At 48.0% G+C, this 57671-nt stretch carries 52 protein-coding genes (1 of these 52 running past the window's edge); 24 read left to right on the forward strand and 28 right to left on the reverse strand.

Features of this window, described 5'->3' with window-relative positions; all coding sequences use genetic code 11:
• Positions 1-418: 418 nt before the first annotated feature.
• A complete protein-coding gene (locus B147_RS0100005) occupies positions 419-1060 on the reverse strand; it encodes a class I SAM-dependent methyltransferase (RefSeq protein ID WP_020585203.1) in 642 nt (213 codons plus the stop codon).
• On the reverse strand, positions 1060-2337 hold the full coding sequence (locus B147_RS0100010; RefSeq protein ID WP_020585204.1) for a cation diffusion facilitator family transporter: 1278 nt from the start codon (positions 2335-2337) through the stop codon (positions 1060-1062). The genes B147_RS0100005 and B147_RS0100010 overlap by 1 nt, the downstream gene beginning before the upstream one ends.
• 272 nt (positions 2338-2609) lie before the next feature.
• On the opposite strand from B147_RS0100010, the gene B147_RS0100015 reads away from it, so the two are divergent.
• On the forward strand, positions 2610-3941 hold the full coding sequence (locus B147_RS0100015) for a CDP-alcohol phosphatidyltransferase family protein (protein WP_020585205.1): 1332 nt from the start codon (positions 2610-2612) through the stop codon (positions 3939-3941).
• A gap of 28 nt (positions 3942-3969) precedes the next feature.
• Here the strand turns inward: B147_RS0100015 and B147_RS0100020 are convergent, their stop codons facing one another.
• From B147_RS0100020 to B147_RS0100035, 4 genes are all read right to left on the reverse strand, one after another.
• On the reverse strand, positions 3970-5784 hold the full coding sequence (locus B147_RS0100020) for a YgiQ family radical SAM protein (protein WP_033396622.1): 1815 nt from the start codon (positions 5782-5784) through the stop codon (positions 3970-3972).
• On the reverse strand, positions 5784-7202 hold the full coding sequence (locus B147_RS0100025; RefSeq protein WP_020585207.1) for an MFS transporter: 1419 nt from the start codon (positions 7200-7202) through the stop codon (positions 5784-5786). Before B147_RS0100025 ends, B147_RS0100020 begins: the two co-directional genes overlap by 1 nt.
• Before the next feature lie 97 nt (positions 7203-7299).
• Positions 7300-8055 carry an OmpA/MotB family protein gene (locus tag B147_RS0100030; protein ID WP_020585208.1) on the reverse strand — a complete coding sequence of 252 codons (756 nt, stop codon included), beginning with the start codon at positions 8053-8055 and terminating at the stop codon, positions 7300-7302.
• 5 nt (positions 8056-8060) lie between these two features.
• Positions 8061-8900: a motility protein A gene (locus B147_RS0100035; RefSeq protein WP_020585209.1), complete on the reverse strand. Its 840-nt coding sequence runs from the start codon at positions 8898-8900 to the stop codon at positions 8061-8063.
• A gap of 269 nt (positions 8901-9169) precedes the next feature.
• On the opposite strand from B147_RS0100035, the gene B147_RS0100040 reads away from it, so the two are divergent.
• Together B147_RS0100040 and B147_RS0100045 are read left to right on the forward strand one after the other, a co-directional pair.
• Positions 9170-9613 carry an iron-sulfur cluster assembly scaffold protein gene (locus B147_RS0100040; RefSeq protein ID WP_026259448.1) on the forward strand — a complete coding sequence of 148 codons (444 nt, stop codon included), beginning with the start codon at positions 9170-9172 and terminating at the stop codon, positions 9611-9613.
• A gap of 5 nt (positions 9614-9618) precedes the next feature.
• Positions 9619-9939 (forward strand): hypothetical protein, encoded by a 321-nt coding sequence (locus tag B147_RS0100045; RefSeq protein ID WP_020585211.1) that lies wholly within the window; start codon positions 9619-9621, stop codon positions 9937-9939.
• Between the two features lie 109 nt (positions 9940-10048).
• On the opposite strand, the gene B147_RS0100050 is transcribed toward B147_RS0100045, so the two are convergent.
• Complete coding sequence (locus tag B147_RS0100050) at positions 10049-10435, reverse strand: cache domain-containing protein (protein WP_020585212.1); 387 nt, start codon at positions 10433-10435, stop codon at positions 10049-10051.
• Between the two features lie 572 nt (positions 10436-11007).
• Here B147_RS0100050 and B147_RS0100055 point away from each other — a divergent pair.
• The 4 genes from B147_RS0100055 to ppsA are packed head-to-tail and all read left to right on the forward strand — an operon-like array spanning position 11008 to position 15913.
• Positions 11008-11994 (forward strand): thiamine pyrophosphate-dependent dehydrogenase E1 component subunit alpha, encoded by a 987-nt coding sequence (locus B147_RS0100055; protein ID WP_020585213.1) that lies wholly within the window; start codon positions 11008-11010, stop codon positions 11992-11994.
• Positions 11995-12007: 13 nt separating this feature from the next.
• Positions 12008-12991 (forward strand): alpha-ketoacid dehydrogenase subunit beta, encoded by a 984-nt coding sequence (locus B147_RS0100060; protein ID WP_020585214.1) that lies wholly within the window; start codon positions 12008-12010, stop codon positions 12989-12991.
• Positions 12992-13014: 23 nt separating this feature from the next.
• Positions 13015-13467: a CBS domain-containing protein gene (locus B147_RS0100065; protein ID WP_020585215.1), complete on the forward strand. Its 453-nt coding sequence runs from the start codon at positions 13015-13017 to the stop codon at positions 13465-13467.
• Positions 13468-13489: 22 nt separating this feature from the next.
• Positions 13490-15913, forward strand: a complete 2424-nt coding sequence (ppsA, locus tag B147_RS0100070) for a phosphoenolpyruvate synthase (RefSeq protein WP_020585216.1) — start codon at positions 13490-13492, stop codon at positions 15911-15913.
• 109 nt (positions 15914-16022) lie between these two features.
• Here the strand turns inward: ppsA and B147_RS29855 are convergent, their stop codons facing one another.
• Positions 16023-18035, reverse strand: coding sequence for a methyl-accepting chemotaxis protein (locus B147_RS29855; RefSeq protein WP_020585217.1), 2013 nt, complete (start codon positions 18033-18035; stop codon positions 16023-16025).
• A 605-nt stretch (positions 18036-18640) separates the two neighbouring features.
• Here B147_RS29855 and nifJ point away from each other — a divergent pair.
• Positions 18641-22159, forward strand: a complete 3519-nt coding sequence (gene nifJ / locus B147_RS0100080; RefSeq protein WP_020585218.1) for a pyruvate:ferredoxin (flavodoxin) oxidoreductase — start codon at positions 18641-18643, stop codon at positions 22157-22159.
• A gap of 205 nt (positions 22160-22364) precedes the next feature.
• Positions 22365-24074 (forward strand): hypothetical protein, encoded by a 1710-nt coding sequence (locus tag B147_RS0100090; RefSeq protein ID WP_020585220.1) that lies wholly within the window; start codon positions 22365-22367, stop codon positions 24072-24074.
• 49 nt (positions 24075-24123) lie between these two features.
• Here B147_RS0100090 and B147_RS0100095 read toward each other — a convergent pair whose 3' ends face one another.
• On the reverse strand, positions 24124-24594 hold the full coding sequence (locus B147_RS0100095) for a ferritin family protein (RefSeq protein WP_020585221.1): 471 nt from the start codon (positions 24592-24594) through the stop codon (positions 24124-24126).
• A gap of 173 nt (positions 24595-24767) precedes the next feature.
• Between B147_RS0100095 and B147_RS0100100 the strand changes: the two genes are divergently transcribed.
• Positions 24768-25115, forward strand: a complete 348-nt coding sequence (locus tag B147_RS0100100; RefSeq protein ID WP_026259449.1) for a hypothetical protein — start codon at positions 24768-24770, stop codon at positions 25113-25115.
• A 13-nt stretch (positions 25116-25128) separates the two neighbouring features.
• Here B147_RS0100100 and B147_RS0100105 read toward each other — a convergent pair whose 3' ends face one another.
• The 4 genes from B147_RS0100105 to radA all read right to left on the reverse strand — a co-directional run bounded on the left by B147_RS0100105 (position 25129) and on the right by radA (position 28978).
• Positions 25129-26046 (reverse strand): hypothetical protein, encoded by a 918-nt coding sequence (locus B147_RS0100105; RefSeq protein ID WP_020585223.1) that lies wholly within the window; start codon positions 26044-26046, stop codon positions 25129-25131.
• Positions 26047-26210: 164 nt separating this feature from the next.
• Positions 26211-26954, reverse strand: coding sequence for a YebC/PmpR family DNA-binding transcriptional regulator (locus tag B147_RS0100110; protein WP_020585224.1), 744 nt, complete (start codon positions 26952-26954; stop codon positions 26211-26213).
• Between the two features lie 13 nt (positions 26955-26967).
• A complete protein-coding gene (locus tag B147_RS0100115; protein ID WP_020585225.1) occupies positions 26968-27612 on the reverse strand; it encodes an SAM-dependent methyltransferase in 645 nt (214 codons plus the stop codon).
• A complete protein-coding gene (gene radA, locus B147_RS0100120; protein ID WP_020585226.1) occupies positions 27602-28978 on the reverse strand; it encodes a DNA repair protein RadA in 1377 nt (458 codons plus the stop codon). The genes B147_RS0100115 and radA overlap by 11 nt, the downstream gene beginning before the upstream one ends.
• Positions 28979-29094: 116 nt before the next feature.
• Here radA and B147_RS30810 point away from each other — a divergent pair, with 116 nt between their 5' ends.
• The gene (locus tag B147_RS30810; protein WP_083927769.1) at positions 29095-29310 is read left to right on the forward strand and encodes a group II intron maturase-specific domain-containing protein; all 216 of its coding nucleotides are present in this window, start codon (positions 29095-29097) and stop codon (positions 29308-29310) included.
• On the opposite strand, the gene B147_RS26985 is transcribed toward B147_RS30810, so the two are convergent.
• The 9 genes from B147_RS26985 to B147_RS29860 all read right to left on the reverse strand — a co-directional run bounded on the left by B147_RS26985 (position 29291) and on the right by B147_RS29860 (position 37352).
• Positions 29291-29581 (reverse strand): type II toxin-antitoxin system Phd/YefM family antitoxin, encoded by a 291-nt coding sequence (locus B147_RS26985; protein WP_245568873.1) that lies wholly within the window; start codon positions 29579-29581, stop codon positions 29291-29293. The two genes, B147_RS30810 and B147_RS26985, sit on opposite strands and share 20 nt — an antisense overlap.
• A gap of 66 nt (positions 29582-29647) precedes the next feature.
• Positions 29648-30010 carry a 4Fe-4S binding protein gene (locus B147_RS0100130; RefSeq protein ID WP_020585228.1) on the reverse strand — a complete coding sequence of 121 codons (363 nt, stop codon included), beginning with the start codon at positions 30008-30010 and terminating at the stop codon, positions 29648-29650.
• Positions 30011-30021: 11 nt separating this feature from the next.
• Complete coding sequence (locus B147_RS0100135) at positions 30022-31101, reverse strand: hydrogenase large subunit (RefSeq protein ID WP_020585229.1); 1080 nt, start codon at positions 31099-31101, stop codon at positions 30022-30024.
• Between the two features lie 2 nt (positions 31102-31103).
• Complete coding sequence (locus B147_RS0100140; protein WP_020585230.1) at positions 31104-31484, reverse strand: NADH-quinone oxidoreductase subunit C; 381 nt, start codon at positions 31482-31484, stop codon at positions 31104-31106.
• A gap of 10 nt (positions 31485-31494) precedes the next feature.
• On the reverse strand, positions 31495-31962 hold the full coding sequence (locus B147_RS0100145; protein WP_020585231.1) for an NADH-quinone oxidoreductase subunit B family protein: 468 nt from the start codon (positions 31960-31962) through the stop codon (positions 31495-31497).
• 3 nt (positions 31963-31965) lie between these two features.
• Entirely contained in the window at positions 31966-32814 is an 849-nt protein-coding gene (locus tag B147_RS0100150) for a respiratory chain complex I subunit 1 family protein (RefSeq protein WP_020585232.1), read from the reverse strand.
• Positions 32814-34700 carry an NADH-quinone oxidoreductase subunit 5 family protein gene (locus B147_RS0100155; protein ID WP_020585233.1) on the reverse strand — a complete coding sequence of 629 codons (1887 nt, stop codon included), beginning with the start codon at positions 34698-34700 and terminating at the stop codon, positions 32814-32816. Before B147_RS0100155 ends, B147_RS0100150 begins: the two co-directional genes overlap by 1 nt.
• A gap of 290 nt (positions 34701-34990) precedes the next feature.
• Positions 34991-35380 (reverse strand): P-loop NTPase family protein, encoded by a 390-nt coding sequence (locus tag B147_RS0100160; protein WP_026259450.1) that lies wholly within the window; start codon positions 35378-35380, stop codon positions 34991-34993.
• Between the two features lie 295 nt (positions 35381-35675).
• Positions 35676-37352: a methyl-accepting chemotaxis protein gene (locus B147_RS29860; protein ID WP_020585234.1), complete on the reverse strand. Its 1677-nt coding sequence runs from the start codon at positions 37350-37352 to the stop codon at positions 35676-35678.
• 595 nt (positions 37353-37947) lie between these two features.
• On the opposite strand from B147_RS29860, the gene B147_RS0100175 reads away from it, so the two are divergent.
• Genes B147_RS0100175 through B147_RS0100190 form a run of 4 tightly spaced genes read left to right on the forward strand, consistent with a single transcriptional unit; the run spans position 37948 to position 41733 of the window.
• The gene (locus B147_RS0100175) at positions 37948-39162 is read left to right on the forward strand and encodes a sugar kinase (RefSeq protein ID WP_020585236.1); all 1215 of its coding nucleotides are present in this window, start codon (positions 37948-37950) and stop codon (positions 39160-39162) included.
• A gap of 5 nt (positions 39163-39167) precedes the next feature.
• Positions 39168-39863 (forward strand): phosphoribosylanthranilate isomerase, encoded by a 696-nt coding sequence (locus B147_RS0100180; RefSeq protein WP_020585237.1) that lies wholly within the window; start codon positions 39168-39170, stop codon positions 39861-39863.
• A gap of 12 nt (positions 39864-39875) precedes the next feature.
• Entirely contained in the window at positions 39876-40907 is a 1032-nt protein-coding gene (locus tag B147_RS0100185; protein WP_020585238.1) for a zinc-dependent dehydrogenase, read from the forward strand.
• 25 nt (positions 40908-40932) lie between these two features.
• Entirely contained in the window at positions 40933-41733 is an 801-nt protein-coding gene (locus tag B147_RS0100190; RefSeq protein WP_020585239.1) for a class I fructose-bisphosphate aldolase, read from the forward strand.
• A 171-nt stretch (positions 41734-41904) separates the two neighbouring features.
• On the opposite strand, the gene B147_RS0100195 is transcribed toward B147_RS0100190, so the two are convergent.
• From B147_RS0100195 to B147_RS29865, 4 genes are all read right to left on the reverse strand, one after another.
• The gene (locus B147_RS0100195) at positions 41905-42366 is read right to left on the reverse strand and encodes a hypothetical protein (RefSeq protein WP_020585240.1); all 462 of its coding nucleotides are present in this window, start codon (positions 42364-42366) and stop codon (positions 41905-41907) included.
• A 151-nt stretch (positions 42367-42517) separates the two neighbouring features.
• Positions 42518-42646, reverse strand: a complete 129-nt coding sequence (locus B147_RS33065) for a hypothetical protein (RefSeq protein ID WP_281167867.1) — start codon at positions 42644-42646, stop codon at positions 42518-42520.
• 17 nt (positions 42647-42663) lie between these two features.
• Positions 42664-42894 (reverse strand): hypothetical protein, encoded by a 231-nt coding sequence (locus tag B147_RS0100210; RefSeq protein ID WP_020585243.1) that lies wholly within the window; start codon positions 42892-42894, stop codon positions 42664-42666.
• 345 nt (positions 42895-43239) lie between these two features.
• Positions 43240-44988, reverse strand: coding sequence for a caspase family protein (locus tag B147_RS29865; RefSeq protein ID WP_169400689.1), 1749 nt, complete (start codon positions 44986-44988; stop codon positions 43240-43242).
• 600 nt (positions 44989-45588) lie between these two features.
• On the opposite strand from B147_RS29865, the gene B147_RS0100230 reads away from it, so the two are divergent.
• Together B147_RS0100230 and B147_RS0100235 are read left to right on the forward strand one after the other, a co-directional pair.
• Positions 45589-46350 carry a hypothetical protein gene (locus B147_RS0100230; protein ID WP_020585246.1) on the forward strand — a complete coding sequence of 254 codons (762 nt, stop codon included), beginning with the start codon at positions 45589-45591 and terminating at the stop codon, positions 46348-46350.
• Positions 46351-46426: 76 nt separating this feature from the next.
• On the forward strand, positions 46427-47035 hold the full coding sequence (locus B147_RS0100235) for an anti-sigma factor family protein (protein WP_020585247.1): 609 nt from the start codon (positions 46427-46429) through the stop codon (positions 47033-47035).
• 3 nt (positions 47036-47038) lie between these two features.
• On the opposite strand, the gene B147_RS0100240 is transcribed toward B147_RS0100235, so the two are convergent.
• Positions 47039-48352 carry a C1 family peptidase gene (locus B147_RS0100240; RefSeq protein WP_020585248.1) on the reverse strand — a complete coding sequence of 438 codons (1314 nt, stop codon included), beginning with the start codon at positions 48350-48352 and terminating at the stop codon, positions 47039-47041.
• 30 nt (positions 48353-48382) lie between these two features.
• Positions 48383-49111, reverse strand: a complete 729-nt coding sequence (locus tag B147_RS0100245) for a protease inhibitor I42 family protein (RefSeq protein WP_020585249.1) — start codon at positions 49109-49111, stop codon at positions 48383-48385.
• Between the two features lie 433 nt (positions 49112-49544).
• Between B147_RS0100245 and B147_RS0100250 the strand changes: the two genes are divergently transcribed.
• The 7 genes from B147_RS0100250 to B147_RS27010 all read left to right on the forward strand — a co-directional run.
• Positions 49545-50486: a DUF4384 domain-containing protein gene (locus B147_RS0100250; protein ID WP_020585250.1), complete on the forward strand. Its 942-nt coding sequence runs from the start codon at positions 49545-49547 to the stop codon at positions 50484-50486.
• Positions 50487-50492: 6 nt separating this feature from the next.
• Positions 50493-51008 carry a DUF4384 domain-containing protein gene (locus B147_RS0100255; protein WP_020585251.1) on the forward strand — a complete coding sequence of 172 codons (516 nt, stop codon included), beginning with the start codon at positions 50493-50495 and terminating at the stop codon, positions 51006-51008.
• Between the two features lie 63 nt (positions 51009-51071).
• Entirely contained in the window at positions 51072-52454 is a 1383-nt protein-coding gene (locus B147_RS0100260; protein WP_020585252.1) for a caspase family protein, read from the forward strand.
• A gap of 40 nt (positions 52455-52494) precedes the next feature.
• The gene (locus tag B147_RS0100265) at positions 52495-54393 is read left to right on the forward strand and encodes a DUF3160 domain-containing protein (protein WP_020585253.1); all 1899 of its coding nucleotides are present in this window, start codon (positions 52495-52497) and stop codon (positions 54391-54393) included.
• A gap of 15 nt (positions 54394-54408) precedes the next feature.
• Complete coding sequence (locus tag B147_RS29870) at positions 54409-55314, forward strand: OmpA family protein (RefSeq protein WP_020585254.1); 906 nt, start codon at positions 54409-54411, stop codon at positions 55312-55314.
• A 17-nt stretch (positions 55315-55331) separates the two neighbouring features.
• Positions 55332-57062: a caspase family protein gene (locus B147_RS0100275; RefSeq protein WP_020585255.1), complete on the forward strand. Its 1731-nt coding sequence runs from the start codon at positions 55332-55334 to the stop codon at positions 57060-57062.
• A 10-nt stretch (positions 57063-57072) separates the two neighbouring features.
• A protein-coding gene (locus B147_RS27010; RefSeq protein WP_033396612.1) for a caspase family protein crosses the window boundary here: on the forward strand, positions 57073-57671 show its start. 2272 nt of this gene lie beyond the right edge of the window; only the first 599 of its 2871 coding nucleotides appear in the window; the start codon lies at positions 57073-57075; the stop codon falls past the right edge of the window.

Here is a 57671-nt window from a genome sequence, read left to right on the forward strand (position 1 = left end):
GTCGGTTTTTTGCACAACGAACTGTTGGACTTCCATGAAGAGGTACCACGTATATAAAACTTTTATAGTATAAACCGACCGCCGCTGATGATTTAAAAAGTTGTCTTCTGTGCTTGAATTGTTATCCGAAAGAGATAGCTTTATTGATTTGATACCTTCAATTTGTAACGGTAATAAAAGTGTTGTGGAACAAAAAGCCATACAACCAATGGAACGCTATTCCCTTTTTTGAGGGGAGTGTTTCATATAAACGGCCATGGGCCGTCCTTGGTCTATCTACACCTATGCTTCGGCCCACAACAAAGCTTGAAAGATCTGAGTAACTTACCCAGACTTTCTTATAAAACAGCCATGGGCTGATCCGGTCTGTCAACAGCCAGGTTCAGCCCATAACGAAAATAAGTCCAAATGACGTACATCAGGTTTTACTGCAAATGATTAATTTACTTTTTCCTGATTGGGAATGGGACAAAGTGACATGTGTAAAAATTTTTTTGAACGGCATGATCCCCTGATGTACAAACTCTTGGGCATCTTTTAGTCCCATGGACAGCATCCGTATGTAAAATAAAAATTTAATAAGCCGTCTGCGCGGCACTTCGTGCTCCATAATCAGGACCAAACCATCCGGTTTTACCACCCGCTTCATTTCTAAAAGTGCCGCAGTCCTCACTTCATTTTTCAACTCATATAAGGCATGGGAGCAACAGACAACATCAAAGCTGTTGTCCGCAAATGATAACCTGGCTGCGTCGCCGTTGATGAACTGTGTCCGGCCGGAACGATCCTTTTCTTTTGCCTTATGCAGCATTCCTATAGCAAAATCGTAGCCGATTGATTGGACTTCAGGATGTTTTTGGGCAAAAGCAAGCGCGACCGATCCGGTCCCGCAACATATATCCAATACCCTGGGATGATTTTTTTTCGCCAACCGGGCTGAATCCACAAGAAATTTGCGTGTCTCTTCACCATAATTATGGGAATGTATTTTTATAAACAGGTCATAAAAATGAGAGAAAATATTATAATATTTTTGCCTGCCCTTTCGTGTATTTGACACTACCGGCTCCTTTCAGTCTGATTTAATGGCCTTCCATTTTCAATGGGGTGGGGTCCCTGTTTTTCCGCATCTATTATTTCCCGCACCGCGCCACTCAGGGTCTTGGCTGAAATCTGCAGTATTTTTATCCCTGCACCGGACAGCACATATCCCGGGCCTTTGTGGGAAATATCCTCTTTGATTCCCACATGGGTAATTTTCTGATCAACCAGCCACTCTGCCACACGCAGCCCCTTTGCCGTGGAAACGGTGCAGTGCGGATTCCCCATGATTTTTTTTGCATCAATGGTATGGTTATCTCTGTGAAGGTAAAGTATCGCAAAATAAGGGGCTTCTCCGAAATGGGAGCTGATATGACCATTTTTCTCAGACAGGGGCAACGCTAGAATATCATGGATTCGAACTTTTGGTTCATAATGAATGGTTATTTTTTCGATATTGGGAATCTGAGTCATAATCCGGTTTTCAATGGCTTCACTGATTTTATGCGCCGCTTCAAGATTGCTGACATTTAAGGTGATGGCAGCCTGGATAAACCGATACCGTCCGGCGTTGCGCCCGATCAGGGATTTGATTTCATCCACGGCAGGTTCTTGACGGATCAGACTGCGTATTTTGTTGAGGGTGGGAAAATCAATGGATGCATCCAGAAGAACCCGCATACCATCCGACAAAAGTTCCCATCCGGCTTTTGCAATGAAAAGAAGAATCAATGCGGCGCCAATCCGGTCAATGGAGATTCCCATAACGTCGGTCTGCAGGTCAAAATAGCTGAACAATACAGAGACAAGGACCACAATGGATGACAAAACATCCACCTGACGATGTCGGCCTTCGGCAATCAGTACCGGAGATTGGGTCTTTTTTCCGACGTGGAGTGCATATTGTCCAAACCCGAATATTGACAGGCTGCTGCCGGCCAAAAGGACAATGGAAATCGGCGTAATCTGCGGCAGGTCGGCAGTTGAAGAAAAGATCTGTTTAACGATTTCATATCCGGCAATAAAGATAAAAAGGGAAATGACTACGGACGCAACATTTTCCAGTTTGTAGAGCCCAAGGGGGAAGGAGCGGGTTTTGCGGGTAGAGAGCCTGACGCCGCCATAAATGACCAACGACGCCACTGCATCTGTCCCGGAATCGATGGCACTGGCAGTAATGGCTAAGCTGCCGGTAAAAATGGCAAGGGGGACCTTTATAAGCGTCAGAACCAGGTTCAGTAAAAAGGCCAGGCCTGCAATTTTGAATATCTGATGCGTATCTGTGGTTTTGTCCATGATGGATTCTTAAACTCTCAATGTCCCGGGCGATTCAGTTAAATTATGATACCACTAATATTTCGCAAAAGCCAAAGGTAAAAATTAGGGATATTCATAATAGTAAGCCACGCTGTCCTGATGGATTCGTGGTTGGTGCTGTTGTTACTTTGGTCGATTTAATTGGAAATGAACCGTATTTTTTATTCCCAGGATAGGGTGAAGATGATAAATTGCACCGCAATGATATCTCACAAGCAATTTTTTTATTTAACTGATATGAAGGCCGAATCATGGAACGAATTCTGGTAATCATGGCATCCGGTGCTTTGGGCACCCTGTTTTTTTTCTGGTTTTCCCACAGCCTGAAGAAAAAGGCATCTGTCAGGCAGTTTGTTGACGCCCATTTGTGGCTGATGCATCCCAACGCCATCTGCTATTGGCGTACAGGTTTTGCTTTCCTGGGATTCTTCTTTTATTTTTATTCTCCCTACCAATCTTTGGGCATTTTTATTTTTACATTCGCTGCGATTCTCGACGGGATTGACGGCGTTGTGGCCCGGGGGTGCAATTTGGTGTCCCGGTTGGGAGAGTGGCTGGATCCCATGTGCGACAAACTCACCTATCTGCCTCCCCTGGTCGGGTTTGCCTATACAGCTGACTCTGCCACCGGACTGACGATCCTTTCTCCTAAACTGATCTGGATCCTTGTGGCGATTGAACTGGTGGGGCAATTTTTTGCCCGCCGGATGCTGGCCTGGCTCAATGTGTCCGGGGCAGCCAACAACTTTGGGAAAATCAAGGCTATAATTTGTTTTGCATTGGTGATTCTGTGCGCTCTGATAGATGCCATGCCCGGGATGTTGAACATTGGTAACGGGGTGCTTGGGGCCTGTATTCTTCTTTCTGCGGCATCCATGATTTTTAAGTTTGTTCCCAACCGGCTTTATGCCGATATTCTGTCTATGCTCAATTTCATGTGTGGTGTTACCAGCCTGATTTTAACCTATCATCACTGTTATGCCTGGGCCATTTGCGTGATCATCATGGGCCAGCTTTTTGACCTGTTTGACGGCCGCATGGCACTCAAACACGGGGGCACCAAGTACGGTCCCTGGCTGGACGATATAGCTGATTTTGTCAGCTTCGGACTGGCCCCGGCCTATATGGTGATTGTCAGAGGCGGCACATTTGCCATGTTTTTTGCCGTGATTTATGTGGTAGGTGTGGCCTACCGTCTGGTGCGGTTTGTTACCAAGGACAAGGGGCGCACAGACCTGCCTGCCGGCATTTTCAACGGATTTCCAAGTCCTGCCGGTGCCCTGATTGTTTTAGGTGCATCCCTTATAACCGGGCCTGCGTTGCTCTGGTTTTTTACCGCTGTTTCCACAGCCTTGATGGTCAGCAATATCCGGTTTGCCCATTTGGGCCGGGTGATTCTTAAACAAATTCCCAAACCCATTTTTTTTCTGATTTCTGCCGGCATCATAGTGGTTCTATCCTATATCCTGAAGACTAAAGATATCCATATGTTTGGGTATCTTATCCTGGCGTCAGTGATTTTTTACCTAACTGCGGGCAGAATTTGGGTGCAAAAGATAAATATCCCGGGATCGCCCGAATGACCGGTTTTTTTTAAAGATGGATGGCATTTTATTTCTTTCGGCGGCTGTTCTTTTTTCCCTGCCTTGAAAATTTGCCCTGATTCCGGTTCTGCCGGGAAGGGGCTTGGGTCCGGTGCCCTGCTTTCCGGGTGACGATCTGTTTTTGTTTCTCCTTTGCCCGGGGATCTTTTTCCACAAACACAGGGACCATGGCAAAGGGGTCAATGCCGGTGTAATACATCAGGGTGGAAAAGGTGGATGGTGTGGGGGTAAAGATCTGGACCTGTTCCGGTGTGATGTGAAGTTCGTTCTGGGTAAATGCCTTCAGCTCATTCATCTCCTTTATGGAACATCCGGGGTGAGCGGCGATCAGGTAATAGGTCAGGTATTGTTTTTTCTTCAGTGCGTTGCAGATGCGGTCAAACCGGTGCTTGAACGCAACAAGGCTGTCCATGCCCGGTTTTCCCATCAGCGCCAGCACACCGGGCGCACAATGTTCCGGTGCCAGCTTCATCTGGCCGGAGACATGGTCGGCTACTACCTGTTTTAAGTATGCCTGGCCCTTTTTTTTGTCCATGAGGATCAGGTCATGGCGAATGCCGGAGTTGAGAAATACCTTTTTAACACCCGCCAGGCAGCTGATTCCTTTGAGTAGATCCATCTGGGGGCCATGGTCCGGTGAGAGGGATGGGCATGGGGTTGGGAACAGACAGCGTCGGTGGGTACAGGCGCCTTTTTCAAGTTTTTTTTCACACTCAAACCCGTACATGTTGGCCGTGGGACCCCCCAGGTCAAATATATAGCCTTTAAAATCCTTGTCCCGGGTCATTTTTTTTGCTTCGGCAATAATGGAATCTTTGCTGCGCCATCTGACGGTCCGTCCCTGATGCACTGTGATAGCGCAGAAATTACACTCCCCGTAGCAGCCGTAATGGGTGGGAATGGAAAACCGGATGGTGTCCATCGCCCGGACATGACCCAAGGCCCGGTAATAGGGGTGAACATCCCGCTGATAATTTAAATCGTGAATTTCGTCCATCTCTTGGGTGGAACTGAAAGGTGCCGGCGGATTCAGGACAAGAAACCGGTCTGCATGGGCCTGGCTTAGGGGGCGGGCAAGCATGGGGTCCGTATTATCGTAAAAGGTTTTAAAACTTTGAATATAAAGGTCCTTATCCTTGACGACCGCTTCATAGGCGGGCAGTTCTATGCCCTTGGGCGTTTTGGCGATATAGCCCAGGCCCGGAATCAGTGTAACAGGGTTTTGTGTATCTGCGGGTATGGTTGCCGACCGGTTGTCCGTTTCCAGCTTGTTAGCCAGGACCCGGGCAAGTTCCACGATACTGTGATGAGCCATGCCGAACAAAAGATAATCTGCCTTGGCATCAAACAGGATGGAACGTCTTATTTTATTGGACCAGAAATCATAGTGGGCAATGCGCCGAAGGCTTGCTTCAATGCCGCCTAACACAATGGGGACGGTGGGTTTAAAAAAGCGCCGCACAAGGTTGGTGTAAACAATGACCGCCCGGTCAGGCCGCCGGGTGTTTTCTCCACCGGGTGTGTAGTCATCCTGTTTGCGTCGTTTTTTTGACGCCGTGTAATTGGCTACCATGGAATCCACGGCGCCGCCGGTGATACCCCAGAAGAGCCGGGGCTCGCCTAAACGGGAGATGTCCCGGCCACTGTCCGTGTCCGGCTGGGCAATGATGCCCACGGTAAATCCGTTTGATTCCAGGACCCGGCCGATGAGGCTGACCCCCATGAATGGGGAGTCAATGTATGTATCCCCGGTGACAAGGATTACATCTAGCCGGTCAATGCCCCTGTCGTCCATTTCTTTTCGGGTGGTGGGTAAAAACATCATCTGCGTTTCAGGTTCCGGCCCGGTGTCTGCTCTAACCGGGCCATGGAGAAAATAATCCCCACCAGGCTGAGCAGGGCAAAAATCATAAAGGCCGTGTGCATGGCTTTTAAAAATCCTGGGACCGTGGCAGTGCTGACTTCAGCATCACCCATGAATATACTTAATAAAAGGGTGGTGATGGTCATGGCCGTGAGCATGCCGACGCTGCGCATGGTGGCCACAAGGCTGGATGCAATGCCGTAATGTCTTGACCTCACAGACCCCATGACCGTGGTCATGTTGGGTGTGGAAAATGCGGCAAATCCCAAGCCCATGATCACCAGCACCACCAACACCTGCCAGGTGCGGGTGTCCTGGCCGAGAAAGGCTGCAAGCCCAAGTCCTGCCGCGCAGATGGTCATGCCCACCGTGGATAATTTGGATGGAGGGAACTTGTCTGAGAGTGTGCCGGATAACGGTGAAAGCACCGCCTGAATTATCGGTTGGGCAACGAGCACAAAGCCTGTCGCCTGGGCCGACATGCCTTTGACCACCTGCAGGTATAAGGAAAAGAAAAATGTAAGCCCGAATGAGGCGGCGTAGTTGATCCATGTGGCAATGTTGCTGAAGGCCAGAACCCGGTTGCTTAACAGCAGGCGAATATCCAGGATAGGAAAGGGATGCCTGTATTCAAAAATAAAAAAGCCGACTATGCCAACCATGCCTGCCGTCATCAAATCCGATGCCCAGGCATCACTTTCAAGGTGGGACACCCCGACGATCAGACAGGCGAGTGCGGCCATATAAATGAGGCTGCCCATCCAGTCAAAGGATTCTCCTGCAGCGCCCTTCCACTCCCCTTTAAGCTGGGTCAGGGTCAAAATCAGGGCTGTCATGGCAAGGGGAACAGACGCAAAAAAAATCCATTGCCAGCCCAGCCAGGCGATCATGAGTCCGGCCAGAGAGGGACCTGCAGAAAGTCCCAGGTAGACACAGGCTACAATGATGCCCATGGCTTTACCTCGTTTTTCCTGGGGCACCACAGAAGAGAGAATGGCCACGGAAGTGGAGACCGTACACGACACGCCGATCCCCTGCAAAAACCGGACGGCAATGAAAATATCAATGGACGGGGAAAAGGGTAGCAGGATCGTGGCAAGTGCAAATAAGGCCACACCTGACACAAATATTTTTTTTCTTCCAGTGATGTCTGCCAATCGGCCGACGGGAAGAAGAAACAGGGTGATGGCCAGCATATAGACCATTTCCACCAGGGCCAGAGAAACTGCACTCGCACCATAAAACCGGCCAATGGTGGGCAGCGCCACGCCGACCGCAGACATCATGAATGGTGCCAGAAACTGGACTGCAGAGACAATAAATATGGTGTGGCCGGTGGAAGTTCTGGGCTGGGGCTTGTTATTTCGGCTTTTCATGTCTCCCCCTCCTGGCACTGTCAATCATCATTATTGATTTATCAAGTATTGATCCGTCAATATAAGAAACGGGTCCAGGAAGTCAAGGAGATATGAATTACAAAGAACCTTCCGATTGCTCCTCTTTTTTGACCAGGGATATTTCCACACGCCGGTTGGCTTCCCTGCCCAGGAAATGCGTGTTGTCCCCAATGGGCAGGTACTGGCCGAATCCTTCGATATTGATTCGTTCTGGGGCCACTCGGCAGTCAATCAAGAATCCGGCAACGCTCATGGCCCTTGCCGCGGACAACTCCCAGTTGGAGGGGAACCGGGCCGTATGAATGGGCGTATTGTCCGTATGGCCGGCAACAATGATTCTATATTCGGGTTCTGTTATGAAAAATGAGGCCAAATCCTTTAATGCAGGCTTGATGTAGTCCAGTAATCTGGCTTGGCCGGAAGGGAAGCTGATGTTTTCGCCCAGGGTCAGAACAAGTCTGTTTTTTGCAACTTTAACGGAATAATTTGAAATATTGGATTTTTCCATGACCTGGTGCAGCCGGTCTTCAATGTTGAGGAGATCCAACTCGGATTCTTGAACTTTTTTCACTGGTTTGGCCGGTGTTTTAACTGTCGCAACGGGCTGGTGCAGCTCAGTGGGAATATGCTCAATTTTCAACTTCTGTGGCATATGTGCCTGGTTGCTGTAGAGCATGATAAAAAAAGCCAGGATCAGGGTCATGATATCCAGCATCGCCCACAGACTGGAATCTTCGGGTTCACACCCCTCCAGAAGGCTTTGGCGTTTCAGGCGAAGCCGCTTTAATTCCGAGATTTCAAGCTCAGATATGAGGTTTTCCTGGGTTCTCATGGATATCACCCTGCCATGGGTTCCTGTTTTTCGGGGGCGGGTTGAAGCCGGGGCAGTCTCATGGGTCGTGCCTGGGATTTTTGGCTCACGGTCCAGTCATCCTGTAAATAATCGCCAATGCAATATCTTAAGCGATACCCAATGGCCTTGGCATTTGTTTTGTCCGCAATATCCAGAATACCTTCAATGATCAATGCCAATTCCATGGCGTCGTGTTTCGTTTTTTGCGCCAGCTTTTTTGAAATGGGAAGAAAAATAACATTGGCATACAGCAGACCGTAAAAAGTGGTTAACAGAGCTGTGGCCACGCCTTTTCCGATCAATTCTGCAGATCCCATATTGCTCAACACATTGATCAGGCCGATGATGGTGCCCACAAAACCAAATACCGGCATCAGCTTGATAAAAGTATTGATCAGGTCTGCCTGGGAACGCCTGGCCTGGAGGAAATTATCGTATCTGCGCTCAAGGGTCTTAAAAATCGTATATCTGTCAAACCCGTCCGCAACCATTTCAATGCCCATTTTCAAAAATGGATTGTCAATATTTTTGGATTTTTCATCCAGTACAAGTTTTCCGTCCCGCCGCCGGATTGCGGCCAGCACTTCAATCTGTTTTATGAGCGCGTTCAGATCGGTCTTCTCCCCGGAGAAGGCTTTGCGGATATTGACGAAAAGATCTGAAAACAAACGAAAAGGGTACGATACCAAGGAGCAGACAAATGCCCCGGTAAGGATAATCAAGTTGCTTTTGATGTTCAATACAATGGATGATAGTTCGGATACGGTTCCTGACAGCAGTATAAACACGATAATACCTGCGGCCGGAAGTATTTTCTGGAGCATGGGTTTCTCCCTTTTAAGTGGTAAGAAAACAGACTACACGGTTATATTAAAGCATAAACCGTACCTTTGAAAATTCTGCTTTATTTAAAGGGTGTTAGCTTCTTTTGTGCAGAGGGACAGGGAAGAATTTTCCCGTCTATGCAGGCACGCTTTCAGGCCAACCCGGAAAGAATAGGGCTAATAAGGTGACAACCTTGTCGGTTTATGGCAAACTGTGCCCGTGTAAAATAAGGATATCCGGTGCTGACCGGAATTTAAGCAGAAAGGATATGACCGTGAGCAATCTTGACGCATTTCTGGACAAGCTCCAGGAGGAAATATTTGATGAGGCAAAACAGGCCCTGGGTGAAAGGGGCTTTAACCGCTGGAGAAACCCCAAGCACAACGGCCGGATGGAAAACCCCGATGGATGGGCCCGGGTAACCGGAGAGTGCGGGGACACCATGGAAATATATCTTAAATTTAAAGACAACCAGGTGGCTGATGCGTCCTATTTTACGGACGGGTGCGCTTCTTCCATGGTCAGCGGTTCCTTTGCCGCGGAGTTGACCCTGGGCAAAACCCCGGAGGAGTTGACCGATATCACGGCAGACGACGTTCTTGCCGCCATTGGCCGGCTTCCGGAAGACGATCTTCACTGCACCACCCTGGCCGCCCGCACCATCCAGGCCGCTTTGGACAACTACATGGGCACCATGGTGAAAAACGGTTAATTTTTATGGAAATCCGCCTTGATCTGAGCCGCCATTGCATCCAGACGGCGGCCCGCCTGAAGCTGGAACACCTGATCCGGCAATGTCTGAAATCTCCGGATCAGGAAACAGAAGAGAAGATTGAGGCCTTGACCGGTTTTTTGTCAAAAAATGATTTCGGTGAATTGCGCAGGCGTATTGATCTGGCCCGTAAATTTTTAGAAAACGATCCTGCCTACCTTATGCCCCTTGACCTGCCCGATGATATGCTTAAACCTTTCTCCCGTCTGGTGCTTGGTCTTGATTTTTGCTTTCTATCCATGTCCTTGGACCCACGATCTACCTGACCTCTTTTTTGTTTTTACTTGGAAGGGCGACCGCAAAAAAAGCGCGGGTCGTATTCGACCCGCGCCTGGCTTTTTTTGTCAGTAAAACCTGGCCGCTTTTAACTGTGTTTTATTTCGTGTAGCCGCTTCCCACGATTAATCCGCCTTCGGTAGTCCGGACATAAGTTTTTTTCTCTGCTCCGGCCCACTTATATTCCACCCATACCCCATCGGGCGTGGACTGGACAAGCGCGTCGTATACTGGCTTGAATTCGTCGGTGTTTAGGCTTTGCCCCTGCTTGCTGGGATGGACCACCATTGTTCCGCCTTTTTCCATGATGAACACATAAGGGTCGTAATCGCCCGGCTTGTAATCGGTAGGTGCTTTACCGCCGTCAATACCGGCTGCGATTCCGTCCACGTTTCCCTTGATTGCGCCTTCGTCCGCCGCCATAGCTACAGTAGACAGGCAGATTCCGATCACCATTGCCAAACAAATCGTCAAAGCTTTTTTCATAACCGTTCCTTTTTCGTTAAAATTTTAAGAAAATTGTTGCTAACGATACAACTTTTGACAAAAAAAGCGCTTGTGCCCTTCTCCTTTCTTTCTTTTGCGGCCAGGTTGCGGCAAAGGATGGCGAAACCACCATTTGCCTCTTTAAGTCTAATTGGAACCAACGAATTGGAACCAACAAAGAGCTGCTGTAAAGTGAATAGCCTTTGCTGCAGTGCTGTTAAGCACCGGGACTAACGTCTTTTCTGATTAGAATTTGAATATCGCCCAACATTTGAGTGATATTCAATGTAGGATTGCTGAAAAAAATTTATGCCTCATTACTGAGTACATTGGCTACAGATTCGTGTAACACAAGTCCCCGGTCTTAGTAAACCATTTTTTGGATTTTGTCATCAAGCCTGATTAGGTGCCTTACGCCCTGCATAAATCAGAATTTAGTATCAAATTCTTTCTTGCTATCCGGACGGCAGTCAGGATATTCTTCAAATGTCTTAATTATATTTTGGGTTCAGCCTGTCTCAAAAATATTTAACCCAATTCAGATGTTCTCTTCGGAGAAAGAAGGGGTGTCCATGAAAGAAAAACAAATATCTGCAGACTTTCAAGTCCGTCTTTTCACCCACATGATTTTGATCCGAAAGTTCGAGGAAAAAATTGTGGCCTTGTGCCGGGAACAATACCAACTGCCGGGCATGCAGATTTTGGCCAACGGCCAGGAAGCGGTGGCCACGGGCGTCGTATCAGCCCTCGATTCGGAGGATATCATTGTCAGCAATCACCGCAGCCACGGCCACCTGTTGGCCAGAGGCGCCGATTTAAATTCGTTGATGGCCGAAATCATGGCCAAAGCAGACGGTGTCAACCACGGCAAGGCCGGCACCCTGCATCTATCCGTGCCTGAGATCAATGCCCTGATGACCTCCACTGTGGTTGGCGCAGGACCCCCTTTAGCCGTCGGAGCTGCTTTTGCCCAGCAATATCAAGGGCTGAACGGCGTGACCGTGGTGTTCTTCGGTGACGGCGCAGCGGCTGAAGGGAGCGTACACGAGGCAATGAATTTGTCCGGCATCTGGAAACTGCCGATTCTGTTTGTCTGTGAAAACAACGGGTGGGCCGGTGCTCAGCGGCCTGAGGAGCATTCCGCCGTATGTCAAATCCACAAGCGGGCCCAAGGATATGATATGCCCGGCCGGAGTGTGGACGGCAATGACGTGGAAGCGGTATACAATCTGAGCCTTGCATTGCTCGAACACTGCCGCTCAGGAAAGGGCCCGGCTTTTATGGAAACCCTGACCTACCGCATGCGCGGACATGGCGAACATGACCACCAGCATTATGTGAATCGGCAGGAGCTGGAAGTCTGGGCCCTCAAGTGCCCAATAATACGGTATCGCCAGGCGCTTCTCAATGCCGGTATTCTGGATAAAGCCCAAATTCAAAAGATCGAACAAGACACCGAAGCGCGGGTGGCAGCGGCTGTGGCCTTTGCAGATGCAGGCCCCTATCCTGAATCCGACACAGCCCTGACAGATGTATTCGTCCAGGCATTCAATAACTGAAAGGAGTTTTGCCATGAGTCAGAAAACATTTGGAAATGCAATTAATGACGCACTCTCCACTGCCATGGACATGGATGACAACGTATTTATTGCCGGCGAGGGGGTGGGCGTCTCCATCCACCTTGACCCCAACATGCCGACCTACGGTCTTCTGGATAGATTCGGACGACGCCGGGTGAAAGACACACCGGTCAGTGAGGCCGCCATTGCAGGGCTTGCTGTGGGCGCTTCCTGCATGGGGCTGCGGCCGGTTGTGGAGATTATGTTTTTCCCGTTCATGACCCTGGCCAGTGACATGCTGGTCAACCACGCCGGGAAATTACGCTACATGAGCGGCGGAAAATCCAGCTTTCCTTTGACCGTGCGGGTCAAGGCCGGTGTCGGGTTTGGTGCCGGCAGTCAGCACTCTCACAACCTGGAAGCGTGGATCGCCCACACCCCGGGCCTGAAAATCGTCTGGCCGGCAACTGCAGAGGATGCCAAAGGACTTCTTCTCAGTGCGATTTTTGATCCGGACCCGGTTATCGTGGTGGAAGATATGATGCTCTACCGGATGAAAGGAGCGTTTCCAGACACAGACGTCCGCACCCCCCTGGGCAAGGCCCGGGTGGCAGTACCAGGTACCGACTGCACTGTGATTGCCTATGGTAAGGCCCTTTATACCGCCATGAATGCGATTGAGCCCTTAACCGAGCAAGGCATCTCATGTGAGGTAATTGACCTGCGGTCTCTGGTGCCTTTGGACAAAACCTGTATCCTGGAATCGGTCCGTAAGACGGGGCGACTGGTGGTGGTGCACGAGGCCAACCGTTTTTGCGGTTTTGGCGCGGAATTGGCCGCCATGGTGGCCGAGGAGGCGTTCTACGATTTGAAAGGGCCGGTCAAACGCGTTGGTGCACCACAGATCCCGGTGCCTGTAGCATCAAGCCTTGAAAAGGTCTTTATACCCGGTCCGGAGGATGTTGTCAGGGCGGTTCTGGAGACGATGAACAAGTAAACTATTATCCAGGGAGATAAAAAATGAAAACAGCTAAAGACATCATGGAAAAAGAAGTCATCTCAATAACCCCGGAGACCGATATCTCCCAGGCCGTAGAACTTCTGTTAAACAACCACATTAATGGCGTGCCCGTAGTGGACGGGGAGGGCACGCTCAAAGGTATTCTGTGCCAGAGTGATCTTATTTTTCAACAGAAAACCATCTCTTTGCCGCCCATACTCACCTTTCTGGACGGCATTATTCCCTTGTCTTCATCCAAGAAATTAGAAAATGAAATGAAAAAAATAGCTGCCGGTACCGTGGCCCAGGCCATGGTGCCGGATCCTGTCACCGTAGCACCGGACACACCGGTCAGTGACATCGCAGCCATGATGGTTGAAAAACATTTTCACACCATTCCCGTGGTTCAGGACGGTAAAGTGCTGGGCATTGTGGGCAAGGAAGATGTGCTGAGGACATTGATCAAATCATAATCTGAAAAAAATCGGAGGAAAAATGGGCAAAGATACGCACAAGGATCAAAAGCCGTTCGTGGCCTGGTTCAAGGATTTGAGCATTGACGACGTGCCCTTGGTGGGCGGCAAGAATGCCAGCCTGGGCGAGATGTACCGCAATTTGAGCCCCAAGGGGGTGAGTATCCCCAATGGATTCGCAGTCACCGCCCATGCCTATACCTATCTTTTGGAAAAATCCAAAGCCATGGATAAGATTCGGGAGATATTGTCCGACCTGGACACCCATGACATGGACAACCTTCAGGAACGCGGGGCCAGGGTCAGGAATCTGATCCGCAGCCTGGAATTCCCGGATGAGTTGTATAAGGAAATCGCCAAGGCCTATGTCAAATTGGAGGGGGAATACGGCAAGAATGTGGATGTGGCCGTACGTTCCTCGGCAACGGCCGAAGATCTGCCGGACGCAAGTTTCGCAGGTCAGCAGGACACCTATCTGAACATCCGGGGCGTGGAAGACCTGGTGGAAGCCTGTCACCGCTGTTTTGCCTCCCTGTTCACCAACCGGGCCATATCATACCGCGAAGACAAGGGATTCGACCATTTTTCCATTGCCCTGTCCATTGCCGTACAAAAGATGGTTAGAAGTGATTTGGCCTCAAGCGGGGTCATGTTCAGCATAGATACGGAATCGGGCTTCCGGGACGCGGTGTTCATCACCGGTGCCTACGGGCTGGGGGAAAATGTGGTCCAGGGTGCGGTCAATCCCGATGAATGGTACGTGTTTAAGCCCACGCTTAAGCAGGGATTCAAACCCATCATCATGAAAAAGACCGGTGGCAAGGCCATTAAGATGATCTACACCACGGATGCCAAGCAGCCCACCAAGAACGTGGCCGTGCCGGACGAGGACCGCCGCCGCCTGGTGCTCAAGGACGAGGAGGTGGTGGAACTTGCCCGGATGGCCTGCACCATTGAGGATCACTATTCGGAAAAAGCCGGATACCTCAAACCCATGGACATCGAGTGGGCAAAGGACGGCGAGACCGGCAAGCTGTTCATCGTCCAGGCCAGGCCCGAGACGGTGCACACGTTGAAGGACCAAGCCGTTCTCAAAGAATTTCATCTCAAGGAAGAGGGCAAGGTGGTATGTACCGGCCAGTCTGTGGGGGAACTCATCGGCCAGGGCGGGGTTAACGTGATCAAATCCGCCCAGATGATTTCCAAATTCCAGAAGGGACAGGTGCTGGTCACGGACATGACCGACCCGGACTGGGAACCGGTGATGAAGATCGCCGGGGCCATCGTCACCAACCGGGGCGGGCGCACCTGCCATGCGGCCATTGTCAGCCGTGAACTGGGTATTCCGTGTATCGTGGGCGCCGGCAATGCCACCACCCGGATGCAAACCGGCCAGGAAGTGACCGTGGACTGCTCCCAGGGCAGCATCGGTTATGTGTATGAGGGGCTGTTGCCCTACGAGGTCAAGGAGACGGACCTGGAAAATTTGCCCAAGACCAAAACCAAGATCATGTTGAACCTGGCCAGCCCGGAGCAGGCATTTGAAAAGAGTTTTATCCCCAACCACGGGGTGGGTCTGGCCCGTGAGGAATTCATTATCAATTCCTATATTAAGATCCATCCTTTGGCCCTTTTGAGGTACGAGGACCTGGGTGACGAGATTTTGAAACGGGCCATAGCGGACATGACCATCGGTTACAACGACAAGGGTGACTATTTTGTGGACAAATTGGCCGAAGGTGTGGGCATGCTGGCCGCGGCTTTTTATCCCAATCCGGTCATTGTACGCCTTTCGGATTTCAAGAGCAACGAGTACGCCAACCTCATCGGCGGCACCCAGTTCGAGCCGGTCGAGGCGAATCCCATGATCGGTTGGCGCGGGGCCTCGCGCTACTACGCCAAGGAATACAAGGAGGCGTTCGGCCTGGAATGCAAGGCTATGCTAAAAATCAGGAACGAGATGGGGCTTCATAACGTCCAGGTCATGATTCCCTTCTGCCGCACGCTGGATGAAGCCAGGCAGGTGATTGAGACCATGGCCGAATTCGGCCTGAAGCAGGGTGAAGACGGGTTCAAGGTGATCTGCATGTGCGAAATACCGTCCAACGTCATCCTGGCCGAAGAATATCTGGAGATCTTCGACGGCTTCTCCATCGGCACCAATGACCTGACACAATTGCTCCTCGGCGTGGACCGGGATTCGTCCCTTGTTTCCCATGTGTATGACGAGCGTAATCCGGCGGTGAAGAAGATGGTCCGCCAGGTGATCGAGACCGCAGTAAAAAAGGGCAAGTACATCGGAATCTGCGGCCAGGCTCCCAGCGATTACCTGGAGTTCGCGGAATTTGTGGTGGAATGCGGCATTGAGACCATGTCCCTTAATCCGGACACGGTGATTAAAACCACTTTGGCCGTGGCAGAACTGGAAAAGAAATTGGGGATATAAAGATCCCTCTTTGCGATCTCGCCTCTATGCGTTGGATCGTTTTGGCGAACATAAAGAATCCGATTCCCGGCAACGTGGCTGGAAATCGGATTCTTTTTCAGGGAGGGTGTTACAAGCGGAACTTAGACAACATTGACTTTACTTCCTGGGCGAGTTGTCTGAAAGATCCGGAATTTTGGCCAATGGCTGAACTGATCTCCTCCATCTCAGACGCCACATTGTGGACCCCGGAAATCTGTTCTGCGATGTGTTCTGAAAATTCAGCGTTTTTTGATACGTTATCATTGACTTCCTGCATCTTCGATGACGTACGGTTCATATTTTCCACAATTTCTCCGGTGGTTGCAGACTGCTCATCCACTGCCGCAGCAATGTCGGATACGATTTCATTCACATTTTGAATGATGCCGGAGATATCCTTTATTTTTGCAACGGTTTCTGAGGTGGCATGCTGAACTTTGCCAATTTGATTTTGGATTTCTTCGGTGGCTTCTGACGTTTGACCGGCCAAGGCTTTAATTTCGTTTGCCACAACAGAGAATCCCTTGCCTGCCTCTCCTGCCCTGGCTGCTTCGATTGTTGCATTCAAGGCCAGGAGGTTGGTCTGTTTGGATATGTCTTCTATGGTTTCGGTTACATTGTTAATTTCAAAAGCGGTTTTGCCGAGGGTGTCCACAAGATCTGACGCCTCACCGGCGTAGGTAACGGCCTTATCCGATATTGATCTTGCGGTTTCAGAGCGTTCTGCAATCTTATGTATTGTTCCTGACATTTGCTCTGTGGCCGAAGCCACTGAATTGATATTTTCCATAACGCTGTCGCTGGCCTCGGAGACCGTGGCAAGATTGGTGTTCATTTCATCCGCCGCCAGGGACAGAGAATCGGAACTGCCGGTCATTTGGGTAGAATTCTGGGACATTTTTTGGGAAATACCGCCTAACTCTTCCGAGGACGATAACAGGTCCTCAATACTGTTTTGAAGTTGTTTAAAAATTGTTCCTATATTTTCGGTCATACGATTTAATGCTGTGGCCAACTGACCGGTTTCATCCCTTTGATTGATTTCCAGTTTCCCTGTAAAATCTCCTTGGGACATTTTTTCTGAAAATTCAACACCCTTGATAATGGGTTTTGTCAGCCTGTTGCTGAAAAACAGTACTAAAAAGATGATGATGGCCATGCTGACACAAAAGGCTACGATGAGGACGTTTCTGATTTGATACAATAAACTGTACCGTTCCGCTTTATAAACACCTAGGGCAACAATCAGTTTTTTATCGGGAATATTGTCGTATAAAAGTATTTTTGTACGCACCTTGCCGTCGGCATCCTTCCAGTCATACTCTAGTTTGCCTTTTTTCCCCTGAATCATGGCCTGGACAATATGCTGGCCGTCTTCACTTTTGACCTTGTAGACATTTTTGCCCTCAAGATAAGGATGGATGACCATATCTCCTTTATAATTAAATACATACGGGTATCCATCCTTGCCGACCTTCATGGCAAGAATGGCATCATGCATATCTTCGGATTTAATAAGCTGGGTAAATTCTGACTTGTAGGAAGATGCCCAGAGGATAAGGTCCATGGGCTCAAAATAAGTTATGTAGCCAGCTTTTTTCCTTGGTTTGTCTTCATTTGGATTTTTCCAGTTGTATTCAAGATATCCCGACTTGGTTTCGTTTTTAAGCAAGGCTTCCACCTTAGGCCAGAATGAGGCTTTCGTGATATCCGCGCCTTCGGCTTTGGGGTGAATTGTTAGGATACCTTTACTGGAAACACCGGCAACATATCCGGTGGCTCCAATTTTTTTGCTTAAAATTATTTCAGAGGTCTTTTGTTTAAGTTCTTCTTTAGAAATTTCGCCTTTTTCAAACTTTCCATAAAGATAGGAAACCACATCCTTATCTTTTTCCGTAATAGCCCTAAGATAATTTTTAATGGCGATATCCTCAAGGCCTCCCATACTTTCCTTAACGGCGGATATGGTATTGGTGATTTGGCTGTCAAGCTCTGCTTTTACTTTGCTTTTAATGAAAAAATAGAGCCCGATGGAAAGGATGGAAACAATAAAAAAAACGGAACATCCAAAAACAAGGAACATCTTTGTTCTGATTTTCATGGCATTAATCCTAAATAACGGCTATAGGCCGACCTGGTTTATTAGCACCTAAGTTCAACCCACAACAAACAATGAAGTGAATTCAACAAGTTATCGTAACGTTTGTATAAGTAGAGAATATCCGACCGAATTGAAATCGGCTGATTTGTCCGGCTTTGCTGCTTGAAAAGAGTGCTTCGCTCAGCGATTGATTCCGGCAGGATAATCCCCGTATAAAAGCTTGACGAATAAAAATATGAATTTCGTAATTATTCTACCACGATAAAGGCGAACACATTCGTTGTCAATCTAATTTTTCCATTAGTATAATGATCCTGCTATGGATTGAGCTCTGGAAGTATAAGGCGTCTACGGGATTAACCCTGTGTCTGTGTGTGCAAAATAGGTCTTGACCGGTTTTTTTAGTTGTGAGATATAGAACATGCTCAATAAGCAATTGATTGCTTATTTATTAACTGGAAGCGATTTAAAAATCGGTTTGCAGCATTTTCTACAAGCCGATTTTTTTTTATTTTTTTATTATTTTTTTTGTTATATTGTTCAATGGATTCTATATATTGGGACTAAATCTTATTTTGCTTTACCATTCAACGAGGTGAAAGATTATGAAAAAAAGAATGCAGACCATTGACGGGAATACTGCGGCAACCCATGTGGCATACGCCATGAGCGAGGTGGCGGCAATTTACCCGATCACACCTTCCAGCCCTCTGGGGGAAATTGCCGACTCCTGGGCATCACAGGGAAGAAAAAATATTTTCGGACAGATTCTGGACATCAAGCAGATGCAGTCCGAGGCCGGTGCTGCCGGTGCTGTCCACGGCTCCCTTTCCGCAGGTGCTTTGACCTCCACCTTTACAGCATCCCAGGGACTGTTGCTCAAGATACCCAATATGTATAAGATCGCAGGCGAACTGCTTCCTTGTGTTTTTCATGTAACCGCCCGCGCCATTTCCGCCCATGCCCTGTCCATCTTCGGAGACCATCAGGATGTTATGGCTGCCAGGCAGACCGGTTTTGCCATGTTGGCCTCCAACTCTGTCCAGGAAGCCCAGGATTTAGCCCTTGTGGCGCATCTTGCAACCATGGACGCCCGGGTTCCTTTCCTTCATTTCTTCGATGGGTTCAGGACCTCCCATGAAATTCAGAAAATTGAAATGATTGAATACGAGGACATGGCCTCCCTGTTTAACTATGACGCTTACTGGGCATTCAAGGCCAGGGCCATGAACCCTGAACACCCCGACACCCGTGGCTCCGCCCAGAATCCGGATATCTATTTCCAGGGCCGGGAAGCAACGAACTCTTTCTACCTTAAAGTACCTGCCATTGTTAAACACTATATGAAAAAGGTCGGTGAGCTTACCGGTCGCCGTTATCAGCCCTTTGATTATGTGGGTGATCCTGAAGCGGACCGCGTTGTTGTGGCCATGGGTTCCAGTTGTGAAGCCATTGAAGAGACCATAGATAAGCTTAATGCCATGGGCGAACGCTTAGGGTTGATAAAAGTGCGTTTGTACAGACCTTTTGACATCGAAGAATTTTTGCGCACCGTCCCGGCTTCCGTGGAAACCCTGACCGTGATTGACAGGACCAAGGAGCCCGGCGCCCTTGGCGAACCCTTGTACCAGGATGTCTGCACCGCCTTTATGGAACATGGGGAAGGTCCCCGGATCATCGGCGGCCGTTATGGTTTATCCTCAAAGGAATTCAACCCCTCCATGGTCAAAGCCATATATGACAACATGAAGGCCTTGTCCCCGAAGAATCATTTCACCGTGGGCATCATTGACGACGTCACCCACACCTCTCTGGATGTTGAAAAAGGCTTTGATGCCGCGCCGGAAGGCACCGTTTCCGCCAAGTTCTGGGGCCTTGGGTCCGACGGAACCGTGGGCGCCAACCAGTCAGCCATCACAATCATCGGTGACAACACGGATAAATATGCCCAGGGGTATTTTGCCTATGACTCCAAAAAATCCGGCGGGCTTACGGTTTCCCATCTGCGGTTCGGGGATGTGAAGATCAAAAGCACCTACATGATTGACTCTCCGGATTTCGTGGCCTGCCACAAGTCCAACTATGTGGAGATCTACGATGTACTTATGGGAATTAAGCCAGGCGGCACCTTTCTGCTCAACTCCGAATGGGGCACCATTGCGGATCTGGAAAAACATATTCCGGGCCATGTTCGTCGTACCATCTATGAGAAAAAGCTGAACTTCTACAACATCGACGCCGTGAAAATTGCCGGTGAAATCGGTCTTGGCAACCGCATCAACATGATTATGCAGACCTGCTTTTTTAATCTGGCAAATATCCTTCCCGTTGATACTGCCATTGAATTGCTTAAAACCGATATTAAAAAGAAATTCGGCAAAAAGGGCGATGCCATCGTCAACATGAATATTGAGGCTGTTGACAAGACACTGGATAACCTGGTGAAAGTGGATGTGCCCGAATCCTGGAAAGACGCACAAGACCAGCCCAGAATCGAAGAGCCTGCCACACCCTTTGTGGACAATGTCATGCGCAAGATCAATGTCCAGGAAGGCGACGACCTCCCGGTATCCGCCTTTTCCGTGGATGGTGTATTTGAAGCAGGTACATCCCAGTATGAAAAACGCGGGGTGGCTATCAATGTACCTGAATGGATTGCCGACAACTGCATCCAGTGCAACCAGTGTTCCTTTGTCTGCCCCCATGCCGCCATTATCCCCATTTTGGCAACAGATGATGAACTCAAAGGCGCCCCGGAATCCTTTGTCACTGTTGACGCCAAAGGCAAGGGCTTGGATCAGTTTAAATTCAGAATTCAGGTTAATACCCTTGACTGCCAGGGTTGCGGTAACTGCGCAGATATTTGCCCGGCCAAAACACCGGCCCTTGAAATGAAATCTCTTGCATCCCAGGTGGACGTGGAAAAAGAAAATCATAAATTTTCTTTGACTGTTCCATTCAAGACAGATGTGATGAAGCGGGATACCCTCAAGGGCAGCCAGTTCTGGAAACCGCTGCTTGAATTCTCCGGTGCATGCTCAGGCTGTGGAGAAACACCATATGTAAAACTGATCACCCAGCTTTTCGGCGAGAGAATGACCGTTGCCAATGCCACGGGCTGCTCTTCCATATGGGGCGGATCTGCACCGTCCATGCCCTATTGCACCAATGCAGACGGCCAGGGTCCTGCCTGGGCATCTTCCCTGTTTGAGGATGCTGCCGAATATGGTTATGGTATGTTGCTGGCCACAAAATCCAGACGTAAAACCCTGGCCGCAAAGATGGAAAAGGCCATTGAAGAGGGTGTTTCCGATGAGATTAAAGGGGCCATGGAAGGCTGGATCGCCGGAATGGACAACCTTGAAGCGTCCCAAAAATACGGTGGTGAACTTAAACAGCTGCTTAAAGATGCCTCCTCGGGTATTCTTAAAGAGATCTATGGCGAAAATGATCTGTTCGTGAAAAAATCCCATTGGGTTTTCGGCGGCGACGGTTGGGCTTATGATATCGGTTTCGGTGGATTGGATCATGTACTGGCATCCGGGGATGATATAAATATCCTGGTGCTGGATACCGAAGTCTACTCCAACACGGGCGGACAGTCCTCCAAGGCCACGCCCACCGGTGCCATTGCCAAATATGCCGCATCCGGAAAGAAAATCGGGAAAAAAGATATGGCCCGGATGATGATGAGTTATGGGTATATCTATGTGGCAACCATCTCCATGGGTGCCAGCAAGAACCAGACGCTTAAGGCACTCCTGGAAGCGGAAAGCTATCCCGGACCCTCCTTGATCATCGCCTATGCACCATGCATTAATCAGGGCATCAAAAAAGGCATGGGAAAAACCCAGGAAGAGGAAAAACTGGCTGTCGAATCCGGTTACTGGCCCATTTTCCGGTATAATCCCCAGCTTGCCGGTGAAGGTAAAAATCCCTTTACCCTTGACTCCAAACAACCCGACGGCAGCCTGCAGGAGTTCTTAAGCGGTGAAGTGCGGTTTGCGGCCCTGGAAAAAAGCTTTCCCGATGAGTCCAAACGGTTGAGAGCAGCCCTTGGACAAGAGGTCGAGGAGAAATATGCCATGCTTAAAATGATGGCGGATGCCGGAAAAAAAGAATAAAGTTCAATAATAATTAAAATCGTAATGGTTCAGGGGCGAAGGCATTTTATGCATTTCGCCCCTTTTCTTTTTTTAGGCCTTCTTGACGTCTTCAGTGTCGCACTGCTACTTGAAAAAAAACAGGTTTCGGTATACCACTGAGTTAATTTTGAGTTTCGTCATGATTAATGATTTAATAGATTCTTTTTGACCGGAGAATAAGCAAATGAAAAAATACCTGACACTTATTATCACGGCATTGATTCTGTTGCCCTGTATCGCAACCAGCCAAGAGACCCCGGCGGCCTCTTCGGCACCTGGGCCTGCAGCCCAGACTCAGGATCAGACGAATGACCAGTCTGCATCGGAAGCTGAAGCGCAGCAGAATACCCTTGAAATTCTTAAATCCATTGTCAAAAGCAAAGCAACGCTGAAGCAGCGCATGGATGAAAAAAAACAGGCCATGAAAAAGGCCGGTTCCGAAATCGAAAAACAATATCTCACCGCAGAGCTTGCCGAGTTGGATAAGCAGATGGCCGATGCTGCGACAGATTTTGAAATGACCGCCACAGGTGTTGAAATTGGCCTGTTTGTGACCAAGAAAAAAGAGCGGTTTGACTGGAAAGAGGAATTGCTTTCGCTGGCCGAACCCGGGATTATGGAACTTAAGCGGCTCACGGTGAAAGCCAGGCATAAGTCAAAACTCAATGATGAACTGGCCAATTACCAGGAATTGCTTCCCGAGGCAACCAAGGCCAGAACCCGTATTGAATCTTTGATCCGTCAGACCAAAGACAAGGCATTGGCATCCGCCCTTAAAGATCTTTTGCCCGAGTATAAGGGCCTGGAAAGCCAGATAAAAAATAAGGTGGATTTGGTCCGGCTTAAACTTGACGAAATTCAGCGGCAGGAAGCATCGGTCATTGACAGCACCCAGGACTCTGTTAAAAGATTTTTCAGAACCCGGGGATTGTATCTGGTTTTGGCCATTATGGCCTGTATCGGGGTGGTGTTATTAATTAGATTCCTCTACCGGACCCTGATTCGCCTTGTGCCCGGATACAAATTGGAGTACCGCCCCTTTCATATACGGGTACTTGAATTGATATACCGCGCCATGACGCTTATATTGACGTTGCTGGCGGTCATCGCGGTCTTTTATTTTGTGGAGGACTGGGTCCTGCTTTCCCTGACCATTATTTTTATTATGGGAGTGATATGGGCGGCCAAGGCCACCCTGCCCATGTATCTGGACACGAGCAAGCTGATGCTCAATGTCGGCGCGGTCAGGGAAGGAGAACGCATGATGTACAAGGGCGTCCCCTGGCGGGTTAAACATATCAATTTTCATAGCCTGCTGGAAAATCCTGATTTGGGCATTACACTGAGGATTCCTATCACGGAACTTGTGGGCAAAACATCAAGGACTTTTGATGCCCATGAAGCCTGGTTCCCCTGCCGGAAAAATGACTGGGTGATCCTTTCCGATGGTACCCGGGGCGGTGTGACCCATTTAAGCCATGAAACCGTGGAATTGGTATTAAGAGGCGGCGCAAAAAAGACCTATCAAACGGCTGATTTTCTGGGCATGACACCTTTGAACCTCTCTGTGAATTTCAGACTTAAGGTGCCCTTTGGTATTGGTTATGGTCACCAGAAAGATGCCACCACAGCTATTCCTGATCTTTTATCAGCCTTTATCCAAAACAATATTGAAAAAGAAGGGTATGCTGAAGACTTGTTGAATCTGAGGGTGGAGTTTGCCGAAGCCGGGGCTTCTTCCCTGGATCTTGTTGTTATTGCCGATTTCAAAGGCAGCCAGGCACCCATATACAACCGTTTGAACCGAAGCATACAAAGATGGTGTGTTGATGCGGCCTCCCAATACGGCTGGGATATCCCCTTTCCCCAGATTACGGTTCACCAGGAGGCTTGATCCAAAAAGAAGACAGGCGGTTGCTGTTAAGCTTTGGAGGGGCTTGATTTTAATCTCCTCCAGGCTCAAAAGACTGGATCATGGCTGATATTTTGTCCACATGGGCGGCTTCTTCAGCTATGATTCTGTGCAGTCCTGCTTTAACCGATTCGGATTCCACAAAGGCCTCCAGAAATTCGTAAAACAGAATGGTGTCTTTTTCAAACATGATAAATGTTTTAAGCATCTGCACAGGCGTGGTGATCTCTGAAAAATCCAGTTCATCTAAAGACAGGCTGTTGTTCCCCATCATCTCTTTAATGACACCGGGAAGCATGATACTAAGATCCATGCTATCTGTAGACAGCTCGACTTTCTGTTTTTCAAACCAGGATTTGTGGCGGTTTTCTTCATCGGCCATCCATTGAACAAGACTTTTAATCTCCTTGCTGCCGGCTTGTCCTAACGCGTCCAGATAAACAGCTCGGCCGTTTTCTTCCATTTTTATGGCAATATCGAACAAATCATTGAGGGTAAACATAAATAATCCTCCCTTTCTTAATACGTTGATATATAATAACGGGTAATGACCCAATAGTCTTGTTTGAATTTAAAATATAAGAATATCTGCACGGCAGGTCGGTCGGATTTGGAATGGAGGAAGGTTTGGCTATCTTAATCTGTGTCTGTCCCGGGAAAAGGAGGAGATAAATCGTGAGCAAGTACATGCAATTGACGGTCGATGTGCGTCCGTTTTACACAAAAGGATTTAAGGCGGCATACCCCAAACTGGCCGGACACCTCATCCATGCCAAGGCCGTCAAAGAATATGAAGATCCCGCCCTTTACGACCTTGTGGCAAAACTGGACAAATTACTTTACGACCTTGACGGCAATCCGAAAGTAAAGGAAATTTTGCTCAAACAAAAGGATAAGCTAAAAGCCCTGTATTCTGAAATTGAGGGGCATATCGCTGACCGGAAGCTTTCCGAGGCCGATAACGCCTTGTATAAAATCGAAGATATTTTTGAAGATATTGAATATGACCTGGCCGGCCTTTGAGCTTAAAAGGCGTTTATGCGAAGGTATTGATGAGCAACGATGCTATATTTTCCCGGTAAAGGTTGCGGACTTGAACATCTGCATCCCTGGTATAGACCTGGGTGTTGTCATTGCGGGTAAAGACATTGAAACGGCTGTCCCTGTTGTTTAGGCTATCGAGGGAGGAACTGATTTTGGTGAAAAAGCCATCTTCCCCGGACAAAACATTATAGGCACGGCTGACATCGGTTTTGAACCGGTACTCAAATTCTTCTCCGACATCCAGGGTGCCGTCGGTATTTAACGTCAGACCGATTTCTGAAAGCTCCGATTCCACGGTGGAATCCGATGTCCCGGAAACCTGGGGGGAAAAACGTTCCGTCTGCTCTGTCTGTGATGCTGTATCATCCACGCGGGTGGCAATATCTTCCCGGGCTGCAGGTGTGCCTGGGATTATCTCTTTCAGCACTTCTGAATTCATATTCTTAAACAGGTCTGCTTTCAATGACGGGCTGATGGCATATGGATTGCTATCCAGCCATTCAACCAGTTCGTTATACTCATCAATAACCGTTTTTACCGACTGTTCCCGGGCATCAAGCTCCAGAGATGAAAACGCCTGGTCCGTGTCAGTTCCGTCTGAAAACGAGTCCTCCAAGGTTTTAGAAGAAGCGGACTCTTCCGTCTCTTGGGTTATCGTCTCCTCTTGATATGAAAAAGATTCGGAGAAAAAATCGGTGGAAGATAACAGCGTTGAAAAGTTATCCAGCCGGGAGGTGAGTTGGAAGGACAATTGAGAGAATTCCGCCGGGGGGTCTGAGATGTCAGCGGTGTTGGCAGAGAAGAGTTCCCGGTTTGCACCAAGCATTACCTCACGGGCCTGGTTCACAAGATCCAGGGGATAAGATACGCTTATGAAGCCATTTCCGGCTTTTGAATCAACAGGATTCATCACTACCTGCCATTATTTTTCTTTTATTTATTTGGACTAAATTTAACACATTATAATAAATATAACAAGTTGAATTTTTTGAAAATTCAGTTTTAAAAGCGCTTAAAATATAAAAAGCCGCCATGCTACACACGGCGGCTTTTTATTGAATCTTTTATAACAGATTACATGGCGTCAAACGCTTCGTCCGGAATATCAGCGTTGGTATAAAAATTTTGGATATCATCATTGTCGTCCAGGGCCTCCATAAATCTGATCATCTGCTCGGCTTCTTTGCCTGATACGGCTGTGGTGTTCTGGGGCACCATGGAGATTTCAGCCACCTCGCAGGCAATTTCTGCGCCATCAATGGCATCCTTGACCGCATCAAAATCCTCGGGTGCGGTGAGTACATCAAAGCTGTCCCCTTCGTCTTTGATATCTTCGGCCCCGGCGTCAATGGCCACTTCCATGAGGGTGTCTTCGTCGGCATTTTCCTTGGAAATAGTAATCACACCCTTTTTATCAAACATCCAGGCCACGCAACCATCCGTACCCACATTCCCGCCTGCCTTGTTAAAGATATACCTGACATCGGCAATGGTCCGGTTTTTGTTGTCCGTGAGGCATTCCACCATCACCGCCACGCCGCCGGGCCCGTACCCTTCATATATGATTTCCTCGTAATTGACCCCGTCCATGTCGCCGGTACCCTTTTTAATGGCCCGGTCCACATTGTCCTTGGGCATATTCTGGGCTTTGGCCGAGTCAATGGCACGGCGCAGCCGGGGATTGGCCCCGGGATCACCCCCGCCCATGCGGGCGGCTACCGTAATTTCTTTGATCAGCTTGGTAAATACCTTTGCCCGCTTTTTGTCGGCCGCACCTTTCTTATGTTTGATGGTCGACCATTTGCTATGTCCTGACATGGATATTGCCTCCTTATTTAATCTTTTCTTTTCCTATGATATAAATCTCTTTGCTTTGTTTCCTGCAGCTTTCGGGCTTAAACACCCGGCACTCCTTAAACGCTGCCTTCACTTCCTGCTCAAACGTTTTAAAGTCGTTACCCTGGAAAATTTTGCACACAAAATTACCCTGAAAAGCTAAATTTTTCAAGGCCGTGTCAAGGGCCATGCGGCACAGTTCAACGGAGCGGATGGCATCCACATCCTTTCTTCCCGTGGTGGCCGGGGCCATGTCGCTGATCACGGCGTTAAAGGCTCCCGCATGGGCCTCAATAAATGCAGGGTGTTCGGGTTTAAGAATATCATCCTGAATGGTTAACGCATTGGGCGGCAGTTTTGTTTCAACCTTTTTTAAATCAATGCCGAGCACCTGGCCCTGGTCCCCCACAAGTTTTGCCGCATAAAGGGTCCAGGACCCCGGTGAGCAACCAAGATCAAGAACAATATCCCCTTTTTTGATAATTTGAAATTTGTTCTGAATATCTTCAAGCTTAAACACGGACCGGGCCGGATATCCCATGGATTTGGCTTTTTGTGTAAGATGATCCGCCCACTGGCCGTTCCTGCCCCCCTTTTTTGCGGGTTTTGCCTCTTTTACCGGCTTTTTTTTACCCTTCAAATAAAACCTCCACGGCATCCCTTAAAAAACTTACACTTTCAATGGCCATGCCTTTGATTTTTGATAATTGCTTCATGGTGGCCGTGGGCACAAGACAGCGTGTGAATCCCATTTTGGCGGCTTCTTTGATTCTGGCCTGGGCATGGCTTACCGCCCGTATCTCTCCGGTAAGTCCGATCTCGCCGATCAGCGTGGTTTCTTTGTGCACGGGCCGGTCCAGAAAGCTTGAGGCCAGCGCAGCGGCAATGGCAAGATCTGCCGAGGGTTCGGTGATACGGACCCCGCCCGTGACGTTCATAAAAATGTCCAGACCGGCCAGATTCATACCTAATCGCTTTTCCATCACCGCCACAATCAGGGCTACCCGGTTACTGTCCAGTCCTAAGACCGTTCGCCGTGGCGTAGCAAGTCCGGACGTGGAGACCAGGCCCTGGATCTCCACCAGAATGGGGCGGGATCCCTCCATACTAGCCGTGACCACTGAGCCCGGAGCGACCTGGGCCCGTTCGGACAAGAACACCGCCGACGGGTTCGGCACCTGGGTCAACCCCTGATCCCGCATTTCAAACACCCCGATTTCATTGGTGGAGCCGAAACGATTTTTTACGGCCCGAAGAATTCGAAAAATATGGTTTTTATCCCCTTCAAAGTAAAGCACCGTGTCCACCATGTGCTCCATGATTCTGGGGCCTGCAATGGCACCGCCCTTGGTGACGTGTCCCACCAGAAAAATGGGCAGTCCTACGGTTTTTGACAAGCGCATGAACTGCATGGATGCTTCTCTGATCTGGGTGATGCTGCCCGGCGTAGAGGTCACCTGGGGGTGAAATACGGTTTGAATGGAATCCACAACCATGGCGTCATATTGATCTTTTTCAGCCATGGCAAGAATTGCCTCAAGATCGGTTTCAGACACCACAAACAGAGAGCTGCCCATAGATCCCAGGCGTTTGCCCCGCATGGAAATCTGGCCGATGGATTCTTCGCCGGATACATATAGGCATTTCTTCCCGGCCTTTGCCAGGGTGGACAACACTTGCAGCATGAGTGTGGATTTACCGATCCCTGGATCTCCGCCGATCAGTACCAGTGATCCGTTTACAATACCGCCGCCCAGGACCCGGTCAAATTCATTGATGCCGGTGCCCATGCGCAGGGAATTGGTGGTCTCCACGGATTCAATGGGTACAGGTCTTGCGGCAATGGCCGGCCGGCCCGCACCTGCAACCCCCGGGGTTCGGAGCACCAGGGTCTCCTCAACAAGGCTGTCCCAATCGCCACAGTCCGGGCACTGCCCCATCCATTTAGGTGCTTGTGCGCCGCAGGTTTTACAGCGGAATATGGTTTTATCTTTTTTTTTTGCCACGTCCTAATTTTGTCCAACTGATTGAAAATCGAATGAATATACCATGATATCTTGTCCCTATCAAGCACGTATCATTTGGAATTGATTCTTGCTTTTTAAGGCGAGCCGAATAATATGTGATCTTCTGTAAAAGCCGGAAAGCAGCAATAAGTAACAAGGCTGCAAAGGCAATTAGACAGACAGTACGTAGTTGGAACGGGCAATTACGCCCAGGGGGCACGCTTGAGGATCTGGCTATAGAATGTAATCCAATGATTCAAGGCTGGATTAATTATTACGGGAGATACAATCCTTCCGCAATGTCTGGGATTTTCATTTTGATATCTGATTGAGCAGGGTGTTCTTAGCATCTGAATGTGATATGCCATCACCTTTTTCAAGCTGGCTTAAAGAAGATCGGATGTCAGACAAGAGTTCGATCTTTTCCTGCATTGCTTCAAATTCTTGAACGTCGACAAGAACGGCAGCACATTTACCCCTCTGGGTAATAATTAATGGGCGTTTGGTTTGCGCAGCGGAGCTGCGCAAACCATTGATTATCAATTCGACTTTCCCTGATAACTTTTTATAAGAAAGTCTGGGTAAGTTACTCAGATTTTTCAAACTTTGTCGTGGGCTATGCCTGGCAGCTGATATGTCAGGTCAGCCCATGGCTGTTATAAAAACGTTTTAATCGGTGTCATTTTTTTTCTTTGCTTTGGGGTCTCCCTGCATGGAGATCATCTGCCGTTCCGTTGCCGCAGGCCTGTGGGCCGTATGGAAATGCAGACAATGGGTCGGGCAGTTGTCTGCACAGATTCCGCAATAAACGCACATAAACGGATCACAGGTCCATGTTCCGGCTTTTTTATCCACAGAGATGCAAAGAGTCGGGCATTTGCGCGAACACATGCCGCAGAAAATACATGCATGAATATCATTATATAGCTCACCGCGCACGCCTTCGGGCAGTTCGCGTTTAGCAAACGGGTATTGCCGGGTGGCGGGGCGCGAGGCAAGATTTTTAAGTATGCTGGGTGTAAAATTAAACATAAGTCTCCTTTTTAACGTTCCGTGCAGCTGATGCACGGATCGATGGATAAGACAATGACCGGTACGTCGGCCAGTTCACATTCCGGCAGCATGGTCAGAAGACAGGGGATATTGGCAAATGTCGGGGTGCGGATTCGCACACGATCCAGCAGTTTGGTGCCGTTGCCCTTTACATAATAAAGACATTCTCCCCGGGGCTGTTCCACACGCATGATCGACTCGCCTTCCGGGTTGCCTTTGACCTTTGCGGCAAGGCTTCCGGCGGGTAAAGCCGTAATGGCCTGGCGCACCAGATCTATTGACTGGTATGCCTCATGAAAACGGACCCAGCTCCTGGCGTAACAGTCGCCGTCCGGGTGGGTGACCGGCTGAAAATCCAAGTGTTTATAAGCACCGTACCCGGTCATGCGCATATCCTGTTCCACTCCGGAGCCGCGAAGCGTAGGCCCTGCCGCGCCCAGTTCATAGGCCTGATCATAGGTCATGACGCCTATGCCCACGGTTCTGGATTTCACTGTATAATCATCGAGCAGGGTACTCTCCAGCGCCTTGAGCTCTTTTTCCACAAGAACCAGCTCCTTAAGAATCCAGTCAAGCTGTTCCGGTGACAGGTCTTTGCGGACCCCGCCGACGACGTTCACCGAAACAATGACCCGGTTTCCCGCCGTTGCCTCATTGATGTCCATGATACGTTCGCGCACCTTCCAGAACTGCATGAACAGCGCTTCAAAGCCAAACGCGTCGGCATACAGGCCAAGCCAGAGCAGATGGCTGTGCATGCGGTGCAGCTCAGACCAAATCACGCGCAGAAACTGGGCCCGTTCCGGCACCTCAATGCCCATAATATTCTCAATGGATTGGGAAAAACAGGCGCCGTGAATCATAGAACAGATGCCGCACACCCGTTCGCATACGTTGACCATCTGATGAAAGTCGCGTCTGGCGGCAAGCATTTCCAGGCCGCGGTGTACATATCCCAGGGCCGGAACAGCTTCTTTAACAATCTCATCTTCCACCACAAGTTTAAGATGGATCGGCTCGGGCAATACCGGGTGCTGGGGCCCAAAGGGAATAACGGTTCTATTGGACATGCCTACTCCTTCTCCTTTTTTTTGTCCTTAATTTTAAGGTTATTGGCCAGCGGAATGGTTTCAACGCCGGGATCAAGGAACAGGGTCCGGTTGTAATCCACAGCCAGGCCGTCAAATTCAAGGCCTGCCAGATCTTTGACTTCGTTTTCAGCCAGAAATGCGCTGAAATAAACACCGGATATGCTCGGAATCGTTGTGTGTGCAGTCACATTTAGACGACAATGAGAAAGCACCATATCTTTGTCAAAATGGTACAGGATGTCTGTGGATCCGTCTTCAAGTGTGACGGTGGACAGGGTCACAAACCTGTAACCCGCTTGTTTCATTCGCCCGGCCTCGGCAACCAGGTTGTCCAAGGTGATTGTTGTCTCATTTGAAATCATGGAATTGTCCTTATGCTTCGGCGGATTCAGGAGATTCGGGTTTTCCCGCTTGTTTTTGTTTAAATTTTTCCAGGGCCTTGACCACGCCGTCGATAATCGCTTCGGGTTTTGCCGGGCACCCGGGGACATAGACATCCACCGGAATGATTTTGTCCACGCCGCCGATCACGTTGTAGCAGTCATGGAAAATACCGCCGGACAGCCCGCAGGCCCCGATGGCGACAACGGCTTTGGGCTCGGGCATCTGCTCATAAATATTTTTGAGCACGGCCTTGTTGCGGTGGTTGACGGTTCCGGTCACCAGCAAAATATCCGCATGTTTGGGGTTGCCCACATTGATGATGCCGAACCGCTCCACATCGTAAAGCGGTGTCAGGCAGGCCAGGGTCTCGATATCACAGCCGTTACAGCTTCCGCAGTCAAAATGCATGATCCATGGAGACTTTATTTGTGCCTTTTTTATAAAGTTTTTAAGCATGGTCTACCTCACGTGCAGCCAGATAAAATTGATAAACGTCAGAACCAGGCCGATGCTCCAGACATACTTGAGCATCCAGCGCCAGGTCATTCTCGCCATGGTGTTGTCAATGATGATTTCGACCAGGTAGATGGCGACCAACAGTACGATCATCCAGATCCAGTTCGTGGCCCAAAACAACGCGCACACCGAAAGAATTAGAATGGTTTCGTACCAATGCGCCATTTCAATTACCGCAAGCACCGGTCCCGAGTATTCGGTCATCACCCCTTTCACCAGCTCCTGATGCGCATGGTGGGAAGTAGAAAAATCAAAAGGGGATTTGCGCAGCTTGATGGTCAAGGCGTAGCCAAGGACAATGAACATCAGCGGCAGTTTTTGGAACAAAGGCGTATCATAGGCCATAATATCGCCCACATTGAAACTGCCCACCACAAGATACATGCCCACAAACACCAGAATCAGCAGCGGCTCATAGGTCAGAATCTGTATCAGCTCGCGCTGGGCGCCTACCTGGCTGTACGGGCTTCTGGCCGAAAGGGCACCCATGACCAGAAACATGGCCCCGGCCGCCTGGACAAAGAAGATGATCAAAAGATCCGCCCGGGCAAAAAACAGCGCAACGGACAGGGCTGCGGCAACAAAATAGACCCAGCAGCACACGATCTGCCACCGGTTCACCAGCAGCCGTTCTTTTCCGATCAGTTTGCCCACATCGTAAAAGGCCTGCAGCACGGGCGGTCCCTGCCGGGCCTGCATCCGTGCCGTAATGCGCCGGTCAATACCGGCTAAAAGTCCGCCGGCTAAAGGGGCCAGGATCAATGCCGAGACAGCGAAGAATAGCGATTCCATTACAACACACCTCCAATCATCAACAGGATCAGTCCGCCGGCAATCATATTGACCCAAAAGGTAAGCCTGTGCTCACCGAAAAGTTCCGCCAGGTATAAGTTGCTTGCCTTGTAGGGGACAATGGTCTCCACGGGGCCAAGAAACGCACCGTCTTCAATATCGCCGGCATGGGCGCCACCAAGATACGGGTGCGCCTGCTTCACATCCGCGCGAAGGGCCCGGTAGATGGCAAAAATAGTTGCCAGGCCAATCAAAACGATAAAGGGGTAGATGGCAAACCCGCCGGTGGCCCCTTTAAGGATGCCTGCTAAGTCAGCCGCATGTTTGGACGCAAACATGGGAACAAAGGCTTTGGTGTAAAGATAGGGCGTGGCAAAGGCAAAAAGAAGCGCTGCGATGCACAGGCTCACAAGCGGTCCCCGGGTGAACAGAGGCTGTTTTTCAGGCGTTGCCGAAATATTGTGCCCACCCATGAGCAGGCCTGCCCAGCGGGCCCAGTAAACAAAGGTCAGCGCACTGCCCAGGGCCATCATGACGATGACGAAAAGATGGTCGGCCGCGGCTTCCAGGGCCATCCACTTACACAACAGTACCCCAAAGGGCGGCAGAAGCATGGATAAAATGCCGATAATGGTCACCACAGCCGTTCGGGGCATGGTTCTATACAGCCCGCGCATATCTTCAATATCCCGGGAACCGATCGCCTGTTCGATGGTGCCCACGCACAAAAACAATAAGGATTTTGAGATGGCGTGAAAGATGATCAGCATCACCGCTGCGATAACGGCAAGGGGGGTATTGATGCCTGCACAGGCAATGATCAGCCCAAGGTTGCTCACCGTGGAATAGGCCAGGATTTTTTTTCCGTTGCTCTGGCCAATGGCAAGGGCGGCGCAGACCAGGAAGGTAAACGCCCCGCACAGGGCGATGCCGTGGCTCACAAAGGTCCCTTCAAACATGGGGCAAAAGCGTAAAACCATGTACACGCCGGCTTTTACCATGGTGGATGAGTGCAACAGGGCTGAAACGGGTGTCGGCGCCACCATGGCACCCAACAGCCAGCTCTGGCAGGGCAGTTGTGCCGCCTTGACGAATCCGGCCAGACTGATCAACCCCACGGCGGCAAGCAGCATCCCTGAAGCCGGCCCCCGGGTTAAAAGAACGGAGATGTCCAGGGTGCCGGCGGCAGCATAAACGATAACGATAGCCGTTAATAACAGTGCACCGCCTAAAGAGTTTATCCACAGGGCCCGGGTTGCATTTTCCACTGCCTCCTTGGTGCCGTCATGTCCGATGAGCGCAAAGGAACAGAACGTGGTCACCTCAAAGAAAAAATAGAGCCACAATATGTTGTTGGACAGAACCAGACCGTTCATGGCCCCCAGAAACAGGAGCAGCAGAAGAAAAAAGATCGGTTGTCTACTTTTTTCAAGTTTCAGGTGTTCCTCATGTTTTTTCATGTAGGGCAGCCCGAAAATGCAGATCAAAGAACCTATGATGGAGACGATTACAACCATTATCAAAGCCAGGCTGTCCCCGAGCAGGGCCGGAACATCCGGGCCATGGTCCAATATGAACAGCTCAAAAACGGCAAGCAGCACCAGTTGAAAAATCGTCAGGGATTTAATGATCCGGTTGTTGAGCTTGAACCCGAAAAATAATACCAGGGCCAGCAGCGCAAAATCAAGAACCGTAACTAGCGTTTCCCATCCCCCGGACACCCGGTATGTAAAATCTCCTTGCCCGAGAAGCACCAAGGACGTGACCGCTATAACGGCCCCGGTTGCGGTTACCGTGATGGTCCTCACCAGGCCCACCCGGATTAAAAAACAGACCATGGCCGCAATCATCGGCAGCACGATCAGCAAAAACAGAATGTTGGACATAAACACCCCTTTTATTTGGCGGTTATATTTTCATGGCGGCCCCCAGGCCTATAAATCCTGAAACCCTTGCCGTTAAATAACTGCATCAGTCCAATGTCGCATCATCAGGCCGGCCGTGGCCCAATTATGCGGTTGGTTTGTTCGCTATCTGGATAAATCGTTTTTCGTACGCGCGTGTATTCACTTACATTGGAGGACTCATATAGGAGGGCTCGTGTAACACCTGCAACAACATTTATTTCCAAATTCTAAACAACGAAAACTATGGTTAGGCCGGAAAATGTTTTTTGTCAAGAAAACAATGAATCCTTTAAAAAATCATCAGGCATATCGATGAAACACAATTTGGCTGCCACCTGCTTATAGAGTTTTTTAACTTCAATTCCCTTCAAAATAGAGCACCGTGTCCACCATATGCTCCATGATTCTGGGACCTGCAATGGACCGCCCTTGGTGACGTGTTCCACAAGAAAAATGGGCAGCCCTACAGTTTTGGACAGACGCATGAACAGCATGGATGCTTCTCTGATCTGGGTGATGTTGCCAGGGGTTGACGTGACCCGGGGGTGAAATACGGTTTGAATGGAATCCACAACCATGGCGTCATATTGATCTTTTTCCGCCATGGCAAGAATCGCCTCAAGATCGGTTTCAGATACCACAAACAACGAACTGCCCATCGAGCCAGGCGTTTTCCCCGCATGGAAATTTGGCCGATGGATTCTTCGCCGGATACATATAGGCATTTTTTTCCGGCCTTTGCCAGGGTGGACAACACTTGCAGTAGTAGCCAACGCTTTCAATAACGGTCACGGACCGTCCTTGGTTTTTGACCGTGGTTCGGCCCACAACGAATATTGAAACATCTCTGTGGGTTACAGAGAGTCCCTTATAAACAAGCATCACAGCGTTTATGTATGAACAGATGGTGGGGTCTGCTTTTCCTTCGAAATTTTACTAAAAATGAGATTTAAGTTAAACTTTAAACCGGCTTACAGCGTCATTCAGTTTTTCAGTAACTTTGACAAGATCCTCCACATCTTCCAGTATCTTATCACTGTTCTGGTCAGCTTCCTGGGCAGCACGGTTTACGAAGGTAATATCCTGGGCAATTTCACCGGTAACCGCAGACGCTTGGCTGATATTTTCGTTAATGTCCCGGATACCCTGGCCTGCCTGGGCAATATTATTTGATATCTCCTGAGTAGTGGCAGACTGCTCTTCAATAGCAGCTGAAACGGTGTTTACAATTTCGTTAATTTCATTGATGATGCCGACGATTTCCTGGATAGATGATACAGATCCCTCGGTGCTGGACTGAACACTTTTAATCCGTTCATTGATCTCACTGGTTGCATCTGCTGTCTGTTGGGCAAGGGCTTTTATTTCTCCTGCAACTACAGCGAACCCTTTTCCTGCTTCCCCAGCCCGTGCAGCCTCAATGGTTGCGTTCAGAGCAAGGAGATTGGTCTGTTCAGAAATATCTTTGATGGTGTCGGTCACCTTGGAGATCTGAGACGCTGCAGATCCAAGCTCATCGACCTTGACAGATACCTGCCTGGCTTTTTCAACTGCATGGCCTGTGGTCTCGCTTCCCCTGGAAATATTAGTTGAGATTTCGCCTATAGTGGCAGTCATCTCTTCTGCTGCGGCAACAACAGTCTGGATGCTGGTTGCTGCCTGGTCAGTAGCGGAGGCAACGGAATTCATGTTGCTGCTCATCTCTTCAGCGGCTGCAGAAACCGTATTAGATTTTTCAACCGTATCCCTCGAACTTGCGGTGATATTATCTGAAAGGCCCTTAATTGTTGAGGCAGATGTCTTAACGGTTATTGTACTGTCTTTCATATCCATTATAAGGTTTTTTAGGTTTGAGGACATCTGGTTAAGTGAATCGGCAAGACTCCCGACTTCATCTCTTTGCTTGATAACAAGGGTCTGGTCAAAATTACCTTTTGCCACATAACCTGCGAAGTCAACTGCTTTGCGAAGGGAGCCGGCTATAGATTGGCTGATGCCATAAGCTGTGAGAACAGAAAAAATCAGAACGGCAATAATCCCGATAGTGGCCGTTTTTGTATTGGAAATGCTGTGGGCCTCAATTGACGCAAAAGAGTTCAGCAACTCCTCTTTGTGTTCATCAACAATTTGATCTATGATCCCGGCCAGTTTTTCAGCAAACGGATCAAATTCTCCCATCATAGGGTTGCCTTTTTCAGGACCGCCTTCAATATAGGCTTGGGCCATTTTCTTGCCCATCGTATAGTAATCATTCAGGCTTTTTTTCATATCATTTAGCATTGCAACCATTTCAGCTTCGCCATACTTGTTGTGCTCAATAATGGAGAGATCAATTCTTTTTACCGCATCCTTGTAATAGATTTCAGCTTCTGCATACCCATCATCATATCCTTCTTCCGCCCTTGTGGCAGATATGTCGGTGAGCCATTGCTGAATCTGTTCAATATCTCGTTTGATTTCAATAAAACTCAGGGTATGCGGCAACACTTCAGATTTAGTCACCTCCAGTTCTCCAATAGTTTTATTGTTAAAACTGTTAATCACAATGCCCACAATTATAAAAAAAATACAGACAATCCCAAAACCCAAAAAGAGTTTCACTCTGATAGACAAATCGTTTAATTTTCCCATTTCAATTCCTCCGGTAAGTTACATGCGGTGATCCAGTTTTTAGAGTCTGGCTTTAAGGAATGCCCAAATAATATGCAGTTCAGTAGAGAGCATGGAGCCGTTAGGTAAATTAAGAAAAAGCCCAAGAGCATTGATAAATGTGCTTATTGAAAATGCAACATTAAAAAACTGGATCATCGGGTTACAAATTGCAAATGTGAATACTATTTGAGTAGTTGGGATTGATTTTAATTCGCATTTACAAATTGATGACTATGATAATTTTAAAATTTTATGGTAGAGATTATAACCGATTCAAATTTGATTTCAAAGTTAAAGTTTCGTGGTTTTGTGTCTTTTGTAAAGATAATTGAAACTTCATAATAATGTACAGGTTCGCCCAAGCCCATTTGAAAACAGCATTCAGTAACAAAAGCAAAGAAAGGATTCCATTTTATAAATCGTATGAGTCATTCGAAGTTGGTATCAACGTGCCGGTACGGTAGATGCTTGCTTTAAGATGCGATGTGATACCTTGACGAGAATTGTCTATTTAAGTATGCTATCCGCCTATTTTGACAGCCTAATTAACGATTTTCAAGCAAAGGGGAACCGAATGGACAGTCAGGACTCAACGCAAAAAAAACAAAAGGTGGAAATTGACATTGTAGGCGGCCGATTTGATAAAGTGACCACGGTGTTGGAAGAGTTTGAGCCGGGGGACGAAAAATTTATTCATTCCTATGAGAAAATGAACCTTGATCCACGACAGATTGGAGATGTTGAAGGACGGGAAGTAGAAGTCAAGGTGCCGGCAAGGCTTCATCTTAACGTGTTTGATATGAACCGCTTCAATTTGAACCGCCCCGGTGGCGGCGGCCTTGGTGTGAGTATTGGCGTTTATTTTTATGCGAAAGTAAAATCAATTCCGGAACCGGTTATTCGCACCACAGGCGAACGGCAACTGATCGTGGCGCATTACGGGCATATTTTTAAGAAATTGTTGGGATATGACGGTGGGTTTGAAATAGAACTTCAAGACCATAAGCGCCGGCATGTGGGGCTTGGCTCTTCCATTGGCTCTATGTGTGCTGTGTGTATCGGTATGAATGAAGTCTTGGGCAGACCCTTTCATGGATGGGAACTGAGGCGGATTATGGGATTTCACTCTTGTGAGGAGAGTCCTGTGAATGAACAATATCTGCTTCCGGCGTTTGAAACCGGTATTGGAGCCATGGTAAGTATCAACGGTGGTTGGGTCGTGGCCAGTGATGACCTGGTGCTGGTTCAGCGTGTGGCACTGCCGGATACCAAAGTGTTGATGTTCATCCCGGAGGTTGATACTCTGGAGGATGAATTTAAAGGGGTGGAAACCGCCGCGGAATCCGAAGTCGAGCTGTTAATGAGACGGGCAAGAACCCTGGATTCCCTTCAGATTGGCGCAAAGGCACAAATTGTCCTGATGGACATGATACCTGCAATGATTCGAAATGATCTTAAAAAGATGGGAGATGCCCTCTTTGAACTGATCCATATGGGATCCAAACGGGCTGAGTGTGAGCAACACGGTGCTTATGGGACTCCTATATACAGTTATATTAATGCCTTTCGGGAAATGGGGATAGAGGTTGCCGGTATGAGTTCTGTGGGGCCCACTGTTTATGCTTTGACCCGAAAGCAGGATGCATATGACCGGGCGCTTAAATACCTTAAATCTAAAAATATTTCAGACTCCCGCATCATAGAAACCGAAGTTGACAACACAGGCGGTACGATTACGGAAAACGGTGTTGAAAGAACTTTTATAAATGACACCTGGCTTAAAGGATAAGTTTGATGACAAGCGGTTACAAAGTCAAAATTTGCGGCACCACCAATGTGGAAGATGCCGAAATCACTGCCCGTGAAGGTGCTGATTTTTTTGGTGTGGTGGTGGAGGTTGATTTTTCCCCGAGATCTTTGACCATTGAAGCGGCCAAACCTCTTTTTTCGTCTCCCCCTCTTCCGCCGGTGGCCCTGGTGTACAATATGGCATCAACGCGCGTTGAAACACTTATTCAACAACTGAACCCATTTGCAGTACAATTTTTAAGCTTAGCGGAACCCTCTTTTGTCACATATTTAAAGAAGACCTATCCGGGGGTTGAAGTCTGGCAATCCATCCATTTGCCCCAGGCAGGTGAAGCGGTGGATGTGGAAAATTTTCAAAAAACGGTTCAAACTTCTGTGACAGCCGGTATTGATTCACTTCTTTTAGATACCGCCGCCATGTCCGAAGGTAAAATGAAATTCGGCGGCACAGGCGTCACTTCGGATTGGGACATCGTTAAAGAACTGATGGATTCGATTCGGGGTGCGGTGCCCATTTGGCTGGCCGGCGGGATCAATCCGGACAATGTAGGAGAGGCCATTGACAGGATTAACCCCGACGGCATTGATTTATGCTCCGGCGTGGAAGCAACCCGCGGAAAGAAAGATGCGGCAAAGCTAAGGTCTCTCATGACAACCATTCGCGGTAAGCAATTAAAATAGGAGAATTCATTCGTGAGAGCAGCAGTAGTTCATGGAAAAAATGATATTCGCATTGAAGAATATCCGACACCAACGGCAAATGCCGGAGAAATTATTGTAAAAACAAAAGTATCAGGCATTTGTGCCACAGACATTAAAACCTTGCTGGGTCAAGGGCTTCCCAAGGACTTGCCCACCATTTTGGGGCATGAGGTGGTGGGGGAGGTTTTTGAACTGGGGCAGGGCGTTACGGCCTTTCAAACGGGCGATCGGGTGGCGGTTTATCCCATTGCCGTTTGTGGAGATTGTTATTACTGCCGCCAGGGCAAGCATAATTTATGTGAGCACGAATTTGGGTTGGCCCACGGGATTGAAGGTGGGTTTGCCGAATACGTGCGCCTGCCCAAAGAGATCGTGAACATTGGCGGGGTTATAAAAATTCCCGATGAGGTGCCGTTTGATAAAGCGGTTTTATCCGAACCCTTATCCTGCGCCATGGCGTCCCTGACAACCTGTAAGGTGGGCGCGGACCAGGTCGTTGTGATTTTGGGGGCCGGCCCCATGGGGCTGATGCACCTGAAGCTGGCCAAGTGGATGGGTGCCGTTGTGATTGTTGTTGATCTGCTGGAAGATCGGTTGGCGATTGCTAAAGAGATGGGTGCGGACTATTGCATCAATCCAACCCAGACAAATCACATTGAAGAGATAATGAAGTTAACCGACAACAAAGGTGCACAGGCCGTTATTGCATCCTTAGGCATACCATCGGTGATTGAGGCAAATTTACAGCTGACCAGAAAAGGCGGGACATTTAATATCTTCGGCGGGCCACCGGCGGGCCATACAATATCGGTGGATCCAAGATGGCTTCATTACTGCGAAATAAATTTAACCGGAACCTTTGCGGCATCCCCCATTGATTTTAAAAAGAGCCTTGAGCTTATTATCAACAATGAAATCACAGTTGATGATCTCGTCACGGACCGGTTTACCCTTGATACGTTTTTAGAAGCAGTAGAACGCGCCAAAAACCAGCAAATGATTCGTGGGATTGTCGAATTTTAATATATATGAAAGGGAATGTCATCTTATGGACGGAAAAGAAAGACGGCTAAGAAAAATTCTTAATAAAAAAACAGGACGTTCTTTAGTCCTTGCGGTTGACCATGGCATGGCCCTTGGTGCCATGACCGGGATTGTGGATATTGCCGGTACGATTCGAGCACTGGACGCCACCGATAAGGTCGATTGCTGGCTTATGACCAAAGGCATATATACCCATGCGTTTGACCCGGCAGGAGATCCGGGGGTTATCCTGCGCGCCAGCGGCGGGGCAACCATTGCCGGGCCGGAATTGACCCGGGAGGGTCAAACCGCAGATGCCGAAGAGGCCTTGCGACTTGGTGTGGATGCCATGGCAACCACCGCATTTGTCGGATCAATGTATGAGCATGAAACCCTGACCGGTATGGCCCGGATGTCCACGGAGTGCCGGAAATGGGATATGCCGCTTTTAGGGGTTATTGGTTTGGGAAAAACCAATGAAGACAAGAAAAAAGATCCCAAGTTCATTGCCCTTGGTGCAAGAGTGGGTGCAGAGCACGGGGCGGATATCATCAAAACCTATTATACGGAAACCGATTTTGATAAGGTCGTGGCCGGATGCCCCGTGCCGGTCATGATTGCAGGCGGGCCTAAATGTGAAACGGATCTTGACACGCTGAATATGATATATGGTGCGCTCCAGGGCGGAGCCAAAGGCATTGTCATGGGAAGAAACGTATGGCAAAGCCCTCACCCCACGGCACTATTGTCAGCAGTATACGGCTTGATACATGAAGAGATGAATGTCAAAGAGGCAGCGGATCTGCTCGCCCATGAGGCCCATTAAATCAAAGACGCGAAAAAAGCGTACATTCAGCAGATCTTCTGACGGAATGTACGCTTTTTTAGTTTGGAAAATTGTTATCTTCTGCATCAATCTGCCCGCCAACTATGTAGAATAAAGTTTTGTTTTTTTATCTTATAAGGACTGCGGATTTAACTACTTCCTAACTTGGTATCAGAGTTCATATTCCGGATCAGGGCCCCCTGCGGTCCACACCGGAGCGGAAGGCTGGTTGGCGTCACCTCCTGAAACCCGGCTGGAATCATTTGTTTCCGGCAGTATAAAAACAAAATTCCCTTTGTCGAGGTAAGGGTTTCGGATGGTGCCGTACTGGGGGTGCTGGGTCTCCCAGGAATAGACCGCCACATTTTTCTGCAGGAAACTGCCCAGTTCCGTGCCGGTGATATACCCGTCCCGGTTCAAGTCCTCTTCACCGTTCAGATCCGCCACAAACTGGGCCTTGAAAATGCTTTTATCCGGCACTTTTTCTTTATCGTTTCCTGAGGTAAAGAACTGGTGGACCGGCCTGGCCGTCTTGTTGCCGATCTCCTCGGGCACGGCCCGGACCATGGACAACAGGGAGCCGGAAAAACAGGCATCAAATATAAACACAGCATGTTTGGCATCAATACTCAAGGCATACTCCTCTATGCGCTTGAATAACAATGCCTTTGATTTGAATCCACTTAAATCCTCATAGGGGTTGGGGCACCTCTGGGAACCAGATAGCCCAGTTTTGCCCCGCCGTATTTGGGGGCCAAGGTATGGCCGTGGCCCGCAAAATAAATCAGCAGCCGATTGTCCGCGTCCATGCCCGGGTCGTGATAAAATTCGTAATGCCCTGTTCAAGTTCTGCCAGATTTGGGTCCGGCAGCGTGGTGACGTCAAATCCGTGTTGCTCCAGAAGGGCTTTCACATCCCGGATATCCTTTTTCACACCGGGCAGGTCGGATCAGCCACGGAATACCGGCTCACCCTGATGAACAGGGCGTAGCTTTCCTTGTAAAGCAATACCTGGTTGCCGTCTTTGACTACCCGCTTTATCCCCCGGGTCGGAGCAGCATGACATAATGAGGAAAGGCATAAACATATCAACGAAAATGCCAGTGAAAAAATGATGCAGGCTCTAAGCTTGTTTTGTGTCCCTTCATGGTGAATGTTCAACGGTCAGCTCCTGTTTTGTTTTATTACCTCGGGGCTTTCAATCCGGCCGTTATCGGCCTGAACAGAAACGAGGATAAAAAACCGTTTAAATCTTCTGGATTCTCTATGGTTGGTTTCGGATATGTGAAAATTTTATAATTCATTCAGTCTCCTTTGCCTTGTCATCAAAATATTTCGCACAGGCAATCCTTTCTGGGAGACCTGTGCCGCTTGATTCGGTGCTGTTTCCGGTAGACCGAATTACCGGAACTGGGGAGCGCAGAGCCGGAACCCCATGCGGCTGCCCGCGAAGTCAGGAGCGTACCTGCTACGGATAGCAGTCCGCACGTACCCCTGATTATTGAGTCAACTGCCGCCCCGGATCACCCGAGATGCCCGGGGCGTAACACTGGATGAAACAAGCGGATTTTTTGGGGCGTGTTTTGAGTAGGCATTCTCATCGTGGACATCTTCACACCACTCCCAGACATTGCCGGACATGTCATAAAGACCAAGGCCGTTTGATGATTTGGTTGCAACCGAGTGTGTCTGGTCACCGCTGTTTCCCCGGTACCATGCTAATTGATTAAAATGATTACCGCCAGCATATGTTTCTTCTTTTCCCCCACTTCTTGCCGCATATTCCCACTGGGCTTCTGAAGGCAGCTTAAAGTCCTGTCCGGTTTGGGCGTTTAGTTTTGATAAAAAAATTTTTGTGTCATAGCAGGATATCTGTTCCACAGGGTGGCTGTTCCCGGATTTAAAATATGAAGGATTATTCCCCATGATTTTTTTCCACTGCCCTTGGGTAACTTTAGTTTTTCCCATCCAGAAACCGTCCAGGCAGACCTGATGGACTGGTTTCTCATCGTTATTTCCTGAATTACTTCCCATCCGGAAACACCCTTCCGGCACCCAGACAAACATCATGCCCGTTACCGGCTCGGTCCATGTATCGCCGGGGGAGGGGGATCTTGGCCTTATCGGCTTGTTATTATTGCTTGAACTGATTACTGGCGTTCCTTGTGAAGACCTGGGAACCGGCTTAGGCCCGGATTCTTCAACAAGGTCTATATTCAGCACAAGGTCCTGGCCCGCCTTAAGAGGGACCCAGTGTCTCTGCCGCGGATACCCTTCTGCCGATACTTCTATATGATACCTGCCGGGCTTAAGCTTAATGCCGTCCTTGTATTTGGGCGGAATATTGAGTATTCGGACCCGGCTGTCCGGCGGGGACGGTTTGACCGTGATACTCCCTTTTTTAGAGGGGATATTGTCACCGTCTTCCGGCCATCCGGCTAAAAAGTACCGGGGAATCGGGGTGTTTGAGACCCCCGGGATTTGCTTGTCCCCGGTCTCTTCCATCACGCCCATGCCGGCCTGGTTGAAAATATCCTGGATATTCAGTCCCAGGACAGTGAATGCTGAAAGCAGGTGACGGGTAAACGTGCCGTTTCTGCCGGTGCCGTCTGAGGCCACGGAACCCGGACTGGTGGCATAGGCAATAATGGTTCCCTTAGGGGCATCCATGCGGGCCAGACCCTGGGCCGCGCTTCTGAAACTGTGATGAAAGGGGTTGTTGCGGCAGGCGTCCAGGATTACGATGTTCAGGCGGCTTCCGGCCGACTCCATTTTGAAAATCACTCGCCTGGCGTCCAGGCCCTCAAATTCAACATCCGTCTCATCCTTTACCGTGCAGCCGACAGGAATCAGATAGTTCCTGTTATTGAACTGGATACCGTGGCCGCCAAAAAAGAACAGCCCCACATCGGCCTGGCGCAAGGCCGTAGAAAACCTGGAAAGATGATTGAGCATTCCTCTTTTGTCCAGGTTGGTCCCTTTGATGACTGTAAATTTCAGCTTTTTGAGGACCGTCTCCATATCATCGGCATCATTGACCGGGTTGCTCAACGGAGAGACATCATAATTGCTGTTCCCGATCACAAGGGCCACACGCCGGGTATTGATCCGTTTGATTCCCTGGTCATTCTGTGCGGCACTGCCGGTGCCTGCTGTTAGGCTGAAAACAATAATCCATACCCAGAACACCGCCAGAATATGTTCTGGGATCCTTTTTGTGACCATGGGTATATTGTCCTTTTTCATTTTATCCATTCGTTTAAATTCCGTTCTTGTCTCAATATTTTGAGAGTCAAAATTTTTTTTAAAAAACATGACATTTAAAATGTTATCAAACCCTGCTATTTTGCTGCAATCCTTTTTCAAGAAATATTACCTGGCTTATGTTTCCCATGGTTATCCTTAGACTCATCGGGTTCTTAGATATGATTGGTGCTACATCGTTTTGCTGACTTTTAGGCCATTTTCATGAAAGATTTTTCATAAAGCTGTCTGATGTACACACCACCCGGACAAACATCATTGATAGTCTATGGTCGTTGGTCTTAAAATTGAGAAAGGATCATTCCCTGTTTGTTTTTTATCAAGCTTCTCGCTACTCTGATGTTTGTCAACTCCAGGTTTGCAGAGGTTCACTCTATCAATTTGGTCACTGCAGCCGTGACACGTTGATCATGCAAATAGTGTTGTTTCTAAAAGTGAGAGGATCGTCTCGAATCTGAGGAGTAGTTTTCCCAAGCGGAGTGCGTGAATTAAATTGAATAATCAAGCTAATTACGGTAACAATATCCATTTTCAGCGGTCAGTTGTCTAGGATTAAAGCAGTGTACAGATCCAAAAGAAGGTTGGCGATTCATGGGCACATCACTATCAGCAGAACTCTTATCAAAAGAAAATATCGATAAAATCGAAAAGAATTGTCTTAAATGGTTTTCCGATGAAAACGAGGGGCTTGAATGCTTCAATTATATACTTGATGCCTTGAAAGAGGATGATTGCAGGCGCTTAAAGGCGTTCACCGATAAAAGCTCCCCCGGCACATTTATGAATACGGTGAGCTGCAATCTTATCATTGATTTCAGGCGTAAAAAATATGGCAGACGGCGATTCCCTGAAGTCATATCCAGAATGGGCGAGTGGGCGCGGGCGGTATACCGTTACGTGTGCTGGCAGAAACTCTCCTATGACGATGCCTTCCATCTGGTCAAAACAGAACCGGAACCCCTGTACACCGGCACCTATGATGACTACTGGAACGATATTGAAAGTATAGCAAAAGTCAAATGTCGGGAGCATCCCGAATTTGTTTCCATGGAACATTATCACGATCCGCAGGAGGGGACTGGCTCTGTCCGGGACTTAAATCCCCTGGATCAGATGATTGAGCAGCTCGGTTTCGAGCAAAGAACAAAAGCTCTGGCGGTGTTGAAAAAGACATTTTTATCCTTGAACGAAGAGGATCGGTTTATTGTTGACAAGCTTTACGGCAGCGATATCAAGCCCGGACAAGTGGCCCGGATGCTTGGGATGGACACCCGGCAGTTGAGCCGCAGACGCCGGAAAATATTATTGACATATAAAGAGGCATTGCTGAAACAGGGCATCCGGAATTTATAATCTGTCCGTATAGGATAGTCAGACATCCTTTGTCATCAGTTTGTCCCCTGATTGGGATAACAATTAAGAGGTTAAAATGGGAAAGTGGATTAAAACGGTTGTTGCAGAGTACAAAAAAAGCCATGGGAAATTTGACGCCCATGAAATTTCTTTACAGGATATGGCTGCCTTCATAGACGGACGGTTGGACCCGGCCCATAGACAAAAGGTCATCCATCATCTGAACCAGTGTCAAAGATGCAGTGATTTTCTGGATATGGTCATTATGGCCCGGGCCGACGATCAGGAGGCCCCCGGGGAACAACCTGTGTTTGGGGGAAAGCTTAAACCCTTGTATTCCCTTGCCGCATCCATCCTTCTCATGGTGGTGGTTGGTACCGGAATTTATCACTATGGTCCCTGGAGTGGGACGTCACCAGATGAAATATCCGTTACCCTTTTTATGGACAGCGGGATCAAAGCCCTGCTCATGGAAAACAGCAATGCCCGTTGGCAGTCTCAAGCTCGGATTGAGGGGCTTGAAACCCTGCTGGCTGAACATGGCGTTAAGGAGGGCGCATTGAAAGGTGTGGTCATGAACACCCCCTATGTTGCACAAAAATCTTTTTTTGCGGTGGATGAAGAGGTGTTCATTACTATTAAGGACGGGATTGCCCATATAGAGGTCAGAAAAATAAATCCGTAGACTTTATTTAACTTCAGTGATAAACATGCCGGCCCCGTATGTGTTTTTTTGTTTGCCGGTAACGACCAATGCTTTGAGTTCACTGGGAGTAATGGTTTGGAAGAGCGTGTCCGTATCTTCAAGCTCTTTTTTATATAAATTAAGCGGCTCATTTGTCAGAAAGACTGCAAAAAGTGACTTTCCTTTTGGAGGTTGAGCTTCAAAGTCAAAGTCATCAGAATCGTCCGGGATCATGATTTGTTTTCCGGCATTAACTAAATTCTCAGGATGATACTGGTTGGGAAAAAGAACAGTATAGCGGTCATCATCCTGTTGCAGGCTAATGATATTCAAATAACCTTTTTGGGCAACGTTACAGGTGATGGTCAGAGTATCGCCAATCCGGTAGCTGGATTTATTTGCCCTGATGCTCATTTTAAATGAAGCATCATTGACCAGGTTTTCAATCTTTTCCCAAAGTCCTAAAGGATTCTTTTTAACCAGTTTGCAGTTTGCCCCTGCTATTATTACATTATTCCTGTGCTCATTAAACGAAAGCCAGAACGTCCCATCTTTGTTAGGACCGGTTTTACCCCAGCTATTTTTGCAGAGCCATGCCTGTTTATCATTATCATAACCGATGAGTAGAACAGCATGTCCTCCCATGTTTTTGCCATTTCTTTGTTTATAGACCTCCCCTTTTTTCCCATTACGCCACCAGGGTATGAAATCTTCATAAATATAAAAACCCAAAAAAGCAGGGCCATCAGTTAGTAAAGAGGTTTTTACTGCCTCAACCGTATACCCATGAAAGGTATAAAAGCCGGTTGTTCGATAATCCAGTTCAGAACAACCTTTTAGCTGTGAACAGGGCGTAGGTTTAGTATTGCGATAGCTTGCACAACGTTCTGTAACCGGACCTTTATTGTGCCAGTATCTCAGTGCGGTCGCATACCCGCCTTTGCAACCTCCCATTTGATTATCGCAGGAGATCAGCTGTTGTTCAGACAGGTCCATTTTGGGGCCATCAAGCATCATAATTTTGGATTCAATTGCTCCTACGCAGGTAAAAGCCCAGCAACCTCCACACTCTCTTTGGTTTTTTACTTCAGTGACATACCCTTTGTCTCGCCAATCAAAACGGAGGGGTAAAAGATCCTTGGTCATTCCAGGATTTATTTCTTTTGATGTCAATAAATTTTTTTCAAAATCAGGTGCCGGTCCCCAATACCCAAAGCTGTATTCCACAACCTCCTGACTTCCGGCATTATTAAAAGAAGCAAAAATAATAAGGCTAATTAGTGCAATGCATGAAAACAAATTATAATAGAATTTCATCGTGTAACCTTTCACAATTGGGAAAAAGTGTTATTGGACGTTTATGGTAAGAGAAAATTTGGTTTGGGATTTTGCTGCCTGTTCTGGTGACATTGCGTTTCCTGCTTCCAGTTTAAGTAAACCGGGTTTTAAAATTCTGAAAGTCATAAGTCTATATACTGGTGCGCCAAGCAGGTCAGGTCTGGTTAGAATATAAGTTTCATCTATCAGTTTAAGAAATGGATCAAACGAATTTAAAAAATGCCAGAGATAACCGGTTGATGGGTTTTCCTCAAGCTTGACCTGAAAAATATCGTTTACGGACAAGTTAACTGGTTGGTTAAGTTTAGCCTGATCAAATATTTTGTTTTGGCTTAATTTAACAAATTTTTTTTGTTCTCTGACGGCGATGATCCGGTTATCTACATTTGAGTAAACGTTTCGGTCTTGAAGTACGACGGTGTTCTCTTTTACCAGGCTGTAGTTATACAGTTTTGAAATTTTTTCATCTTCAGAAAAGGCTGACAAACAGATTATTTGCTGGTTTGAGATCAAACAATTCGGTTGGTTGATCTGGTTTCCTGATACTTCAGTCACATGCAGGTTATCATTATTTTCTGTGATTATGAATCCATTGTGTTCATCTAAGGTTAACCACACCCCGAGCCAATGTTGGAGTGATTCTGCCTTTGGTACATTATCCTCGTTGGCAAAACAAACACCTGCATAAAAATTGATAACTACAGCCCATAAAAGGCTAAATTTTAATAAAAATGCCATAATAATACCTCGTGATGAATTTGTTTAATGAAAATTAAAAAAAATCGTCCTGTGTATTTCACGAATCTTTTCCAATTACCTCACCCTGCTCAAAAAATTTTACATTTATTTTTCCTCGTCTTGGCATAAAAGCATATTAATTGTCAAATATAAGTGGGTATTTTAAAATAGGCAAGGAGCGTAGCCTTTTGGGGGAACCCTGTAAAAAAACATAGTGTTTTTTATGCAATCGGCAGTATATAAAAATGCGGGAACTTAACCGAGCCCAATGTTTTTTTACAGGTTTGGTTGTGATTTGAATGTTAAAAAAAATGTACGGTTTTTTAATTTGTCCGTAAGGTATAGTTGAGTATGAAAACAGAATCTGAGGTCGTTATCTTACATTTAAGGATGTACGGCACATTTTACTCTCATTAAAGAAAGGAGAATAGTCATGAAAAAATCGTTTCAAATTATTTTTACCGCAGCCTTGGTCATGCTGACCCTCATGCCATGTTCGATGACCGCTTTTGCAGATGTGAAAGCCATAGGGATACGCACTGTCGGCGGAGATAGCAACGGTGACGGCAACCCGTTAAAAGTGGAATTTACCCCGGTCAAACAGGTATTTAAAGCCGGTGAGGCCATCCGTTTCAAAGTCAAAGGGTCGGAAACATTTTATCTGTATCTTTTCAGCGTAGATGAAAAAAACAATAAAGGGTATATGATCCTGCCCAACAAAAAACAGCAGTATGTTAAGTATCAAGCCGGAACAACTTATACCGTACCTGAAAGCTATATTGAATTTTATAGTGATTCCCCGGGCCGGGAAAAAATTATCATGCTGGCCAGTACCAAAAAAATGGATGTGAAATTCGACAAATATGCCAAGGCCGGCAATATTCTCTCCGCCAATTTTGACACGGTTGTGCAGGAAACCAAAGCGCTTAGCATTCGCTCCCGCGAGGCTAAAGCCAAACATGTTACCAAAGAATTGTCCTTGATAATAACAGGAAATGGACAAAACGAAAGTAGTGTACCTCACAGCAATCCGGCAGCAGCACCGTTTGTTTCAACAAACAAATCATCATACCGGGATGGAGATCCCATCCGCATTACGTTTGGTGCTGATAAGCCTGGATATGTACATCTTTATATCAACGAACCCGGTGGCCGCCAATCTTTTCTGACCACGGAAAGGGTTTCCGGCAAGGACTTTTACCAGGTGAACGCTACAGCTTCCAGACCGGGCGGGGTACACCAAATTATCGCCGTGTATGACAATAACGCCACCCCGGATAAAAATCGGATTTATACGCTTGCTTCCAAAGATATTCGTCTGGTGCCTGATGCCCCGGAGCACTGCGCTGTTTATAACTTTACTATTGAGGAGTAAGAATTCATGAGAACTTCAAGTTTGCTCATTGGCCTGTTTGTCAGCCTGGTCCTGTTATCCGGCGGGTGCAAAAATACGGATTATGTTCATGTGGGACCTAACTGGAAAGCCCTTCATGACATGGAACCGAAAAAAAATGCATTCTCAGTCACCGCGAAAGGCACTCGTGAAGCCTCATTGGGCAATGCGCTTTCTTATACGGTTTATTCCGGAGAAACCGGGAAGCTTTGGGTGGTGCAGGTTGATCCCGATGATAAGGTTTCGGTTATTGTTCCCAATGCTGAAATGCAGGATCATCAAATCTTAAAAAATGTTCCCCTGTATATTCCACCCAAAGGTGCCCACTGGGAGATGGCTGCCATGGAGCCTGTGGGAAAAAGTGTACTCGGTTTTTTTGTGACCACAGGGGATGAAGATATTAGTGATATCCTGGCCCAGGGACAAGGATCGTCAAAGGCGATCCGTGTAAGGCCCGCATCTGAATGGGGCATGGATAAAATGGTCGTGGATATTAAACCATAAACCGGTAAAAGGCGCCAAAAGGCGCCTTTTTTACATTGTTTCGGAAAGGACAGAAGAAAGAAAATGAAAGGTCACCATTATTGCATGCCCCGGGGAATATTTCTTATTCTGGTTTTCTTATTGTTAAGTGCCTGGCCGGCCTTTGCAGAAAATCGTGCATTGATCATCGGTGTGGGAAAATACCAGATAGAAGCCAACAACTTGCCGGGCATTGACAAAGATGTTGAAATGGCCCGGAAGATCGCTCTGATAATCGGCTTCAAACCTAAACAAATCAAGGTGGTTATGGATGAACAGGCTACTCTTAAGAACATCGGTGCCTCGGTCAATAACTGGCTGATAAAAGGCACGACAAAAAATGATCGGGTATTCTTTTATTACAGTGGACATGGGGCACAAATTCCCGATACCGGACGTGATGAAGATGATAAAGCCGATGAGGTCTTAGTGCCTCATGATATCAAAGTTACAAACGGCACCTTGGAAAATGCATTCTTAGATGATGTGTTCGGAAAAATGCTGGCAAAAATTCCAGCCAGAGAAAGCTTTGTATTTATTGATGCCTGTCACAGCGGTACCAGCACCAAATCCATTTTAGATACGGATCAAAAAGCAAAAGTCTTTATTTATCCGGGAATGCCGCATCAGATCCCAAAAGCCTTTTCCGCCCAACCTAGACGCCGGGCCGTTACCCGGGAGCGCTTTGCTTCCTTAAGTGCCTGCCGGGATGACGAGGTGGCCCGTGCGACACCGGAAGGCAGTTTGTTTACATTGGCGTTGTACAATGCCATCGTTAACGGCCAGGGAAAACCTGTCACGTTCAAACTTTTGCAAGAAAGTACCACTGACTTTATCGCTTCTCACTTATCCGCGGGCAAGGCTCATCACCCGGTGTTGACCGGCAGTAAAAAACTACAAAACAAAAATATCCTTGTTCGCGAAGTCGAGTCATCATCTGCGGAACCCAGCCTTTTTGACCAATGGATGTTACTGCCGGAAAAGGCTGACTATGAAGTTCCCATTCAAACCAACCAATCCCGATTTAAGCAAGGAGAGTTGCTGGAAATTTCACTAAAGATGCCCCATGACGGATATGTGAATGTGTTTAACTTAAGCCCGGGTGACAAAAAACTGACCGTATTATTTCCCAACGGGTACCATAAACAGAATTTTTTTGAAGCCGGTAGCAGGGTTGCGATCCCGGACAGGTCGGATAGCTTTACCTTACCGGCATCCCCGCCGTTTGGAAAAAGTCTGATCGTGGTGGTTGTAACAACACAAAACATTAATGCATATAGTAAAGGAATTGGAAACTCCGGTGATCTGTTTAAACTCATGTCCAACGAAACCACCGGGGAGGTTGAACATGCCTTCAGAAATTTTGATCCCCAGCCCAAATCCACAGGGTTAGGTGCAGGCAGAGTGATCGCTTTAATTGAACAATAATGCCATGAACGATATCTCTCAGCCAAGGAAATAAAATAAAATGAAAACAATGATTCAAATGATTGTACTCAGCCTGCTGATGGTCAGCTTTACATTTCACTCAATGGCAATCGCTGCAGATAGAAACTCTGTACCCGCAGGCATGTTTGACCTGTATGCCATGAATGAAAAGGAGGACATCGGCAACTACATCACCGAAGATTTTATTCTGACGGCCTATGCCATGATGGTCAACCAGAGTGTTACGGATATGGAACAGGCCGTGGTCATGCCGGCCTATAAAACGCTGCTTACCGCCATGGTGCAGCATCTACAAAACACACCGTCCCCCAAAGCACCGGCAGATGCCGCCGCACACCGGGCCAACCTTAATTTTCTGGCCGTGGTCAAGGCTCTGGCATTCGGAGAGACCATGACCAAAGACGCCATTGACAGCGATATCGCCAACGCGGAGCTTTCTGCCGTAATGGATGCAAAGGGAATTGGTACGTCCCCACTGATGCAGCAAAAGATTGATTACACGCAGTTTAAGGTCCGGGGCAAATACACCCAAACTCCGGAGCTTCAGAATTATTTTCGGGCTATGCGGTATAGTAGCACCGTATTGTTTCCGGTGCTTTCGTCCAAGGCTACCGGCATCACTGAAAAACAGGCGGATTTTCTAACCGGTCAGGCCCGGGCCCTGGCCAAATTGATCCATGATCAGCCGAAGATAAAACAGCAATATGATCGTATCAATGAAAAATTGTCCTTTTTGTTTGGTCGGCCCGATGATTTAACGGTTAATGATTATATCGCCGTATCTGCTGCTGCCTCCCCGGACGCTAAGCTCCCTGCCTTGCGCAAAAAATTGTCTCAGTTCGCCAAGGACAACGGGAAACAGCCCCGGATTATTGCCGGTGTTGTAAGTCAATCCGCCCTGCAAAAGGAGAAACGCAGTGCATCCGAGGTCATGACTGGATTCCGCTTGATGCCCTTGCGGTTTACTCCGGACAGTGCTGCTTTACAGGAATTGTGCTATGGACGCCTGTCCGGTGATTACCAGGACAAAGAAAGAAAACAGCCGCCCTTTTCCATGGTCCTGGCTGCCGGGCATCAGGTTAAAGGATTTCCCCTGGCTCTTGAGCTGATGGCCCTGTCCGGTTCTAAGGCTGCTGAAAAGATCCTGGCAGAATCAGGTGATCAGGCATACAAGGGTTATGATGATGCATTTAAAAAGGCTCAAATCAGTCTTGCCCAAGGGGAGGGACTGGCCGCAGATCATTTGGCGTTGATCTCCTATTGGTTGAAACGGGGTCGGACACTCCAGCAAAAGGGTGATCCTGTCAGGCGCCTGAATACCAGTCTGGGGTTTTATACTTGGCACCGGTATATTAATGTTTTGTATGCCAAACAATCCTACAGCGCTGTGGGTAAAGGCCTCTCTCTTTCACCATCTCGAAGCGCAGCCTGGATTGAACCCGTCCCCGAACTCTATCTCCTCTTAAGAAATCAGGCGGAAAAGTTAAGCCTGCATTTCGCAGACCCTCGATATACCGATAAGATGAACAGTTTTGTAGGGCTCCTTGACCGCTGTCATGGTGTTGCCCGGAAGATTGTTCTGGGAGAACCCCTGTCCGGGGATGATATTACCTTTTTAAACACCCTGGACCAGGCGTTTAAAAAAATATTGCCCGATGTGGACCATCCCATTGTTGTGGATATCCACACGGAAGCCAATTCCGGCAAGGTGCTGGAACAGGCTTTGGGATATCCGAAAATCGTCGAACATAATACTGGGACAGGGCCGACACGGGGAGCGTTGTTTAACCATTATGAATTCAAACAGGACATGAACAATCGATTGACGGACCAGGAATGGCAGTTGATGTTAAAGGCTGATCCAAACCTGATCAAACTTGAGAAAGCGCCAGGTCCTGAATTTAAACCAAAGTCATAGGGGGCAAAAGATAAAATGATAAAACAAAGTTCCACCATAACCGGCTTGTATTTTATCGCTTTGATGATCTGCGCAATATCGGGATGTTATTGTATTTCCGTTCAACCGGCCGCTGCAGCGAGCCAAGGATGTCAACAGGCAAAACTGCTTTACGATCAGGCAATGGACCATTCCGACAACCAGGAAAAAATTCGGCTCCTGGAGCAGGCTGCCGACATATGCCCTAGTTTTGATATTTATTTTCAACTGGGAAATGTTTTTGGGGAAGAAAAAAGGTATAGTGATGCGCGAATGGCTTACAAGGATGCTCAGCTATCAACTGACGAAGAAAGGTTGCAGGCCAATGCCCTGATCATGATCGGGGGAACCTACGAAGCACAAGAGGACATGCAGCCGGCGATCCGGTATTTCCGGCTGGCCCAGGAAATCCACGAAAATCCCAAGGTTGAAGCACATCTGCAAGATCTTTTTCTTTCCCAGGCCGGAGAATTTGTTTCCCAGGACAATATCACCCGGGCATTAACGGAATCCACCAGATCCCTTAAAGGATTTTCAGCTTGTCCCAAGATAGATCTTTATATTCATTTTGATTTGGGCAGTTACGCCCTTTCCCGCCGGGATGCTCAACAACAGTCAGTGGCACTGGGCCGCGCATTGAAAGATAAGGCCCTTCAAGGGAGTCGAATTCTAATTATCGGCCATACGGACAGCCAGGGTGAGGAATCATATAATATGGCACTGTCAATGAAAAGAGCCGAAAGTGTCAAACATTTTTTGATTAGGCACTATCCCGAATTGACATCCCATCTGACCCTGGCGACCGAGGGAAAAGGAGAAACCCGTCTGCTGGTTTCCCCGGAGACCACGGATCGGCATTATGCAGCGAACCGCAGGGTGGAGGTTGTGGTACAATGCAAATAACACCTTGGATAGGAGGCATGAGCATAAAAATGACGTCCCTGAAGGCAAAGCGGTTCATTCTGATGTGTGTTGGTCTGGTCCTGTGTTTGATCGCTGTCTTTCCGGCCCATGCGACCCGTCATGCGCTGCTGATTGGTGTCGGCAATTATCCGGGCCTGCCACCGAGATTAAGTCTGGAGGGGCCGGTGTCTGATGTGACTGCACTGAAAAAAATGTTGGTATCCAAGCAGGGGTTCGACCCCAAGAATATCGTGACCCTCACCGATTCCCAAGCCACTAAGGATGGGATACTGGCCGCCCTGGATAATTTGTCTAAGACGACCTCTCCCGATGACTTTGTCTTTATTTATTTCAGCGGACATGGAACCAGCCCCCAGGATGAAGCAACCCGGAAGATGAAAATAAATGATATGGGTACGTTTTATACCGGTGCCGTTTTGCCTTTTGATTTTTCGGCTGCGGACACCCCGGAAAAAATGATGGACAAGCTGATTATCGGATACCGGGATATCCGGCCCCGTGTGGAAAAGTTAGATAAAGACCGTCGGATTTTCGGCGTGTTTGACTCCTGTTACTCTGAAAATGCATTTCGCAGTTTAGATATGCTGGCAACAAGGCATGTGACCATCCCTTGGGCCGGTGCAAAAAAAAATATCGGTGATTCTCTGATTGACGAGAGTCCAACAACTCTTAAGGATGCGCCGACAACGGTTTCACCGCCAAGTCCGTATGAAAATACGATATTCCTTTCGGCCGCGTCTAAAGGGGAACCGGCAAATGACATGGTCCAACGTGATATGCCCCAAAGGTATACCACCTTTGACGGCAATTCCCATGGTGCATTGAGTAATGCGTTACTCATTGCTTTGGACGGGGACGCCGATATGGATGGTAACGGCCGGATCACTTATCGGGAGCTGCATAAAAGCGTTCGACTTAAAGTGGCAGAAAATTTTAGTCATACCCCCCGGCTCCTAGTTCCGGAAAATCGGCCGTCCATGAAAGATGACGTGGTTTTTCAAGCCAAACGGGGTGAGAAAATCCGACCGGAACCTTCGATTCCTACAGGCCCTTTGAAAGTTGCGACCAAGGGAAGTGCAAAACGGTTTATCTCCGCTGTCACTGAAATTCCCGGGGTCAAACTTGGTACGGAAAACGATTTTGATTTGCTGATAAAGGCCGTATCGGCCGAGATAGAAACCCGCAGTGGCCAAGATATGTTTGAGTTGTATCTGGCTAACGGTGGATTGCTTGCTGAACTACCCGCTTCAACGGTTTTGGAACGGATTAAGGCCCAGGTTAAAGTTAAAAAATTGCTTGAGAAAAAATGGCCAAATTCCAACTCCAATGTGTTTATTGAGATTCTCGGAAAACAGGGGATATTGTTTGAAGGCGATTCCCTTGGATTTTCCATTGATACCGAGTCCGATGCCTATATTCTGCTTGTCAATATTGATCATGCCGGCAATATTAACGTGGTTTATCCTTATGACGACTCGGAAACGGGTATTATCAAAAAAGGCCAAGGGCTTCATATGCCGGGTGTTTGCCGAGTTACCGGGGAGTGTTTGGGCACGGAATACTTAAAAGTGTTTGCCTTCCCCTCTTTGCCTGCAGAGATATCAACATTGATGGGCGAATCTTTTTCACCTGATGAACCGTTGTTTAATACTCTTTTGACCATGCTTGACCAACAAAAGAACGTAGTGACCTCTACAAGGACGTTGAAAACGGAAAGACGACAATAAGGACGCTGTAATGAAAATTAAATTAGTAGTACAATTTTTCGTTCTGGTTTTGATAGTCTGGATGACGGGTGAGACCGATGTCGCCGCAAGCGCCCCTCCTTCAACTGAACCCACTCTCCGACTTGGAACGCAGATGCATTCTTCTACGATAAGGCGGGTCAGCAGTGATGCTTCAGGTCGGTATATCCTCACCTGTAGCGAGGATAAAACTGCACGGCTTTGGGACGGGGAAACCGGTGATCTTGTTAGAATATTCAGAGTTCCATCTGAAAAAGGAGATGAAGGCAAATTATATGCCTGCGCCCTTTCCCCTGACGGGAAAACTGCGGCTGTGGGAGGGTTTACAGGTTACAAGTATTCTGGAAGGATCGTTATCTATCTTTTCAACACATTTACAGGAGAAATGATTCAAAGGCTGACAGGCCTGGAAAATGTTGTTTTTGATATTGAATTTTATTCCAACCATTTATTTGCGGCCGCCCTTGGCGGAAAAAACGGCATTCGGGTCTTTAAAAAAACAGGTTCCCGTTTTGTTCAGTGTAATAAAGATACAGACTATGGCGGACGAACTTACAATCTGGCCTTTGACACAGACGGTCGCCTGGCTTC

The organism is Desulfobacter curvatus DSM 3379 (assembly GCF_000373985.1).
Taxonomy (GTDB): Bacteria; Desulfobacterota; Desulfobacteria; order Desulfobacterales; family Desulfobacteraceae; genus Desulfobacter; species Desulfobacter curvatus.

Bases quoted from the DNA above. Each gene is read 5' to 3' on its own strand.
- B147_RS0100160 (WP_026259450.1), bottom strand. From the start codon at position 35,380: ATGGGCAGTTCGTTGTTTGTGGTATCTGAAACCGATCTTGAGGCGATT.
- B147_RS0100020 (WP_033396622.1), bottom strand. From the start codon at position 5,784: ATGTTTTTACCCACCACCCGAAAAGAAATGGACGACAGGGGCATTGAC.
- B147_RS29860 (WP_020585234.1), bottom strand. From the start codon at position 37,352: ATGGGAAAATTAAACGATTTGTCTATCAGAGTGAAACTCTTTTTGGGT.
- B147_RS29855 (WP_020585217.1), bottom strand. From the start codon at position 18,035: ATGAAAATCAGAACAAAGATGTTCCTTGTTTTTGGATGTTCCGTTTTT.
- B147_RS0100010 (WP_020585204.1), bottom strand. From the start codon at position 2,337: ATGGACAAAACCACAGATACGCATCAGATATTCAAAATTGCAGGCCTG.
- B147_RS0100140 (WP_020585230.1), bottom strand. From the start codon at position 31,484: ATGATTTCAAATGAGACAACAATCACCTTGGACAACCTGGTTGCCGAG.
- ppsA (WP_020585216.1), top strand. From the start codon at position 13,490: ATGGGCAAAGATACGCACAAGGATCAAAAGCCGTTCGTGGCCTGGTTC.
- B147_RS0100155 (WP_020585233.1), bottom strand. From the start codon at position 34,700: ATGTCCAACATTCTGTTTTTGCTGATCGTGCTGCCGATGATTGCGGCC.
- B147_RS0100190 (WP_020585239.1), top strand. From the start codon at position 40,933: ATGGACGGAAAAGAAAGACGGCTAAGAAAAATTCTTAATAAAAAAACA.
- B147_RS0100090 (WP_020585220.1), top strand. From the start codon at position 22,365: ATGAAAAAATACCTGACACTTATTATCACGGCATTGATTCTGTTGCCC.
- B147_RS29870 (WP_020585254.1), top strand. From the start codon at position 54,409: ATGATAAAACAAAGTTCCACCATAACCGGCTTGTATTTTATCGCTTTG.
- nifJ (WP_020585218.1), top strand. From the start codon at position 18,641: ATGAAAAAAAGAATGCAGACCATTGACGGGAATACTGCGGCAACCCAT.
- B147_RS0100260 (WP_020585252.1), top strand. From the start codon at position 51,072: ATGAAAGGTCACCATTATTGCATGCCCCGGGGAATATTTCTTATTCTG.
- B147_RS0100130 (WP_020585228.1), bottom strand. From the start codon at position 30,010: ATGTTTAATTTTACACCCAGCATACTTAAAAATCTTGCCTCGCGCCCC.
- B147_RS0100240 (WP_020585248.1), bottom strand. From the start codon at position 48,352: ATGAAATTCTATTATAATTTGTTTTCATGCATTGCACTAATTAGCCTT.
- B147_RS0100175 (WP_020585236.1), top strand. From the start codon at position 37,948: ATGGACAGTCAGGACTCAACGCAAAAAAAACAAAAGGTGGAAATTGAC.
- B147_RS0100180 (WP_020585237.1), top strand. From the start codon at position 39,168: ATGACAAGCGGTTACAAAGTCAAAATTTGCGGCACCACCAATGTGGAA.
- B147_RS0100030 (WP_020585208.1), bottom strand. From the start codon at position 8,055: ATGAGAACCCAGGAAAACCTCATATCTGAGCTTGAAATCTCGGAATTA.
- B147_RS0100040 (WP_026259448.1), top strand. From the start codon at position 9,170: ATGACCGTGAGCAATCTTGACGCATTTCTGGACAAGCTCCAGGAGGAA.
- B147_RS0100150 (WP_020585232.1), bottom strand. From the start codon at position 32,814: ATGGAATCGCTATTCTTCGCTGTCTCGGCATTGATCCTGGCCCCTTTA.
- B147_RS0100055 (WP_020585213.1), top strand. From the start codon at position 11,008: ATGAAAGAAAAACAAATATCTGCAGACTTTCAAGTCCGTCTTTTCACC.
- B147_RS0100135 (WP_020585229.1), bottom strand. From the start codon at position 31,101: ATGTCCAATAGAACCGTTATTCCCTTTGGGCCCCAGCACCCGGTATTG.
- B147_RS0100265 (WP_020585253.1), top strand. From the start codon at position 52,495: ATGAAAACAATGATTCAAATGATTGTACTCAGCCTGCTGATGGTCAGC.
- B147_RS0100145 (WP_020585231.1), bottom strand. From the start codon at position 31,962: ATGCTTAAAAACTTTATAAAAAAGGCACAAATAAAGTCTCCATGGATC.
- B147_RS0100095 (WP_020585221.1), bottom strand. From the start codon at position 24,594: ATGTTTACCCTCAATGATTTGTTCGATATTGCCATAAAAATGGAAGAA.
- B147_RS0100060 (WP_020585214.1), top strand. From the start codon at position 12,008: ATGAGTCAGAAAACATTTGGAAATGCAATTAATGACGCACTCTCCACT.
- B147_RS0100235 (WP_020585247.1), top strand. From the start codon at position 46,427: ATGGGAAAGTGGATTAAAACGGTTGTTGCAGAGTACAAAAAAAGCCAT.
- B147_RS0100230 (WP_020585246.1), top strand. From the start codon at position 45,589: ATGGGCACATCACTATCAGCAGAACTCTTATCAAAAGAAAATATCGAT.
- B147_RS0100255 (WP_020585251.1), top strand. From the start codon at position 50,493: ATGAGAACTTCAAGTTTGCTCATTGGCCTGTTTGTCAGCCTGGTCCTG.
- B147_RS0100015 (WP_020585205.1), top strand. From the start codon at position 2,610: ATGGAACGAATTCTGGTAATCATGGCATCCGGTGCTTTGGGCACCCTG.
- B147_RS0100065 (WP_020585215.1), top strand. From the start codon at position 13,015: ATGAAAACAGCTAAAGACATCATGGAAAAAGAAGTCATCTCAATAACC.
- B147_RS0100275 (WP_020585255.1), top strand. From the start codon at position 55,332: ATGAGCATAAAAATGACGTCCCTGAAGGCAAAGCGGTTCATTCTGATG.
- B147_RS0100050 (WP_020585212.1), bottom strand. From the start codon at position 10,435: ATGAAAAAAGCTTTGACGATTTGTTTGGCAATGGTGATCGGAATCTGC.
- B147_RS0100035 (WP_020585209.1), bottom strand. From the start codon at position 8,900: ATGCTCCAGAAAATACTTCCGGCCGCAGGTATTATCGTGTTTATACTG.
- B147_RS0100025 (WP_020585207.1), bottom strand. From the start codon at position 7,202: ATGAAAAGCCGAAATAACAAGCCCCAGCCCAGAACTTCCACCGGCCAC.
- B147_RS0100045 (WP_020585211.1), top strand. From the start codon at position 9,619: ATGGAAATCCGCCTTGATCTGAGCCGCCATTGCATCCAGACGGCGGCC.
- B147_RS0100110 (WP_020585224.1), bottom strand. From the start codon at position 26,954: ATGTCAGGACATAGCAAATGGTCGACCATCAAACATAAGAAAGGTGCG.
- B147_RS0100105 (WP_020585223.1), bottom strand. From the start codon at position 26,046: ATGAATCCTGTTGATTCAAAAGCCGGAAATGGCTTCATAAGCGTATCT.
- B147_RS0100250 (WP_020585250.1), top strand. From the start codon at position 49,545: ATGAAAAAATCGTTTCAAATTATTTTTACCGCAGCCTTGGTCATGCTG.
- B147_RS0100245 (WP_020585249.1), bottom strand. From the start codon at position 49,111: ATGGCATTTTTATTAAAATTTAGCCTTTTATGGGCTGTAGTTATCAAT.
- B147_RS29865 (WP_169400689.1), bottom strand. From the start codon at position 44,988: ATGGATAAAATGAAAAAGGACAATATACCCATGGTCACAAAAAGGATC.